Genomic DNA, 57,366 nt, shown 5'->3' on the forward strand with positions numbered 1-57,366 from the left:
AGCAAAAAGCCAGAGATGGTTAACCAAGAGCTATGGGGAGTCCTGTTGGCTTACAACCTCATTAGAATAGTGATGATAGAGGCCTGTGCAGCAGAAGAGCCATTAACGCCAACGAGGCTAAGCTTTAGCCACTGCTTGTGGCACGTGACCACCTTCCTAGCCAGGTTGCCAATGAGTAGCCCCGGCAACTTGCCCAAGCACTATGCAGCACTACTGGAAACACTGCGAATGCTTACGCTCCCGGCGTCTCGGCCTGATAGAGTTTACCCTCGAGAAGTCAGGCGGAAACCCACCAAGTATCCATTTAAAAAGAAATGCCAGTCAGCTTAACTGACTGGCATTAAGGCTTAAGGCCTCGCTTTTTGCTTGTCGTAAGGTCGTTTCGCTTAGCTGACCTTAGCTACCAGCTTACTCACTAGGCTGCGCTTCGACTTTAGCTCGTTGCAGGAGTTGCAGAAGAAGTCGACCGCACCGCAGGCCTTTAGCTTCTCCAGCATGCTACCGCATTTGTCGCAGTGGAAACGCTCCACAAAGCTGTGGTGGCAGCTATCGCAGAGCCAATGATCGTGTTGATGGTGTAGCTCGCCGCCACACTCAGGGCACGCCTTAAGTTCAGTCATCATGCCTCCCTACTTTTTCGAGCCCGACATCTTCATCAGCTTTTTGCGCTGACGGGTCTGGGACAAGGTCATCTTCTCTTTTTTACCGGCAAACGGGTTGTCACCCTCGCGGAACTCGATGCTGATCGGGGTACCCATCACCTTAAGCGCCTTGCGATAGTAGTTCATCAGGTAACGCTTGTAAGAGTCTGGCAGCGAGTTTACTTGGTTGCCGTGGATCACGATACGCGGCGGGTTGTAACCACCGGCGTGTGCATAACGGAGCTTAACCCGGCGACCACGTACCATCGGCGGCTGGTGATCGTCTTGGGCCATCTGCATAATGCGGGTCAGCATTGAGGTAGACACCCGCTTGGTGGCGCTCTTGTAGGCTTCAATCACCGAGCCATAGAGGTGACCCACACCGGTGCCGTGCAGCGCCGAGATAAAGTGCAGACGGGCAAAATCGATAAAGCCAAGACGGCGGTCCAGCTCGCTTTTGATGCGCTCTTTGGCATCGTGTTCCATGCCATCCCACTTGTTCACGGCCAGCACCAAGGCGCGACCGGAGTTAAGCACAAAGCCTAGCAAGCTAAGATCTTGGTCGGAGATACCGTTTTGCGCATCAATCACCAACAGTACCACGTTGGCATCTTCAATCGCCTTCAGGGTTTTAATCACCGAGAACTTCTCAACTGCCTCAGTCACCTTGCCGCGCTTACGTACCCCGGCGGTATCGATAATGATGTAGTCCTGATCCTCGCGGCTCAGCGGAATATAGATACTGTCGCGGGTAGTACCGGGCATGTCGTAGACCACCACCCGCTCTTCACCCAAGATACGGTTGGTCAGGGTCGATTTACCCACATTTGGGCGACCGACGATGGCCAGCTTGATGGGCATATCTTCAAACTGCTTGCTCAGCGCGTCCAGCTCGCTCTCGGTTGGCAGCTCAGCCAGCTCGCCGTCTTCACCGTCAAGCTCGTCGCCTTCTTCGGCGCTCGCAGCCATCTGCTCTTTGACAAAGGGCTTAAGGGCCAGTTCCAGCAGTTGGTTTACCCCGCGGCCATGGGCAGCAGCAATCTGGTGAACATCACCGAGTGATAGCGCGTAGAACTCGCCAGTGGCTGAGTCGGCGTCGATGCCGTCTACCTTGTTGGCAACCAGAAAGACCTTCTTCTCCTGCTTGCGCAAGTGATGGGCAATCGCTTCATCGGCAACGGTCAGGCCGGCGCGCGCGTCCACCAAGAACAATACCGCATCGGCCTCTTCGATGGCTTGCAGCGACTGCTGGGCCATCATCGCATCGATGCCCTCTTCGTCACCGTGGATACCACCGGTGTCGATCACAATGAAATCCTGTTCTGCCAACTTTGCCTGTCCATATTTACGATCGCGGGTCAGACCGGGGAAGTCTGCAACCAGCGCATCGCGAGTGCGAGTTAAGCGGTTAAACAACGTGGATTTACCCACATTCGGACGGCCCACTAGGGCAACAACAGGAAGCATAAAGGCCTCTTTCTACAAAAATGAACAAAGGCTCATGATCGATGAAATCATGAGCCTAGAACTGATTAGTACAGATTATAACAAGTTAGCGGCGTTCTAAGGCGTATAATTTACCGTTGCGCGCTTGAACAAAGACATTGTCTCCGCTGACTATCGGCTGGCTATACAAGCCGCTCTTATCTAGTCGGGTCTTGCTGACGAACTGACCGTTACTGCGATCCAGCCAATACAGGTAGCCTTCGCTATCACCTACCATCAGGTAGTCACCGTCGATGGCCACCGGAGTAAGCTGACGATAAGACAGCGCCTGCTGCGACCATTGCTGCTCGCCTTGACGACGGTCCACGCTGAACAGGTGGTCCTGCATGTCGCTTAGGTAGATGCGCGAACCGCTCACCAGCAGGTCTTGATAGGCCGAGTAGCTTTGACGCCACGCTTCAGCGCCGCTGCGCAAATCAACCGATACCAAGTTACCGTTGTAAGCCACGCCATAGAGCTGTGAACCTACCAACACCGGGGTGCTGTCGACATCTACCAAACGGTCGATTTCGGTAGCGCCGCGCGATTGAGCCAGGGTGTACTCAAACATTAGCTGACCGTTTTGCTGCAGGTACAGACCCACGCGACCATCGGCGCGCCCCACAATCACGGCACCGGCAGAGATCAGTGGAGAGCTGGCCGAACGCAGCATCAGGTTAGGCAGGTCAATCACGCTCTCCCAAAGCTGCTCGCCGGTATGGGCATCGAGTGCAACCAAGCGGCCGTTAGCGGTTTGAACTGCAACAATGCTGTCGTCGACGGCAGGCGCTGACAGCACCTCGCCAGAGACTTGGGCTTGCCAAACAATCTCACCGGTTTCAGCATCGAGCGCAAACACATCGGCGTTCTCGGTACCCAAGTAGACGCGCTGATAAGCGCCGACCAAGCCACCAGAGATGCGGGCATTATTGGTATTACCACGGAACTGGTTGTTGCTCTCAACCTTGGAGAGGTCTTGGGTCCACAGCAGCTTGCCGCTTAGGTCATAGGCCTGAACCTTACCGAAGCGCTCGGCGGCAAACAGCGTGTCGTACGCCACCAACGGGGTGAGCTGTGAGTAGTAGTCCTTTACTCCCTTGCCTACGGAGACCTGCCAACTAATACGGGAGTCGAACTGGTTATCGAACTCCGGTACCTCTGCCATGACGACGACGTCTTCTTCTTTGTTAAACAAAGAACAGGCAGACAGGGCAAGACACAATCCTGCTATGGCAAGTGTTTTCAACTTAGCCATTATCAGCAGGCGCCTCCGTCAGATCATTCAGTTTGATATTCAGGCTAGCATCGAGCTCAGCACCGCCGGCCGCCAAGGCCGCTTGGTAGGCTTGGCGAGCCAGAGCCTTTTCGCCGCGCGCGATGTAGACATCGCCACGCAACACATCAACCAAAGGCTGCAGGCTAAAGTCGCTGATTTGCGCAAGCGATGCCAATGCTGCATCGAAGTCTTCTAACTGGAATTGCACGCGAGCAACACGCAGACCCACCAAGCCTTTTAGCTCTTCAGGGGCGTTGTCTTGGGCATACACCAACTGCTGCAGCGCGTCGCTGTAGTTGCCTTCGTCAACCAGGCTCTTGGCCAGTAGCAGCGAAGCAAATACTTCGTAGTTGTCACCGCTTTGGTTGGCCAGAACATACTCTTGTAGCGGCGCAGCATCGCCACTGCGACGCATTTGCTCAACCACCATCTGGTAGGCATCTGATGCGGCTTCTTGCTGGGCAACCTTGTGTTCGCCGTAGTAGCGCCAGCCAAATACCAAGGCCAGACCCGCCACGGTACCGATGACTACCGAGTTACCGTTCTTCTTCCACCAATCCTTAATCGCCTGAACTTGTTGTTCTTCGGTGCTATAAACTTCCACCTGTTCCCCTTAGTCTTCTAACTGCTGTGTAAGCAAAGTCGGTAGCTCTTGCTGCGCGATGGTCTGTTGTTCGTTTTGACCACGCAGGTACTTAACGGTGACTTGCTGGTTGGCCAGCTCATCTTCACCGATAATCAGTGCAATGCGAGCACCGGACTTGTCTGCACGTTTAAATTGTTTTTTGAAATTACCGCCGCCACAGTGGGTCATCACTCGCAGCTTGGGCATGCTATCACGTAATTGCTCGGCGAGGGCAAACGCAGCGCTCAAAGTGCCACTGCCCGCACTAATTACATAGACATCGGCCGGCTCTGGCAGTTCACCCAGTAATTCAAGGGTTTCCAGAAGCAGTACCAGACGCTCCATACCCATGGCAAAACCCACACCCGGGGTTGGCTTGCCGCCAAGCTGTTCCACCAGGCCGTCGTAGCGGCCGCCCGCACATACGGTGCCTTGCGCGCCCAGGCTCTCGGTCACCCACTCGAACACGGTGTGGTTGTAGTAATCCAGACCGCGTACCAAGCGAGGGTTGATTTCATACTCGATGCCAACTGCATCCAAGATCTCTCTTAAGCGAGCAAAGTGCGCTTGGCTCTCTTCGCTTAGGTAATCATCCAGTTTTGGCGCATCCGCCAGACAGGCTTGTACCTCTGGGTTCTTGCTGTCCAGTACCCGCAGCGGGTTGGTGTACATGCGACGCTTGGCATCTTCGTCGAGGCTGTCTTTATGCGCTTCTAGGTGAGCAATCAGCGCATCGCGGTAGGCGGCGCGGCAGGCATTGCTACCCAAGGTATTTAGTTGCAGCGTTACGTGTTTCTCCAGGCCAAAGGCCTTCCAGAAACGCGCAGACAGCATAATCACTTCGGCGTCCATATCGGCGCTGGCTACCCCAAAGCTCTCCACACCGATCTGGTGGAACTGGCGATAGCGGCCTTTTTGCGGACGCTCGTGGCGGAACATTGGGCCCATGTACCACAGGCGCTGTTCTTGGTTGTACAGCAAGCCATGCTGGTTACCAGCACGCACACAGCTGGCGGTACCTTCCGGGCGCAGGGTCAGGCTGTCGCCGTTGCGATCCTCAAAGGTATACATCTCTTTTTCAACGATATCGGTCACTTCACCGATGGAGCGTTTGAACAAGTCAGTGCTTTCTACCACTGGCATACGAATTTCGCTGTAACCGTAAGCGGCGACGGTGTCACGTACTACTTGTTCTACCTTCTGCCAGGCGGGCGTATCGCTGGGCAGGCAATCGTTCATGCCACGAATAGCTTGGATCTGTTTAGCCACGAGAATCTCTAATTTTGCTGCGGTTAATCTAAAGAGTCCCCGATTATATCGGGTTCCTTCGGTGTGTATAGTAAGGCTTACTGCTTCCTGACGGGGGATTCTACCAAAAACAAGCGTTTTGTGTACCGGAAGTCGCCACTGCCGCATGCCAAGAGCAGCACCTTTCCACGTTTAATGCCTTCAAAAAAACGCTTTGGCAAGCTCACTCCCCTGCCCCCTCGCAGCACATTCAGCTTGCCAGAGGCTAGTTTGTCGGCGTCGAGGCATGCCGGCGAAACTCAGTAGGGGTTTGGCTCACCAGCTTGCGGAACTGATGGCGAAAGGTGCTCTCCGAGTTAAACCCGCAGTGGTAGGCGATATGCGAAACACTGGAAGGGGTGGTTGCCAGTAGCTCTTTGGCGCGGTCGATACGTGCTCGGGTCAGCCACTCTATCACCGGCAAACCGAGCACGTTTTTAAAGGTTCGCTGGAAAGTTCGCGGCGTCATGTCCATTTGCTTGGCGAGCGATTCAACACTGTGGGGTTCAGACAAACGCTCCCTGACCCAGTCGACCACTTCTGCAATTTTCGTCTGCGATGTTGCCATTAACTCTTGGGAGATGATCTGCAGCTGCTCGCCATCGCGATAGGCCGGTATTACCAGGCGTTGCGCCACCATATTGGCCACCCGGTAGCCATAATCTTGCCTGACCACGTACAACATCATATCTAAGCCAGCCGCTGAGCCTGCCGAGGTGAGGATATTGCCATCTTCGATATAGATGGAAGTTGGTGATACCCGCAGATTTGGGTATCGCTCAGACAGTAAGTTGGAGTGGTGCCAGTGGGTGGTAACGGCTCGACCGTTCAGCAGCCCAGCGGCCGCTAACACAAATGCGCCGGTACAGATGCTACAGATCCGCGCGTTTCGTTGGTGCGCCCGTTTTAAGGCCTTGAGCAATGCCTCCGGAGGTTGCTCGTTCACATCTCGCCAGCCGGGCAGGATAATGGTATCGGCCTGGTCGAGGATCTCGGGGCCGTGTTCAAAGGTGACCGACACGCCGCCCACTGCGTCCACCGTGCTTGATTCGATACCGCAAACCTTAAAATCGTACCAATCGACATTCAGCTCGGGCCGCTCCAGACCAAAGATCTCGACGGCGCAACCAAACTCAAATGTTCTCAGTGATTCGTATCCCAGTAAAACAACACTGTGCCGTGACGAGGTGGCAGGATCTTGCGGCATTTTGTCCCTATTCAATCTGTTACGAGCATCACCTTGTTTATAACATTTTTATAGATAAACAGATACGGACAGTTTCTCCCCCCATGAAAGTCGCACTAGTCAATCCCCAAACCGAAACTCGAAGCATGCGCGAGCTTTATGATCATCATGAAAATCATGCACTTGCCTTGCTTCATGCGCAGTTAGAACAGCACCTACATCAATGTGAAACCATCGACCTGCGGGTCGACTCGTTAAGCGAGCGAGATGCCGCACAGCAGATTATGGCGGGCCACTTCGATTTGGTCGTGTTTAGCGTCAACTACGCGACCATGTCATCGGCCCTGCTGATCAGTGGAATCATTTGCCTCGAAGCGGCACATAAGCCAGTGATTGCCCTCGGCGGCGAACATGCCAGCTACCAGAATATCGAGATTATGGAGACTTACCCCCATATCGATGTCATCTGCCACGGAGAGGGTGAAGCCACCCTGCTGCAACTGGCCAATGCCTTGGAAGAAGAGATCCCGCTTGAGTCGGTACTCGGCATCACCTATCGACGCGCAGATAAAGTGGTTGAGGCAGAGCCCCAGCCGCCCATCAGCGAACTCGACATCCTTCCCTTTGCCGATCATCACGTTGCCCAACGCGCCATAAGCAAAGGCAAATGCGTCGAGATTGGCATTATGACCAAGCGCGGCTGCCCCTATCCGTGTAGCTTTTGCAATGCCCAGCGCTTTTTAGGGAATGGGAATACCGGGGTTCGCGATCGCAGCCCCGAGAGCGTGGTGGAAGAGATTGAGCAACTGGCGCCGCTGGTCAAACAAACAGGCCAGTTCTTGAGGATCTACGACGCGACCTTAGTCACCCCTTCAAACACCGATCGAAAGTGGTTTAATCAATTCTGCGATCTGATGGAAGCGAAACAGCTGCGGGTGCCCATGGACGCCTTTATTCGCACCGACAGTTTCAACCTCAGTAAAGAGAAAGACCGGGCGTTTCTGGAGCGTCTGAGAGGCGTTGGCTTAATTAGCACTTACTTAGGCCTAGAGGCCGGTGATGACCAGCAGTTGGAGTTGTACAACAAGAAAACCAACGCTGAGACATCGGAGGGGAAATATCACTACCTGCGGAGCTTGGGGATGTCCGGCTCGTCCAACGGCATCATCAACTTCTTCCAAGGCTCGACCATTGACCAGCTAAAAACCAACGCGGCGTTTTTATCGCGGGTGGGGATGGCGACCTTCTGGAATTTTCTCTCAAGGGCGGAGACCTTGCCCGGAATAGAGATGAACAAATCAACCAAACAGCAGCCACGAAAGAACCTCTGGGATGTCAGCAACTATCAGTTTGAGGATAGACGGGTACATCATCTCTATGAGGCGCTATATAGCATTGGCAATCAGCATTACTTCGTTCGCTATGAAGACCGGATCGCCCGGCGGATCCGCGACAACATTCGCATCAAAAACTTCTACCAAGGTTATCTTGGATACTCGGAACAAGAGCAAGCATTCGATGACCACATCCAAACGCTACAGTCGTTCACGGTGGAGTTTGTGCTGGCCCAGATAGAGAACGTCAGCCTGGAGAACGCCTTTGTTCCCAACCCGAGGGACATCCGTAACTACGTTGCGAAGATGAACGAGGGACTTGCCTTTATTGCCGACCACTACCGAGAGTACATCTAATGAATACCTCAACCTATATCAAGCTGAGCCTTTCAGCCTTCTTCTGGGGAGGGTCGGCCATCGCAGGTAAAATTGCGATGCAGACCTTCTCTGTTTCACTGGTGACCATGTTGCGCTTTAGCATCGCCGCACTGGCACTGTTGGTTCTGTATCGCCGGCAAATCAAGGCCTATGCCATGCCTGCCAAGCAACACCTGAGGGTAGCGTTCACCGCGTTTTTCGGAATTACCGCCTGTTACTACTTCTACTTTGGCGGGCTTAAGCTCTCCAGTGCCTTTAACGCCGGTATTATCGAGGCAACCATTCCTTGCCTGACTCTGTTTATTGCCACCTGCAGCGGCAAGCGAGAACGGCTTACCAAGGTGATTGGCTTCTTAGCCGCCTATATCGGCGTTATCTACATCGTGTTTGAGGGTAAGCTGGAGAACTTACTGACCATTGAGTATTCGGTGGGGGACCTGCTGCTGCTGTTTAGCACCTTCTGTTTCGCCATCTACAACATCTTGGTTGAACGCAACAAGCGAGACACCCCGAACACCCTGTTTATGTTCTACATCTTCTTCTACGGCAGTTTGCTGTTGCTCCCTTGGCCAGTGATCGATTGGATGGTGGCCGGAAATAGCATGCTCCTGCAGCCGATAGAATTCGATGCCATCATCGCGGTACTGTTTATGGCGATGGGCGGCTCGGTTATCGCCTACCTGTTTTTCAACCAAGCGATCTCGGTGGTCGGCGCCGCCAGCGCTTCATCGTTTATTAACTTGGTGCCGGTGATCACGGTGTTCTTGTCGGTGGCGTATTTGGGAGAGGATATATCGGTGAGTCAGTGGACTGGATCGCTGATCATTTTTATCGGTGTTGCGGTATCGAATTACGAGCCCAAGCGTGAGCGCTCCTCCCCGACTCCGATGGTCAGTGAGCAGGTTGAGTAAGCGGTCTTCCTACGTCAGATAGTAAAAACGCGACATCAGATGTCGCGTTTTTTATTGAATCGCAGCGGTTAAAACCGGGCTAGACCTTGGAGATGGCAATCCGCTGACGGATCCGCGCTTCCAGCTCGTCAACCAGCTTGTCGTTATCGAAGCGCTCTTTTTGGCGCACGCCGTCGATGTAGAAGCCGCTCTTGCGGTTACTGCCGGTAATGCCCATATCAGAGATCAGTGCCTCACCCGGGCCATTAACTACACAACCGATAATCGATACATCCATTGGCGTCACGATATCTTCCAGTCGCTGCTCCAGCTCGTTCACGGTAGAAATCACGTCGAACTCTTGGCGTGAGCAACTTGGGCAAGCGATAAAGTTGATGCCGCGCGAGCGGATACGCAGTGATTTGAGGATGTCGAAGCCAACCTTGATCTCTTCCACCGGATCGGCCGCCAGCGACACCCGCAGGGTATCGCCAATGCCTTGTGCCAGTAGCATGCCTAAGCCCACCGAGGATTTCACCGAGCCGCTGCGCAGTCCGCCCGCTTCGGTGATGCCAAGGTGTAATGGCTGGTCAATCTTTTGCGCCAGTTGCTGGTAAGCGCCTACCGCGAGGAACACATCGGAGGCCTTTACGCTGACCTTAAACTGGTCGAAGTCGAGACGGTCGAGGATGTCCACATGGCGCATCGCTGATTCAACCAGGGCCTCAGGAGTCGGTTCACCGTACTTTTCCTGCAGGTCCTTTTCCAAGGAGCCGCCATTTACCCCGATGCGGATCGGGATATTGCGCTCTTTGGCAGCATCAACCACCGCGCGAATGCGGTCTTCGCGACCGATATTGCCGGGGTTGATCCGCAGACAGTCCGCGCCGTACTCCGCTACTTTAAGGGCGATGCGGTAATCAAAGTGGATATCGGCCACCAAAGGGATATCAATCTGCGATTTGATCTCTTTGAAGCACTCGGCGGCTTCCATGGTGGGTACCGAAACACGCACGATATCACCGCCCACCGCAGCGATACGCTGGATCTGCGCCACGGTGGCGTCGATATCGGTGGTGCGGGTATTGGTCATGGACTGCACCGTAATCGGCGCATCGCCGCCGACCGGCACATTGCCGACCATAATCTGGGTGGATTTACGGCGTTTGATTGGACTTTCTTGCTGCATGTTAAATCTTCACTACCCTACTCAGGGATTTGCATTCTAACGACTCGACCAGGAGTATAAGAAGAAAGGTCGACGCTTTCACCTTGATAAGAAATACTTACCCCAGCCACTGTACCCAGAACCAGACGAAACGGCGCTTGGCCTTCTAAGGTCAGCTCACGTCCGGGCTTCATGCCGCCGATAATCAGGCGTTTCTCGTTGGCGTCGTAAACCTCTAGCCAGCACTCTTGCTCGAAGGCTAAGCCCAACACGGCTGCGTCACTAGCGGGCTCAGATTCACTCACCGGGCTTGCTACCGATTCAGTAACTGCGACGGCTTGTGGTTCACTTTCTGGTAAGGCAATGGGCTGTACGATTTCTGGTGTAGTCTCTGCCACGGGCGTGGAAGCAGGCGCGCTCTCAACGGCAGGCGTTTCAACCGACGGAGTGACAACGGGTGCGACTACGGATTGTGGCTCAGGGCTTTCAGGCAGTTGCACTGGAACGGGCTCTTCAGTTGGCGCATCGGCGCTTGTTTCATCAGCAGTTGTTTCAGGGCTTGTCGAGTTAGCAAACTCGGCGGCAACCGGCGCGGCAGGCTCTGCTTGCTGCTCTTGGATAACAATCTCTTGCTGATGAAGTTGCTCGTTCAGTGCCTGCTCTTGCTCGGGGCTCAATGGCGGGGTTAAGAACTGGTACTTGCCATGTTCTTGCCACCACCACATCACTAGCAGCGCGAAGATGCCGATACCAATCAGGTAGCTGACACGCATCAGGCGGCTATCGTTGTTCTTTTGTTTGATCTTCTTCGAGAAGCTTTGCAGTTCGGTAGCGGTATCGGCTGAATCACTGCTCTGGGCATAGCTGTCGAGAATGCTCTGCTCGTCCAGCTCTACCAAGCGGGCATAGGCGCGCAGGTAGCCCTTGATAAAGGTGGTGGACAGGCCGCTCTCGTAGCTATCGCCTTCAATGTCTTTGACCACTTGTAGGCGCAGTTTCAGGGCGTCGGCCACCTGCTCCTGACTCAGATTGGCGGCAACACGGGCTTCCTGGAGCAATTGTCCAGGGCTGGGCACAGTGTGTTCTTCGCTATTCTCTTCTGGAGCGGATTTCGTGTTAGTACTCATTAGCTATATATCGTTTTGTTTGAATTGCGTTGGGGAAACGCTGTTGTAGTTCCATCCCCCAGCGAGCTTCCGCAGCAAAATTGTCCGCACCGTTTTCCAGTAGGACCCAAGCGAACAGGCTACGCGGAGTCTGCTCGGCAATACTATCATACCGCTCTAAATAAACACGGGCTTGGGAGAATTTATTTTGCGCAATCAGGATCTCGCTGGCACCGAGTAACGAGGCTGGACGATTGAGGTTATAGGCCAAGGCGGCATTGAAATACGCCAGCGCCTTATCGGGCTCTCCCTGACGGCTGGCACATAGGCCAGCGTTCTCATTGGTGGAGGCAACTTCGATGTAATCCGGGTTGCTCAGGGCTTGGTTAAACAGCTTCTCGGCGCGCTCAAAATCGCCATGCTGGCAGAGCATCACGCCGTAGTTATTCATCACATCGCCATCGCGGGGGCTCAAGCTAAGCGCTTGCTGATAGGCAGCCTCTGCGCGCTCGCGCTGACCTACTTGGTTGAAGAAAAAGCCTTGGGCCACATAGACATCGACCAAGCGCGGTGCCAGTTGCAGAGCTAGATCGAGGTTACGGCGAGCTTGCTCAGCATCACCGGCTTCCAGGTAGCGCAGCGCCAAGCTCACCCGGGTTTTAGCCGCAGCTTCTTTGTCGACCGTGGTTCCAACGTCGTTGCGCTGTTGCCCATTGACCCGGGTTTCGGTTACGCAGGCAGATAGCCCTAACACACATGTCACCAGTAACAGCGCTGGTGCAGACACTCGCAGCATGACCCATCCTTGTTCTCAAGCGATATGTCTAAGTTGCTGTCAAATGGTCAAAAATGCAAACTTTTCTATTGAACGTTGACCGAAATTGCTCGCTCGGCCAAGCGTTTTTTCATGGTGCGCTTGGTACGGTCAACCACATCGCCAGCCAATTGGCCACAGGCCGCATCGATATCATCGCCACGGGTCTTACGCACCACCACGGTAAAACCGTACTCCATAAGTACCTTGCTGAAGCGGTCAATACGACTATTGCTTGGCTTGCCATAGGGTGAACCCGGATAAGGGTTAAATGGGATCAGGTTGATCTTACATGGGGTATTACGCAGAGTTTGCGCCAGCTCGTGGGCCTGCTCCATCGAATCATTGAGATGGTCTAGCAGTACATACTCAACGGTGACCTTGCCTCGGTTGGCATTGGACTTGGTCATGTAGTTGCGCACTGAATCGAGGAAGCAGTCGATGTTGTACTTGTCGTTAATCGGCATGATTTCGCTGCGCAGCTTGTCATTCGGCGCGTGCAGTGAGATGGCCAGTGCAACGTCAATCATATCACCCAGTTTGTCTAGCGCAGGTACCACCCCAGAGGTGCTCAGGGTCACCCGGCGCTTGCTCAGACCAAAGCCAAGGTCTTCCATCATCAGTTCCATCGCTGGAACCACGTTCGCGAGGTTGAGCAAAGGCTCACCCATGCCCATCATCACCACATTGGTGATCGGGCGATTCATGCCGTCTTTCTGGAAGCCAATCACCGAGGCGGCACGCCATACCTGACCGATGATCTGCGATACTGTCAGGTTGCGGTTAAAGCCTTGTTGGGCGGTCGAACAGAACTTACACTCCAGCGCGCAACCCACCTGAGAAGACACACACAGGGTGGCGCGGTCTTTCTCGGGGATATAGACGGTTTCGATCTCTTGGCCGTGGACCATCATCGCCCACTTAATCGTGCCATCGGCAGAGCGTTGCTCTTGAGAGATCTCAGGCGCAACAATCTCAGCAACCTGCTTAAGCTTGCCGCGCAGCGCCTTGTTGACGTTGGTCATTTCGTCGAAGTCAGACACGCCATAGTGATAGATCCACTTCATCACTTGATCGGCACGGAATGGCTTTTCTCCCAGTTCCTGGAAAAATGCGCGCATCGCTTTGCGATTCAAGTCGAGTAAGTTGGTTTTCTTGTCACTCATGGCAGACCTCAGTTTCAACCGATTTAAAAATGGCGGCGAATTGTACAAGTTATCGTGGTCGCTTGCCAGCCCTCGCCCCAGCTAAGTCTAGTTTAGGCTGTAAAGCCTTCGTATTGGGCAGTTTTATCGGTGCGCTAGAAACAACAAAGCCGGGAAATCCCGGCTTTGTTTAACTAAATGTCTTAGGGACGTGGACAGAGCTCATCGTCGCTAAAGAAGTAGGCAATCTCACGCGAGGCGGACTGCGGTGAGTCTGAGCCATGGGTGCCGTTGGCGGGCATTACGCTGCCAAAGTCGCCCCGCAGGCTGCCCGCAGGTGCTTTTTCCGGGTCGGTGGGGCCCAGCAAATCGCGGTGATGTTGCACCGCATTCTCACCTTCGAGCACCGATACCATGATCGGTCCCGACATCATAAAGTCCTTCAGGCGAGGGTAGAAATCCTTGCCTTCGTGTTCGGCGTAAAACCCTGCCGCCTGCTCTTCACTGAGCTGCACCATCTTCGCGGCTACCACTTTGAGCCCAGCTTGCTCAAAACGCTGGTAGATTTCACCAATGACATTGTTGGCAACGGCATCCGGTTTAATGATTGAGAAGGTCCGTTCAATGGCCATACACGCTCCCTAATTAACTGACTACGTTTTTGTTATCGATTTGTTTTAGATATTAAATTAGCTGTAATCAGTTAACAAGCGCGCAATGGTTCTCACGCCATGGCCTTTGCCGCCGGTCGCCCACAGTGCGTTGCCGGATTTCTGGTAAGAGCCTGACAGATCGAAATGCAACCAGTTCTGTTTATGTTCACCAACAAACTTAGACAAGAAGGCTGCTGCAGTGGATGCACCCGCCATACCTTCGCCCGAGTGGATATTGGCGACATCGGCAAAGGCAGAGCCAATTTGGCCAACATGGAACTCTTCCAGCGGCAGTTGCCAGGCTTTCTCGTGTTCGCTGTGCGCAGCGCTTACCGCTTGCTGGGCCAGCTCGAAGTTAAAGCCAAACACCGCATTGTAGTCGCGCCCCAGCGCAAACTTGGCAGCGCCGGTTAGGGTAGCCGCATCAATTAGCAGCCCCGGTTTCTCTTCACAGGCAGCAATCAGGCCATCGGCCAGCACCAAGCGACCTTCGGCATCGGTGTTCAGCACTTCCACGGTCACGCCGTTTTTGTAGGTGATCACATCACCTAACTTGTAAGCCTCACCAGATACCAGGTTCTCGGCGCAGCATAGGTATAGCTTCACCCGCTTATTCAGACCACGCGCAATCGCCAGACCCAAGGCACCGGTAACGGTGGCCGCGCCGCCCATATCGCTTTTCATCACCGACATGCCATCAGAGGGCTTCAGGCTATAACCGCCGGAGTCAAAGGTAATGCCTTTGCCCACGAGCGCAATATCCACCGGCGCATCGACTTTGCCAGTCGGGTTGAAATCCAGTTGTAGCATCGCTGGCGGACGAGCACTGCCCTTACCCACCTGATAGCAACCGACCCAACCGTGCTCAAGCAGCGCCTCACCGCTAATCACTTGATAAGACACCGCATCGCCGCCCAGTTCGCTTAAGAACTCCGCCGCAGATTGGCATAGGGTTTCCGGGTAGATCTCGGCAGGTCCACGGTTAATCGCCTGGCGAGTCCAGTCGCTGGCTGCTTTTAGCTGGGTAAACACCGCCAGCTCAGCCTCATCTAACTCTGGCAGGCCAAGCTGGTTGTTCAGCTTGGCGTTGTAATAGCCTTGGTGGAAGGCAAACACCTTCTCGGCATCCCAATCGCTGCCAGAGAGTGACAACTCAGCCAAGCCCTGAGCATCGAGCTTACGACCGGCCTTCTGGATTTGCTGCTCAATCGACTGGTCGTTTTTAAGATGGATGTGCGCTTGGTTGCCATCAAAGGTGACCAGCGCGCCTTTGCCCCAATGGGCCGGAGCGGGATCGAAGGTTAACGAAACCTGCAGGGTATCTGACATGGGCTTTCCTTAGAATACGGTAACTATAGGGTGCTGGCGTTTAGCGACTAATCGCGCTCATCCTGCCAGGCAAGAATAATGGCTTCGAGGATCCGCTCGTTACTTTTCTCAGGATCATCTGCAAAATCGGGGAGTTGGCAGATCCAGCTATGCAGGTCAGTAAAGCGCAGCTGCATGGGATCTTGGTCGGGATAAGCCTCTGCCAGTTCGATGGCAATGTCTTGAATATCGGTCCAACGTAGGGACATAACTTACCTCCGTGTGAAAGTGGAGAAGCGGGAGTGGTCCTCCCGCATAGACTCTGTAACTTAGTGGTTCTCCGACACCTGATTTAAAGTGTACTTAGGGATCTCAACCACCAAATCTTCGTCGGCGACTTTCGCCTGACAGCCAAGGCGTGACTCGGGCTCGAGACCCCACGCCTTATCCAGCATATCATCTTCCAGCTCGTCGCTCTCTTCCAGTGAATCGAAGCCTTCACGCACGATCACGTGGCAGGTGGTGCAGGCGCACGATTTCTCACATGCGTGCTCAATCTCAATACCCTCGCGCAGTGCCACGTCCAGTACGGTTTCACCTTCGTTGGCATCGATAGCAGCGCCCTCTGGGCACAGCTCTTCATGAGGCAAGAATACAATTTTTGGCATACTACAGTCCTTCCACGCTTTGCCCTTTCAAGGCTTGTTTAATTGAGTTGTCCATGCGGCGAGCGGCAAACTCTTGGCTTTGCTGATCAAGCGTCTTAATCGCCTGCTCGATGGCAGCTACATCATCTTTCGCCGCCACGTTTGCCAAGGCTTGCATAGCCTGCTCGATAAGGGTGCGCTCATCGGCCGCCAGCAGGGTTTCGCCGTCAGCGTCCAGCGCCGCGGTCATATTTTCGATAAAGCGCGAGGCTTCCACCTGCTGCTCACGTAGCATACGCATGCTGATATCGTCTTTGGCATGGGTAATCGAATCTTTGAGCATACGGGTGACTTCGTCATCTTCCAGCCCGTAAGAAGGCTTCACCTGTACCGAAGCTTGCGCGCCGGTCTCTTTCTCCATGGCGGTCACCGACAGCAGCCCATCGGCATCAACCTGGAAGGTCACACGAATATGCGCAGCGCCCGCCGCCAAAGGCGGAATATCGCGCAGGGTAAAGCGCGCCAGAGAGCGACAATCGTCAACCAGCTCACGCTCGCCTTGCAGCACGTGGATCGCCATTGCGGTTTGGCCATCTTTGAAGGTGGTGAACTCTTGAGCGCGCGCCACCGGGATGGTGGTGTTACGCGGTATCACCTTCTCCACCAAGCCACCCATGGTTTCAATACCCAGCGACAGAGGAGTCACATCCAGTAGCAGAAGCTCACCGTCTTTTTTATTACCCACCAAGATATCGGCTTGCAGCGCCGCCCCAATGGCGACCACCTGATCCGGGTCGATGGATGTTAGCGGCTGTTGGCCAAAGAAACTGGCCACGTCCTCGCGCACCTTAGGTACCCGAGTCGAACCGCCAACCATAACCACTTCGCCGACCTCGTCTTGAGCAATCCCGGCATCACGCAGCGCACGGCGACAAGCGCGGATAGAGCGTTGCACCAGCGGGGCAACCAGCTCATCAAACTGGCTACGGCTTAGATCGCCACGCCACTGATAGCCGTGGCTATCAAGCACAATCTCGGTGCTATCTCTATCGCTTAACGCAACTTTGGCGGCGGTGGCTAGGCTATAGAGCTGGCGCACCAATTGGCTGTCAGCGAGATCGCTGATACCCGCTTGCTGTTGCAACCAGCCAACAATCGCCGCGTCGAAGTCATCGCCGCCAAGGGCGGAGTCGCCGCCGGTTGCCAGTACTTCAAACACACCTTTGGACAGGCGCAGAATCGAGATATCGAAGGTGCCGCCGCCAAGGTCGTAGACCGCAATCACGCCTTCATCGCCACTATCCAGACCATAGGCAATGGCTGCGGCGGTGGGCTCGTTGAGCAAACGCAACACATGCAGACCCGCTAGCTGGGCGGCGTCTTTGGTGCCTTGGCGCTGGGCATCATCGAAGTAGGCCGGAACGGTAATCACTACTCCGTCAGGCTCACTTTGCAGGCTCTCGCTCGCACGGGCCGCCAAGGATTTTAGGATCTCAGCAGAAACCTGAATCGGGTTCACTGGGCCTGCCACGGTTTCAATCAGTGGCGAGTCTTGCTCAGCAAAGCGATAAGGCAGGTGAGACTGGTCAACATCGGCCAGCTTTTTACCGAGCAGACGTTTAACCGAGGTGATGGTGTTGTGCGAGTCGCTGATGCGGTGCTCGGCGGCCTCAAGGCCAACCGTGACCGCATCGGCTTGATAACGCACTACCGAGGGAACCAGCAGGTTACCGTTGGCATCGGGCAGCACTTTCGCACTGCCACTGCGTACGGTGGCAACCAATGAGTTGGTGGTACCCAGATCGATACCCACAGCCAGTTTGTGCTGATGCGGCGCCGCTGACTGACCCGGCTCAGCAATTTGGAGTAATGCCATAGCGATTAAAAATCTAGAAGTTGTTCTTCAGCTTGCTGCAACTGCTGCTCAAGCCGAGCGTAAAATTTAAGCTTGCGCACGATATCGCCCGCCTGCTGATAATGGCCTTCATTGTAGGCGCTTTCGAAGTCATCACTCAAGCTGCGTCGGTCTTTGTTTAAACGCGCCGCAAGTTTATCGATAGCGTCTTCGGGGTCGGCAGCTGCCTGTAAGCCCTCAAGCTGCTCACGCAGCTCCATTTGCAGCATCAAAAACTCGACGTCACTAACGGTTTGCTGCTCGCCTGCCAGCTCAATGCCTTGCAGGCTAAGCAGGTATTGAGCACGATTGAGTGGTGCTTTAAGGGTCTGGTAAGCATCGTTAATTTGCGCTGCGCGCTGCATGGCAATGGCCTGAGCCTGAGCGCTTTCGCCGGCAAACTTATCGGGGTGGAACTGGCTTTGAAGGGTGCGGTAGCGACCAGCTAAATCGCTAAGATCCAGCTGGTAGCTTGGAGTGAGTGAGAACAGCTCGAAGTAGTTCATTAAATGTTGAAACTCTCGCCGCAACCGCACTCATCTTTGATGTTAGGGTTGTTAAAGGCGAAGCCTTCATTGAGCCCTTCTTTAACAAAATCCAGCTCGGTGCCGTCGAGGTAAGCCAGGCTTTTCTCGTCGACAATCACCTTCACGCCGAAGCTGTCGAACAAGATATCGTCGCCCGCCACTTCATCGACAAACTCCAACACATAGGCCATACCTGAGCAGCCGGAGGTTTTCACCCCCAAGCGCACGCCAATCCCTGAACCGCGATTTTGCAGAAACTGACTGACATGATTTGCAGCCGCTTGGGTGAGTGTTACAGCCATGCTTACCTCTTAATATTTAGGCGTTTTTCTTTTTGTAATCGGCAATTGCCGCCTTGATAGCATCTTCTGCCAGAATCGAGCAGTGGATCTTCACAGGTGGCAGAGCCAGCTCTTCGGCAATTTCAGTGTTCTTAAGCTCTGATGCTTGATCCAGCGTCTTACCCTTAACCCACTCGGTAACCAGTGAGCTAGATGCAATCGCAGAACCGCAGCCGTAGGTCTTGAATTTGGCATCTTCAATTACGCCGTCATCACCTACTTTAAGTTGCAGCTTCATCACATCACCACAAGCCGGTGCACCCACCATGCCGGTGCCGATATGGGCATCGTCTTTGTCTTCGAAGGAACCTACGTTACGTGGGTTCTCGTAATGGTCAATAACCTTGTCGCTGTAAGCCATAATCTCTCTCCAAATACCGTTTTAGTGATGGGCCCACTCGACCTTGCTCAGATCTACGCCGTCTTTAAACATATCCCATAGCGGAGACATCTCACGCAAACGGGCAATACCTTCGTGGATTACTTTCACTGCATAATCCACTTCTTCTTCGGTGGTAAAGCGACCGAAGGAGAATCGAATTGAGCTGTGTGCCAGTTCGTCATTCATACCCAGTGCACGCAGCACGTATGATGGCTCCAGGCTGGCAGAGGTACAGGCTGAACCCGAGCTGACCGCCAAGTCTTTGAGCGCCATCATCAGCGACTCGCCTTCAACATAGTTGAAGCTCACGTTTAGGTTGTGCACCACGCGCTGCTCCATATCACCATTTACGTAGGTCTCTTCTACGTCTTTGATGCCATTCCAGAAGCGGTCGCGTAGCGAGCGAATGCGGGCATTCTCTTCCGCCATCTCTTGCTTGGCGAGGGCAAAGGCTTCGCCCATGCCAACGATTTGGTGAGTCGGCAGGGTACCTGAACGCATACCACGCTCATGGCCGCCACCGTGCATTTGCGCTTCGAGGCGGATACGCGGTTTGCGCTGTACATACAGGGCGCCAATACCTTTCGGGCCATAAACTTTGTGAGCAGAGAAGGACATCATGTCCACAGGCAGCGCCTGCAGGTCAATCTCAATCTTGCCTGCGCTTTGCGCGGCATCAACGTGGAACAAAATCTTCTTGCTGCGGCACAACTCGCCGATGGCTTGAATGTCTTGGATAACACCGATCTCGTTGTTCACGTGCATGATGCTAACCAGTACGGTTTCATCGCGCAGCGCGGATTCCAACTTGGCTAGGTCGATAATGCCGTTGGTCTCAGGCTCCAAGTACGTTACCTCGTAACCTTCACGCTCCAGCTGACGGCAGGTGTCTAGCACAGCTTTGTGCTCGGTCTTGCTGGTGATGATGTGCTTGCCCTTCTTACCATAGAAGTTGGCCGCACCTTTGATGGCGAGGTTGTTAGATTCGGTCGCGCCAGAGGTAAACACGATTTCGCGAGGGTCGGCGTTCACCAGATCCGCGATTTGGTTGCGCGCGATATCTACCGCTTCTTCGGCCTGCCAGCCAAAGCGGTGAGAGCGAGATGCCGGGTTGCCGTATACCCCGTCAACGCTGAGGTATTGCATCATCTTCTCAGCAACCCGAGGGTCCACGGGAGTGGTCGCAGAGTAATCCAGATAAATTGGCAGTTTCATTACTTTCTCCGTTACTGTCGAGACAGCCCAGCTTATAAACTAATTCTTATGGTATCACCGCCTTGCTGGCGACGATCTTGATTCTGCGCGATGCTAACGATTTGGCGCTCACGCATCAGCTCACCCAAGGTGATGCCATCCAGGAAATCGGCAATGCGCTCACTGAGGTCATTCCACAGCGAGTGGGTCAGGCATGGCTTGCCGCCTTGGCAATCGGCATTGCCGTGACAGCGGGTTGCATCGATGGACTCGTCCACTGCGTGGATCACCATGCCTACAGCGATATCATCAGCTTCCATCCCCAAGCGGTAACCGCCACCGGGGCCACGCACACTGCTCACCAAGCCTTGCTTTCGCAGGCGGGCAAACAATTGCTCCAGATAAGAGAGTGAGATACCTTGGCGCTCTGAAATGTCCGCCAGCGGAACCGGGCCTTCACTCATGTGAAGCGCCACGTCGAGCATTGCTGTCACCGCGTAGCGGCCTTTTGAAGTCAAGCGCATAGTTGAACCTTGTCAGCTTCCATTTAGCAAAATTCTGTCATACCTGACTATTTTGGTCAAGTATTAAACCCGACTATTTTACTCAGGTTTATCCTTCGCTTTATTGGCTAGCTCAATCTGCTTATCGACCGAGGTCAGGATGCCACGCATAATGTTGAGCTCCTGTTTATCCATACGGATGCGATTGAACATTCGACGAAGCTTGTCCATCACTTTTCCCGGATGCGGTTTGATAATAAACCCAGTGTCGGTGATACAGCGCTCGAGATGCTGGTAGTACAGCTCGAGATCGTCGACCAGCGGGTATTCTTCTTCGCGCTTTGGGTGTTGCTCGAGGCTGGCCATGCGCACTTCATAACACAATATTTGGACGGCCATCGCCAAATTCAAGGAGCTGTATTCAGGATTTGCCGGTACGCACACATGGTAGTGGCATTGCTGCAGCTCTTGGTTGGTCAGGCCGGTACGTTCACGGCCAAACACTAGGGCGACTTCGCCGCTTTGCCCTTCTTCTGCCAGCTTTTGGCCCGCTTCGCGGCCATCCAGCATTGGCCAGTCCAAGGTTCGGGAGCGCGCGGAGGTACCTACTACCAACTGACAGTTGCCAATCGCCTGATGCAGCTCATCGACTACCACCGCATTGGCCAGCACATCGGATGCGCCAGCGGCTAAGGCCACCGATTTTCCATCCACTTCGCACTGCGGATCCACCAGATAGAGCTTGGAGATACCCATGGTTTTCATGGCGCGCGCTGCTGAGCCGATATTGCCTGAATGGCTGGTACCTACCAATACCACCCTAACCTTGTCTAACATTAAAAACCTCAAGGGAAAATAAACGCGCGGATTGTAGCATACCTAGCCAAGCGGTCGAGAATTATGTAATCGCCGATTGTCTTTGCTGAAGCTTTGCTTTATACTCCGCCGTCCAAAATTTAGGCAGTTCTTTTCACAAATTGGTGGTATCTATGCATCCGATGCTAAACATCGCAGTTCGTGCTGCGCGCAATGCCGGTAAGGTAATTACTCGTGCCTACGAGCAACTCGACAAAGTTGAGACTATGGCGAAAAGCGCCAATGACTACGTAACCAACGTAGACAAGGCCGCTGAACAAGCGATTATCGAAACCATCCTTAAGTCTTACCCAGACCACAGCATCATCGCTGAAGAGAGCGGTATGGTGGAAGGCAAGGACAACGACTACCAGTGGATTATCGATCCACTCGACGGTACCACCAACTTCATCAAAGGTATTCCACACTTTGCTATCTCTGTTGCGCTGCGCGTAAAAGGCCGCACCGAGCACGGCGTGGTTTACGATCCGCTGCGCAACGAGCTGTTCTCAGCAAGCCGTGGCCAAGGCGCCCAGCTAAACGACTACCGCCTGCGCACCAGCGCTGCCAAAGAGCTAGATGGCGCCCTTCTGGCGACCGGTTTCCCATTCAAGCGTAAGCACTACATGGAAAGCTACCTGGCAATGTTCGCAGCCTTGTTTAACCAATGTGGTGACATGCGCCGCGCTGGCTCGGCCGCGCTGGATCTAGCCTATGTTGCCGCTGGCCGTCACGACGGTTTCTGGGAGATGGGTCTTAAGCCTTGGGACTTAGCTGCTGGTGAGCTGATTGCCCGTGAAGCTGGTGCTATCGTAACCGACTTCGCCGGTGGCAGCGATGTATACCGCGCCGGTGACATCGTATGCGGTAACCCGAAAGTGGTTAAAGGCATGCTGTCAGTGATGCGCCCTCACCTGCCGGATTCAATGAAGGGCTAAGTGCCACTCATTGGGACAGAAAAGCCAGCATCGTGCTGGCTTTTTTTGTGCGCAAAAATCGCATCAGGCGAGTTCGCTGATAGGGCTAGTTGCAGAGGCTACTCCGCGCCCAAATCAAAATCATTGCCTTTGAGCTCGGCCCGCTCCAGACTCAGCTCCAAAAACGCAATACGCTTGGCGAATTCACCCAGCAACTGATCCTTGGCATCCAACAAACCGAGCAACTCGGCCGGCTCGCGCCATTCCGGAAAGCCACCTTCTTGAGCGGCCACATCAAAGGCCTCTTGCGCTTCGCTCTGCTCAGTGAAGTAATGAGTGCGCTCGTCTAAATCCCATGCATAAATCAGCATGTGCTACTCCTCAATGGGATAACCGGCTTCGCGCCAGCCACGTATCCCGCCATCCATGGATATCACTTGGGTATAACCCATTTTGACTAGGTTGTCAGCACTGAGCGCCGAGCGGAAACCACCGCCACAGTAGATCACCAGCTTGGTGTCTGTTGCCGGGAAACGCTGCTCAACATCGCGTTCTAGCACACCACGCCCCATATACTGCGCACCCGGAATACGGCTTTTCTGCCACTCGTCCTGCTCGCGGTTGTCGATAAGCACAAACTCGTCGCCGGCATCCAACCACTGTTTCACCTGATGCACGTCGCACTCTTGGATGTTAGCGCGACACTGATCGACTAGAGCCAAAAACTTGGGGCTATGCTGCATGGAAACTCCCTCTCATAATGACGATGAACTTATACCAATCTGGATAAGTTAATGATCAGATATTGCGCAGGGAAAATCATTGAGGACAAGGAGGCGCTTGCCGTAACTAGTGGACTAATTACAAAAGCGTTGACGCTGTCATCGATGATTTTAACCAGCAAGAATGATCAGTCACTTATGTAGATTGGTATTAAGATAGGCACACAGCGTAACAAGCATTCAAGCGATAGCCAAACAAGGAATCTCTGTTGCTGACAAATCTCGGTAACCAGCTTCACATTGCGGTAATCGGCGCCAGTGGCGGCCTAGGGCAAGCGGTGTGTGAGCTGCTAGAACAGCAGAGCGAGGTGGACAAGGTCCATCGATTTGCCCGCTCGCCTGAACACGCCAATGCGCCTTGTCACCATCTCGACCTTTGTGATGAGTCCAGCATTGCCGACGCAGCTCAATCTCTGCCTGGGCGCAGCCTGCATGCAGTGGTGGTTTGTACTGGCCTGCTGCATAGCGCGGCAATCCAGCCGGAAAAACGCCTCGCCCAAATCAATGGAGATAAGCTCGCTACGCTGTTTGCAGTGAATGCCAGCGGTCCATTGCTTGTGGCCAAGCACTTTATCCCGCTACTCGATAAGTCACACCCCAGCGTATTTATGGCGCTGTCGGCGCGGGTTTCCAGTATCAGCGATAATCGCCTCGGTGGCTGGTATGGCTACCGCATGAGCAAGGCCGCGCTGAATATGGGCCTAAAGAATCTCGCCTTGGAGATGCGCCTGGCGATGCCCAAGTTGTGTGTGATGGGCTATCACCCCGGCACCGTAGACACGCCGCTTTCAGCGCCGTTTAGTGGTAAGGCCTATAAGCGCTTTGAGCCACAGCAAGCAGCAGGATACTTGGTAGAGCAGTTAAATCGCGCTAATCCTGAGCAATCAGGAGGGCTATTTGATTGGCAGGGAGAGGTCATTGAGCCCTAATTCGTCTCTGTGTATGGCACAAAAAAAGCGAGCATACAGCCCGCTTTTTGATGGGTAAACCAAGGCGCTTAGATAAGCGGCTCCTGATCGGCACCTTCTTTCTCGATCTCCTTCGGCATAAAGTCTTCTTTCTTAATGCCCAAGGCCAGTGCCAAGGTACTGGCAACGTAGATCGACGAGTGAGTACCCACCAACACACCAAACAGCAAGGCGATGGCGAAGTTGTGGATCATGTCACCGCCGAGCAAGAACAGCGAGGTCAGTACCAACAAGGTGGTCAACGAGGTCACAATGGTACGGTTGAAGGTTTGCGTCAGTGAGGTATCGATCACCTCTTCAGCATCGCCCTTACGTAGCTTGCGGAAGTTCTCACGGATACGGTCAGATACCACGATGGTATCGTTGAGCGAGTAACCCACTACCGTTAGTAGCGCGGCTACCACGGTTAGGTCGAACTCCAACTGCAACAGCGAGAACAGGCCCAAGGTGGCAATCACGTCGTGCGCCAATGCCAATACCGCGCCCACAGCCATGCGCCACTCAAAGCGCAAGGCAACGTAGAGCAGGATACAACCCAGCGCAGCGATAATCGCCAGACCGCCCTGCTCCGCCAGCTCTTGACCCACTGCCGGACCTACGAACTCGATGCGGCGCATCTCAACCTGTGGGTCGATCTGCTCTTGCAGGATCTCGATAACCTGGTCACCGATGTGGGTGGTTTCCACGCCTTCGCGCGGCATCAGACGCAACATTACTTGGCGTTGTGAGCCAAAGTACTGGGCCACGATGTCAGGGAAGCCTTCCTCGGTCATCACTTCGCGTACCTGATTCAAATCAGCAGGCTGAGAGAACTCAGCCTCGATGACGGTACCGCCGGTGAAATCCAAGCCCCAGTTAATCTTGTTGATTGCCAGCGTGGCGATGGATGCAAGCATCAGCACAACCGACAAGCCGATAAACAGCTTGCGGTGGGCCATGAATGGCACTACACCTTTTGGTCGGAAAATATAAAACAAGGTCGTGCTCCTATATCGAAAGCTTGTCGATGCGCTTGCCACCCCATACCAAGTTCACTACCACGCGGGTACCCACGATTGCGGTGAACATGGAGGTTGCAATACCAATCATCAGGGTTACTGCGAAGCCTTTGATCGCCCCGGTGCCGATGGCAAACAGGATGAACGCAGTAATCAAGGTGGTGATGTTCGCATCAGAGATGGTCGACAGAGCGTTGCTGTAACCGTAGTGAATCGCCTGCTGAGGACTGCGTCCTTCATTGAGCTCTTCACGAATACGCTCGAAGATCAGCACGTTCGCATCTACCGCCATACCAACGGTCAGTACAATACCCGCCATACCCGGCAAGGTCAGGGTTGCCCCCGGGATCATCGACATCACACCGATAATCACACCAACGTTGGCCACCAAGGCAATGTTGGCCACCAGACCAAACTTGCGGTAGTACAGCGGCATAAAGATAAGCAACGCAATCAGGCCACCGACAATCGCCATAAAGCCTTTGTCGATGTTCTCTTGACCCAGGCTTGGGCCTACGGTGCGCTCTTCTACGATTTGAATCGGCGCAATCAATGCACCGGCGCGTAGTAGCAGTGCCAGGTTCTGAGCTTCAGCTGGAGAATCGATGCCGGTAATGCGGAAGCTACGACCCAGGCGAGCCTGAATGGTGGCAACGTTAATCACCTCTTCGTGGCGCTCCAAAATGGCACGGCCATTCTCATCTTCTTCGCCCGTCGGCTTGTACTCGATGAACAGGGTCGCCATCGGCTCGCCAATTGCGTCACGGGTAAAGTTAGCCATCTTGGTGCCGCCTTGGGCATCCAGGCTGATATTTACCTGCGGGCGGCTGTATTCGTCAAAGCCTGACTGTGCGCCCACGATGTGGTCACCGGTCAAGATAACTTGGTTACGCAGAACCACAGGGCTGCCATCGGCGCGGCGCGCCAGCTGCGAACCAACCGGTACACGGCCTTGCAGGGCATCGCGCGGGTCTGCATTGTTATCAACTTGACGGAACTCCAAGGTTGCGGTTGCGCCCAGAATCTCTTTGGCGCGTGCGGTGTCTTGGACACCCGGCAGCTGAACTACAATGCGCTCGGCGCCTTGGCGCTGAACCAGCGGCTCGGCAACACCCAGCTCATTCACACGGTTACGCAAGATGGTGATGTTTTGCTGAACCGCATAGTCGCGGGTCTGCTTGAGGAACTCTTCAGTCATGCTGACGTCGAGGCGCAGGGTATCAGCCACTGAGCTTTCAACAATCTCGTAATCGCGGTAGGTGCGAGTCAGGAAGCGCTCAGCTTGCTTCAACGCTTCTTCGTTGCGGAAGCGGATAACCACTTTATCGCCTTGAATACGCACGCCGGAGTAGCGGATCTTCTCTTCACGCAGCACGCTGCGGAAATCCTGAACCATGCCTTCCATGGTCTTCTCCATGGCGGCATCCATATCGATTTCCATCAGGAAGTGCACACCACCACGCAGGTCGAGGCCAAGCTTAAGTGGGCCAGCGCCCAGCGCTTCCAGCCACCCCGGAGTAGCCGCAGCCAGGTTCAATGCCACCACGTAATCGTTGCCCAAAGACTCAGCCAGCAGGTCACGTACCGGCAGCTGATCAGATTCGTTGCGCAGGCGCACCAGCAGCAGCGAGTCTTCGAAGGCTACCGAACGGTATTCAATGCTATTTTCATCAAGGACGTTGCGAATAGTATCGAGATCAGAAGCTTGAACTTCAGCGCCGCGGGTTGCAGACACTTGTACGGCAGGGTCTTCGCCGTAAAGGTTGGGTAAGGCGTACACAAACCCGATGGCCACGACCAGCGTGACCAACAGGTTCTTCCACCAAGGATAATGGTTTAACAAGGTAAACGTCCCCTGTAGGGTGGAAGATTAGTTAATTGACTTCAGGGTACCCTTCGGCAGAACCGCTGAGATAAAGTCTTTTTTCAGAGTTAGGGTGGTGTCTTCGCTCATGGTCAGCTGGATGTAGTCGCTGTCATCAGCAATCTTGGTGATTTTACCCACCAGACCAGAGGTGGTCAGTACTTCATCACCCTTAGAGAGTGAGCTCATCAGGTTGCGATGCTCTTTGGCACGCTTAGACTGCGGGCGGTAGATCATGAAGTAGAAGATCACCGCAAAAATGGCCATCATGAAAATCATTTCCATACCGCCACCTGCTGGTGCTTCAGCTGCGGCGTGGGCCGAAGAAATAAATAAGCTCATAGCTTCCTCTCTATTAATACAAATATCCAAAGGCTCCCAAAGAGATGGGGCCTTTGGATCAATTTACAAGGCTTATTAGCAATCAAACCAACAGATAATTACCGACATCGGTTGGTAGTGGCTATTAATCAGCCAGTGGCGGCACGTCTTTACCCATTTTCTCGTAAAACTCTGCCACAAAGTCGTCTAATCTACCTTGGGCAATCGCCTCGCGCAAATCTTCCATAAGTCGTTGATAGTGACGCAGGTTATGGATGGTGTTCAGGCGCGCACCCAAGATCTCGTTACACTTGTCGAGATGGTGCAGATAGGCACGGCTGTAGTTCTTACAGGTGTAACAATCACACTCTTTATCCAGCGGGCTGGTGTCCTCACGGTGTTTCGCGTTGCGGATCTTAATTACCCCTCTGAGGTAAACAAGTGGCCGTTGCGCGCATTGCGGGTCGGCATCACACAATCGAACATATCAATACCGCGACGCACGCCTTCTACCAGGTCTTCTGGCTTACCCACGCCCATCAAGTAACGCGGCTTATCTTCCGGTACCTTGTGAGCAATGTAATCCAGAATGCGGTGCATATCTTCTTTCGGTTCGCCCACAGCCAGACCACCGACCGCGTAGCCATCGAAGCCGATATCCACCAGCCCATCAAGGGATACATCTCGCAGGTGCTCATACACGCCACCTTGAATAATGCCGAACAAGGCATTGTTGTTGTCCAGCTCGTCGTGACGCTGGCGCGAGCGCTTGGCCCAGCGCAGTGACATCTGCATCGACTTCTCGGCTTCCTCTTCGGTGGCCGGGTACGGGGTACATTCGTCGAAGATCATCACGATGTCAGAGCCCAGATCGTTCTGGATTTCCATCGACTTCTCGGGCGTGAGGAAGATCTTGTCGCCATTTACCGGATTGCGGAAATGCACGCCTTCTTCGGTGATCTTACGGATATCACCCAGGCTGAATACTTGGAAGCCGCCTGAATCGGTCAGGATTGGGCCCTGCCAGTTCATAAAGTCATGCAGATCGCCATGGGCGCGCATCACCTCTTGGCCCGGACGCAGCCACAGGTGGAAGGTGTTACCCAGCAGGATCTGAGCGCCAGTCTCGGCCACTTCTTCTGGGGTCATGCCCTTTACCGTGCCGTAGGTGCCCACTGGCATAAAAGCGGGGGTTTCAACCACGCCACGATCAAAGATCAGGCGGCCGCGACGGGCTTTACCGTCGGTAGTATCAAGTTGGTATTTCATAGTTGCCTCAGTTCAGAGAAACAGTCTGATAAGGTTAGGCTTCTTTGCGGGTGATAAACATCGCATCACCATAGCTAAAGAAGCGGTATTGCTGTTCAATCGCCGATGTATAGGCGTGAACGATATTATCCTTCCCGGCAAAGGCCGACACCAACATAATCAGGGTCGACTCGGGAAGGTGGAAATTGGTTACCATGGCATCGATAATTTGGAACTGATAGCCCGGGTAGATAAAGATGTCGGTTTCAGAAGCGAAAGCCTGCAGCGGCTCGCCTTTCTTCAATGCCGCTTGTGCTGCGCTCTCCAGTGAGCGAACCGAGGTGGTGCCAACCGCGATAACCCGGCCACCGGCCGCCTTGGTCGCCAACACCTTATCGACCACCTCTTGGCTAACCTCGGCATACTCCGAGTGCATCTGATGCTCTTTAACGTTATCAACGCGGATGGACTGGAAGGTACCCGCCCCAACATGCAGGGTCACAAACGCCAGATCGGCACCCTTCGCTTTGATCTTGGCCAGCAGGCCGTCGTCAAAATGCAGGCCGGCCGTTGGTGCAGCCACAGCTCCCGGCTTCTCGTTGTATACGGTTTGATAACGCTCTTGGTCAGAGTCTTCATCGGGGCGGTCGATATACGGCGGCAACGGCATATGGCCAAAGCGTTCTAATAACTCCAGCACCGTACGCTCATCGTCAAAGCGCAGCTCGAACAGCGCGTCATGACGGGCCAACATGGTGGCGTCGAAGGCATCTTCAATACGCAGCTTAGCACCCTCTTTCGGCGTTTTAGAGCAGCGCACATGGGCCAATACCCGGTGCTCATCGAGCACTCGCTCCACCAGCACTTCCAGCTTGCCACCGGTGGACTTCTGGCCGAACAGGCGCGCCGGGATCACCCGAGTGTTATTAAACACTAGCAGGTCGCCGGGACGCACTTGCTCAAGCAGGTCGGGGAATTGCGCGTGCACTAGCTCGCCACTATTACCATCCAAGCACAACAAGCGGCTATCGGTCCGCTGCTGCTTGGGATATCGGGCGATCAGTTCATCTGGGAGTTCGAAAGAAAAATCGGCTACGCGCATGCCACTTTACCTAGTCAAAAATTAAACCGGGCAAGTTTAGTGACAGCGCGTGGCAATAGCAAGCACAGTCAGTAAATGACTGAACGGGGGTTAGAGCGCCTGTTCCCTAAAGCGTCTCAGCCACAGCAGGCACAGCAATAGCGGCCACCAGAGCAGGCCTGTCGCACCGCCTGAGTCACCACCTGAGTCTCGCAGTTCGCCCGCCTCGCTCGCTGGATAATCGCCAGCTCGCACACCATCTATCCATGAACGCACTACGCCCACATCGGCATAGCCCCCGGGCATCTCGATACAGGCATTGTCGCCCCAGCTAACCAAACCGACTAACTGAAAGCTGCCGGGTGAGCCGAACAATACCGGGCCACCGCTGTCACCGTTGCAGGCGTCACGCTCAGGATGGTAAGCACAGAACATACGATTACTGATTAGCTGCCCTGACCAAAACTCTCTGCATTGTTCAACTGTAATCAAAGGGATCTGCACTTGCTGTAAGCTTGTCGCTGGCGGGCCGCCTCCCGCTATATAGCCAAAGCCGATGACAGTCAGGCTGTCAGCATCTGGAGTGAGTTCTTGGTATATCGAGGCACTTGCCAAGATAGGCAGCTCCAGGTTTCCAGCATAGGGCTCGGACAACTTGAGCAGCGCGTAATCGTAATCGAGGGAGCTATCGTTGTAGCTCTGATGCAAGTAGATCTCGCTGACTAGCAATATCTCCGTATCGATGCGTGCAAAGGTATCTGCCGCAGCAACAACTCCCTCTTCATAAACACAGTGGCCTGCAGTTAACAGCCACTCGTCGGAGATCAACACACCACCACAGGAAGATCCGTCAGCAAAGACCTTAGCAAAAAATGGATAGTCATCTGGATTGGCATCCTCACCACCGACGATTCTTGGCGAGACTTGGGTGCTCTCTGAGGGCTTTTCAGCAGCTTGGCCCACAGCAACGAGTAAACTGAGTGTTAAGCCTATTACGATTCTATCTATCGGCATCATACCCCACTCCATTCAAACTACTGCTTCACTCATCACCGAACAGGTTCAGTGCAAGCTTCAACAACGTTAACAAGTCATTGAATTAGCGATTATTTACGTTTTTTAAGCGTAGTATAAACAAGTTTTAGAGGTGTGAGACTTTTGTACTAGGGAGTCATCAGCTAGCGTCAATGCTTAACAACGCAGCTACTCAGCAGAAGGTATGGTGTATTGGTTTATGAAGAAAAAGAAGACAAAACGAACTTGGGTATGCAGGTAAGTTTTAGCGCTTGGAAATAACGCAGCCTTGCTTTAACAAGGCTGCGGATTTACGTGGTTATCGTGACTTCGAGCGATTGCTAGGCGCTCGATTTGCTCCGCGCGGTGCGGCACTGACAAACATCAGCTTAGCGTGCTGCTCGACAACGCAATCGACCGAGTAATACACCACCTAACAGCAGCAGTAAGCCAAAGCCAGTGGAGCCCCCACTGCCGCTATCATTGTTGAAAGTCAGTGACTCTGGAACAATACTTCCATCACTCGTCTCAATCACCCAATCACGCACACTACCAATGTCAGAGTAAACCCCGGGAGCACCTCTACAAGAGCTAGCTCCCCAGCTCACCACGCCGACTAACTGATAGTTACCCGGGCTGCCATAAAGTACCGGGCCGCCACTGTCCCCATTACAGGCATCCTGAGTGTCAGAGAAGGTGCAGAACATCTGCTCAGTAATAGGGTCATTAGGTCTCCAAATCGCCTGACATTCACCCCGGGTGATCATTGGAATATCTGCACGCAGTAAATTATCGGAAGAAGACGCAGTCTCGGTGCGCCCAAAGCCAATAATCCGCAACGCTTCACCAACCATGATTGCCGAATCATAGACTGAGCTATCTAGTAAGGTTGGGTAGTCAGCCGGGCTTACTTCAGTATCCGGCTCAGCAAGTCGCAACAGGGCAAAATCAAAATCGAACTCGGCAGCGCCATCCACTAACTCGAAGTAGTTAGGGTGGAGCACGACTTCGTCAACGCGAACTAAATCTTGGTATCTATCACTGGGGATTGGCGAAGCGCCCAGTACCACTCTTAGTTTACTGGCGGGTTGGATCTGGTTGTTCTCAGAGTCATACACACAGTGCCCAGCGGTCAGAATCCACTGTTCATCGACAATCGCACCGCCACAGTAAAAAAAGAACTCCTGATTATCCTCGACGATAATCTTGGCAAAAAACGGGTAGTTATCGGGGTTAGCCCTCTCCCCGCCAAAGATACGCGAACTGGCCTCCTCAGCGACTGAACTAACAGATACCACCAACATCCATAACCCTAAGGCAATTTTCCCTCGCACGACTTACTCCTTTAACTCGAAGGTCTCTCTAAACTCAACTTGCTCCGGCTCTCCCAAAAAGTGGGGAGAGGCCTTAAATATGTGTAGATCAATCAGGGCCTTCACCCTAGCCAGTACTTCTCTTAGCCGCACCCGCCAATGAAACTTACGCGGCGCGTCATCCACCACAAAGCCGCGGGCATCCAGCCCTTTGACCTTGGCGATGTAGAGTGCCCGCTCTACATGAAACTGCTGCGATACCAATAACACCCGCTGCTGTCCGAACACCTGCTGGGCGCGAATCACCGAATCGAGGGTACGAAAGCCCGCATAGTCCAAGGCGATATGCTTGCGCGGAATGTCCATACGCAGCAGGTCGTTGAGCATGGTGATCGGCTCGTTGTAGTAGCGGGTGGCATTGTCACCGCTGAGGATCAGCGCATCCACCTTGTGCTGTTGGTAGAGCTTGGCGGCGGCTTCAATGCGGAACTGATAGAAGGTGTTAAGGCGCTTGCCCACGTATTTGCTGGTGCCGAACACCAAGGCCACCGGCATTGGCTCGACTTGGTTGATGTCACGGCTCCACATCCCGGCGACTTGATGCGAGATATAGCGATCAACAGCGATTAACAGCAGCAGAATGGTCAGCAGTGTGGCAACACATCCCAGCGCCAGCTTTTTAAACAAACTCGAACCTTGGTTAAGTACTTACTACAAAGCTAAACCTATGAAAAACTTGATAGCTTAGTCTTGAGCGAACATCGTCAATGAATCAGATAGTACTGATTAACAGGTAGGGAATTCAAGGGAAGCTAGAAACAAAAAAGGCCCACCGTGTACGCGTTTAGCGTTGGCGAGCCTCTTAGAAGAAGATGGCGGAGGGGGAGAGATTTGAACTCTCGGTGAGCTATTAACCCACGCCGGTTTTCAAGACCGGTGCATTCGACCACTCTGCCACCCCTCCGCAGCGGGGTCGAATATTACGGAGTTGCCCGAAGCTTGTAAACCCCTACTGTGTTCAAGTGCTTAGTATTTAAACGGCAGCACCAGAAATCGCGCTTGGTCGCGGAAAAAAGCGCCAACTCGAGGGTTTTACCGCCATCGAACTAGTCAAATAACACGCAAGCACCGCGCTCTGCATCGCTGACTAACTGGCGAAAAGGGTTAAACAACTCCCTCCCTACTCCAACATGTTGGGCGGTTTTGCTATCGCCGAGCGACTCTCTGGCCGCCAACTGCGCTTCAGTGCTCATACAACGCAGTACCCCTCGGGCGATATCTAGCTCAATCATATCGCCGTCGCGCAGCTTGGCCAGCAAGCCACCCTTGGCGGTTTCTGGACTCAGGTGTAAGGCCGCTGGGATCTTCCCAGATGCGCCAGAGAGGCGGCCATCGGTGACCAAGGCCACCTGATGCCCGAATTTTTGCAAGTTGGCGAGGATCGGCATCAATTTATGCAGCTCAGGCATGCCATTGGCCGCCGGGCCATTGTAGCGCACGACGATCACCAGATCCCGGTTAAGCTCACCGCGTTGATAGGCGTCGGCCACTTGATGTTGGCAATCAAACACCTTGGCGGGCGCTCGCACATACTGATGCTTTGGCGCCACTGCACTGACTTTGATCACCGCACGCCCTAGATTACCTTGCAGCAACTGCAGGCCGCCATTTGGCGCAAAGGCTTCAGCGTCAGCGGCAATCACTTGAGGATTGCCGCTGACATCAGCCGGGCGCCAGGCCAGCTCACCATCTTGCAGATAAGGCTGCCGCAGCGACTCGTTGAGCGGCCCGTAAACACCTATCGCATCCAGATGCAGTAGCTCTCGCTGGGCCAACAAGCGCAGCAAACACGGCACCGCACCAGCCTGCTCAAAGGCATTGATATCGGCCGCTCCGTTGGGATACATGCAGGAGAGCTGCGGGGTGACTGCGGCCAGCTTGGCAAAATCGTCCCAGTTGAGAATAAAGCCGGCGGCTCGGGCGATCGCAATCATATGTAAGGTATGGTTGGTGCTCCCCCCAGAGGCCATCAAGGCCACCAAGCCATTGACCAGAGCCCGCTCATCCAACACCTGATAGAGCGGGCGATAGTCGCCACTGCCGCGGGCAATCTTCACCATGTGTCCGGCGATATGCTCGGTAAGCTTGTCTCGCAAGGCGCTGTTGACCGGTACAAACGCGCTGCCCGGTAACATCAGTCCCATCGCTTCGAACACCAATTGATTGGTGTTGGCGGTGCCATAGAAGGTGCAGGTACCGACGCCGTGGTATGCCTGATTCTCCATCGCCTGCAGCGCATCTTGGTCTATCTCACCGGCCGCATACTGCTGACGGATCTGTGTCTTTTGCTCGTTGCTGATCCCCGTTGGCATTGGGCCGCTGGGCACAAATGCCGTGGGCAAATGGCCAAAGGACAGCGCCCCCATCAACTGCCCCGGAGCAATCTTGTCGCATACCCCCAGTAGCAGGCAGGCATCGAAGCCCTGGTGGCTGAGCCCCAGTGCAGTGCTTTGGGCAATCAAGTCACGCGAGTAGAGCGACAAGTCCATCCCACTTTGCCCTTGGGTCACCCCATCACACATCGCGGGCACTCCCCCGGCCACCTGAGCGCTATGGCCCAACGCTGCCAGATGCTGCTGGATCTGCTGGGGATAGTACCGATAGGGCTGATGCGCGCTCAGCATATCGTTGTAGGCGCTGATGATTGCCACATTGACCCGGGTAAAGTCCATCAAGGTCTGCTTTTGCGACTCGCCGCAGGCAGCGATGGCGTGGGCCAAGTTACCACAGCTCATCCGCGCCCGGCTGCTGCCCTGTTCGGCTTGCGCCTGCATACGCTCGAGGTAGTCCTGCCGAAGCGCTTGGCTGCGCGCAGCGATATCTTGGGTGACTTGTTGAATGACCGGATTCATTGGGAACTCTTGTTGAAAGTGGGGCTAGCAGCAATCGCCGAGCGGCAACGCTGCACCACCTCAGCCAAACTGCCATCGATATCGATGCTAAGCACATCGGGTTCGCTACTATCAGGTAGCTCGAGGGCGGCGAACTGGCTATCCAGCAGCTGCCGCGGCATAAAGTGGGCAGCGCGCTGCCGGAGGCGTTTGGCCACCAGCTCTGGGCTGCCAGACAGATGAAGGAACTGCAGCTGCGCGCGGCTTTGGCGAAGCTGCTCGCGGTAGCGCCGCTTAAGCGCGGAGCACACCACCACCGCCGATTGCTGCTTGCTGGCGAACTCATCCGCCACCTCGCGCACTCGCGCCAGCCAAGGTAGGCGATCTTGATCGTTGAGCGGCTGGCCACTGCGCATCTTGGCGATGTTCTCGCTGGGGTGCAGGTCGTCACCGTCCACAAACGGCAGCCCCAGCTGAGCGGCCAGCTCGGCAGCCACGGTTGATTTGCCACTCCCTGAGACGCCCATCACCAGATAGATTGTGCTATAGGAAACTGTGCTAGAGGAGATTGTACTAAGAGAACTCATAGGCTCGTCCCCTCAGCTTGGGAGTTAACCGCAGCAACACAGCTAATGTGGCAGATAAGGTGGTAGTGCTGCCCAGCTTTAAGCTCAGTCAGGCGAACACAATCCTCAGTGAGCTGCTCAGAGTGCACTCTGCTCGACTGTGCGGTACTGCCCTCGTTTGTGACTCGAATATGTTCGCCCGAGTTGGCTGGGCCTTCGTCACAACTGCCTTTATGGCCTTCTCGCACAAAATCGATCTGCACGCTGGCGCCGCGGAACTGTCGGGTCACCGAGGCGCTTGGCCAGCCCTGGGGCAACTGCGGCTGCACCCGCAGCCCATGCTCATCGCCGCGCAGGCCAAACAGCTGCTCCACCATTAGCTGATAGAACCACGCACAGGTGCCGGTATTAAACAGGTTACTGGAGCGCCCGGCGGTACGCGGGTACTGGTAGTAGGCACCGCGATAGTAGTTAGGTAGATAGACAGGCAACTGGCCGCGTATCGCCAGCTCTTCAGCGCTGTTATCCGGTAGCATCTTGCGCAGCACCTCGAAGGCGCGCTCGCTCTCACCGACCGTATAGAGCGAGGCGGCATAAAAAGCCGCGGCGTGGTTGTATACCGAGCCATTCTCGGCGCTACCGGGCCATTTTTGGGTAACCCGCCCAACATCATCACGCATTGCGGTAAAGGCCGGGGCGCTCATCATCACCCCATAGGGTGTATCAAGCTGCTGGTCGATCGCCTGCAGCATCGCTTGCTGCTGCTCACCGTTGGCCGCGCCACATAGCAGCGCCCAGCTTTGGGCGTTGAGGAAGATCCGCCCTTCTTTGTCATTGCTCACCCCAAACAGCACGCCCTGATCGGTGATCCCGCGGCCAAACCATTGACCATCCCAAAAGTGCTGGTTAATCCGCTGATTCAGCCCGCTGGCATGTTCCTCAAAGCGCCCCGCCCGTTCATTGGCCTGCCGCTGGCGGCAGATGGGTGACCAAAGCTGCAGGGCATAGGAAATCGCCTCGGCCAGCCAGCCGGAGACGCCCTTTCCTTGATAGCCCACCATGTTCATCGGATCGCACCAATCACCTTGCGCGATATAAGGCAGCCCGCGATCATCGTTGGCCTGACACAGGTACTCCATGGCCCGGCTGACATGCTCGAACACACTGGCGGTCTCGTCGCTATCGGCCCAAACCAGCGGCTCATCCAACAGCGCATAATCATTGGTTTCGCGCAGATAGGCACTCAGCACAATCGCCAACCAGACGGGGTGGTCGGTGTGAGGCACCTGATTGATGTATTTGAGCTCCGCTTCATCACTGAGCAATATCCCATCGGGCATCCCGCCACTCACCGCCTGCTGCTGCAAGGCCGTGATAATCGCCTCTCGGCAAGCCTGTGGCTTGATGTAAACCATCCCCATCGCATCCTGCAGGTAGTTGCGGGTTTGCGGGTCGGTGGTCAGCCGGTTGCTATCGCCATGGTAGAACACCTGACGGGGCAGCCAATGGTTAACAAAATCATTGAGCTGCGCATCGGGGGTGTCGATATCGATAACGCCTTTAGCCTCGCCAATATACTGCGCTAGCGCCTGTCGATTCAGGCTCGGATCGGCCTCGATAAAGCGCTGCTTAAGCGCGGCGATCTCGCTCTCATCCTTTGCCGGGCCAAAACCTAGCCGTAACTCTGTGGACTCATCGGCCGACAGTTCATAGCTAAACTGCATAATCGCCGCGGGCATCTCATAGTGGGCCTCTCCGTTGGCTAGATTCTGGCCGTCTTGCAAGGCACTCGGGTTATGCAGGCCTCCCTCTCCTTCGAAACGTTGCAGCCCCACCTCGTAGAAGTCCGGCGCTCGGTCAGCGGTGAGGAAGGTCAGGTCTTTGAAGTGCTGGTGTTTGAAGTAATCCTCAACCTTTTGGTAAGGGGTGACACAGCTACAGACGATGGCGTTGAGCTGAGCATCAAAGCGCCCCCCCATATTCATCCACGATGAGTAGCCCACCGGGAAATAGGGGATCAGCGATAGGCGGCGCGACCGCCCGCTTAAGTTACGCAGCTGCACCGTCCACAGCTCCAGTACTTCATCGGCGGCCAACTCCAGGGTTATAACCAGCTCAATGCCAAGCTTCTCGATACACCAGCGAATGTCACTGAGGCCGGGCTCAAAGGCAAAGCTGTCCAACTGACTCTTCATCGGCTCATAGGGCGCCGAGAACATCTCGCCAGTTTGCTCATCGCGCAGGTAGAAAAATCGCCCGGGATGGTGGCTGAAATAAGGCTGTTCTGGCTGCATAAAGCTCTGCCCGGCCAAGTTCGGCACGTGAGCATATTTACGCGGCTCCGGGTCCATATACTGGCTCACGGCAAAGCCACGACAGTTCATATGCAGCATCATCTTCGGATTCCAAAGATAAGCGGCACTGTTGGGCGCGATGCACGGGTCATCCAGATGGTAACGGGTGCCCTGTTCAATAAACTTCGCCATATGAGTCGTCCTTGTTTCAGATAAAAGTCGTTGCTAAGTGTTGTAGGTCTTAGTTGCTTGTAACGTTGTCCGGGGCTGGGCGAGTGCTGTGGCGCGCCACATAACGCGGCGGTGCTAGCTCAGGGATCGGCAGCTCTAACTGATAAGCCAAATTGAGCACCTGCCTGCTGGCAGCCAAGGCCATTTGTTCTATGGGGATGGCAATGGTGCTTAACGGCGGCGAGGATACTGCGGCGAAATCCACATCGTCGTAGCCGAGCACTGCCACATCCTCAGGAATGCGTAGCCCTCGCGCCTGCAGCTCCGACAGCGCCACCAAGGCGACTTTGTCGTTGCCGCAGAACAGCGCATCAAAGTGGCGGCCTTTGCTTAGCAGGTGCTGCACGGCCAAGCGCCCCCCGGCAAAGTCATAACGCCCGTCGATGAGCAGATCTGGGTCGATGGGCTGCCCTTGGCGGGCCAGCTCGTCAAGAAAGCCGCGCTGGCGCAGCTGGGCATCCTGGGCGCTTAGACGGCCGCTGATACAGGCAATCCGCTGATGCCCCGCCGCCAACAGACTCTGGGCAGCAATGCGCCCCCCGGCATAGTGGTCAACGCTAAACGAGTGATTGGCGCCGCGATCTGAGGCATGGTTAATCAATATCAAGGGCGGGCTAGGCTGCTGCGTTTGCAGCATGTCATCCACCAGCAGCTCCGGGCAGGCCATCAGGATGCCGTCGCAATCGCGGTGGATCAGGTCTTCAAGATGGCGGCGGTAGATCTCACGGCAGCACGCACCACCCACGTTGGCCAGGATCAGGTGTTTGCCATGTTGGCGCAGCTCATACTCGATCACTTCTATCAGTTGCTGATAGAACGGCCCCGACAGTGACGGCAGCCACAAGCCAATCAGGTTAGAGCGTTGCGTAGAGAGCGCCCGCGCCAGACTATTGGGCCGATAGTTAAGCTGGCGCATCGCCTCGCGCACCTTTAGCTCGGATTTCTCCGACACCCCACCGCGGCCTGAGAGGTAGCGAGATACCGTCCCTACTCCCACCTGAGCCAACTTCGCTACATCTTTAATGGTTGCCACTACTACCTACCACTACTCACCAGTAATGGCTGAAGCTTGGCGTGTCCATCGCTCGGCAACAAGGGCCAAACATCAAAAACGGAACCGATTCCAAATCTATTTATTCGATCACGAAACCGACTCTAGATATTTCATAGATGAGCAAGCCCGAAGCCCGAGTAATGACGGAAGAACGCGCTGCAACACCGTTAGGCTGCAGCGCAAAGTGGGTAAGCTTAGTTATCGAGGAAGGGGTAATGAACGCCCAGCTTGTTGAGCGCCTGCTCCATCACCTGCATATTGCCAAGCGTGTCCAGCCAAGGGATGGTGTCGGACTGCAGCTTGCCTTCTTTAAGACAGCGCATCACTTCCATGGCCTGGTATTCAAAGCCGGAGCTTTGGAAGGGGCCATCAAACTGCTGTTGCTCGCCGTTAAGCAGGCTTAGTGTGGCGCTATGGCAGCTCCAGAACATATCGTGGACGGTGATCTTACCCTTGCTACCGTAGATGATCATGTCGTTATTCAGCTTGACCTGAAAGCTGCAGGTGAACTGGCTAACCGGGCCACCATAGTTCAGGGTCATCGAGGTTTGCTCATCCACACCAGTCTCACCCACAATGCCATCAACACTGATAGACTCCGGGTCGCGCCCCATCACAAACTGGGACAGGGCAACGTTATACACGCCCATATCCAGCAGCACACCGCCGGCCAGATCGCGATTTAGCATGCGATCGCCCGGGTCGCGCGGCACATCGAAGCCAAAGCTGGATTGAATCATCGACACCTCGCCGATTACTCCCTCATCCAGCCAACGCTTAACCTGTTGCCATACCGGCAAAAAGCGCGACCACAGCGCTTCCATCAAGAATACCTTGTGCTCACGCGCCAAGGCGATCAGCGCTTCGGTTTGGCCAGCTGAGACAGTAAGCGGCTTTTCACACAGCACCGGCTTACCCGCTTTTAGGCAGAGCTCAGCGGTTTCAAAGTGGAAGCGGTGGGGATTGGCAATATAGATGGCGTCGATATCCGGGTCTTGGGCCATCGCTTGATAACTATCGTAGGTGCGCTCAGCGCCATACTCTTTCGCAAAGGCCGTGGCGCGTTGTACATTCGAGCTGGCAACGCCAAGCAGCGTGGCCCCCTCAACAACTCTTAGCCCTTCCGCAAAGCTGCGGGCGATGCGCCCCGGCGCGATGATTCCCCAATTGAACGTAGTCATGGATCACTTCCCTTTAATTTGTAGTGTTAGGGCAAGTATCGACTCGCCCTATCGCTAGGCTAGTGTTCCAGAGCTGGCGCCGATAGACACCTGTGGATTCAAGATTCTGTGAGCGTTCTCGCCTTTCCTCCCCCACTGTTGAAAAGCTTTAAACTCAGTAACATAAGAGCGAGTGCCGCCAGCTTCCACGGCCATTCCAATGGCCATAGCAATGCAACGCAGGAAAGTGCAATCAACACCCGCTGCAAAGGCGAGAGTGCGCGGGTGTGCCAGCCCTGCACCGCCAAGGTAAAGGCGTACAGGCCCGGCAGTGCAAAGGCGAACACCTCAAAGGCCGCCCACCAGTTTTGATGCACCAAGGGGGTAAAGGCAATCAGTAGCGGCACGATGTATAACCCCTTAGCCACCTTCCAAGAGGTAAAGCCGGTGGCCATCGGTGGCGATTTGGCGATCGCTGCCGCGGTGAAGGTGCACAGGCACACCGGCGGAGTCACGTTCGAGTCTTGCGAGAGCCAGAAGATGATCAGGTGCGCCGCTAGCAGCAGCACCGCCAGCTGGCTCTCATCCACCAGCATCGGCCGCAGCAAGGTCAGCATCTCTTCTGGCAGCTTGGTGACCAGCTCAGCGGCTTGGGTGACGGTTAAGGCCGCATCGCCGGGCGCGACACCGGCTAGCATTAGTATAGCCTGCACCTCACTGCCCACGGTGCCCGAGCTTAAAGCCAGTACCAGCTCAGCGTTAGCCATCAATTGAACCAACGCCGGGGCTGACAGTGTGGCGAGCACGATATATGACGCGGTCACCGGCAGCCCCATCCCCAAGATCAGCGAGGCCACCGCCACCAGCAAGATGGCGATCAGCAGGCTGCCGTTGGCCCACTCGGTAATCATCAACGAGAAGGTATTGCCAATCCCGGCGGTGACGATCACGTTAACAATTAGCCCCACCGAGCACAGCAAGATCGCAGTTACCACCATATTGCGCGCGCCCAGCGCCAAGGCATCGGCAATGCCCCTTAATCCGAGCTTAGTGGGCGTAAACCACGAGCAGACAATCACCGCGATAATCGCAATCACCGCCGCATAGGTCGGGGTGAAGCCAGACACCAGCAGGCCAATCAACAGGCTCACCGGCACGATAAACGACAGCCCCTCTTTGAGCAGCAGCGGCAGCAAGGGGGGCAGGTCGATATCCGGCTTGGTCATGCCAATGCGAAACGCCTCGGTGCGCACATAGAAAAACAACGACGCAAAATAGAGAATCGCGGGCAGGATACTGACCACCACAATGGTGCCATAGGGGATCTGGGTATAGCTGGCCATCACAAAGGCGCCCGCCCCCATGATCGGGGGCACAATCTGCCCACCAGTCGATGCCGCCGCTTCCACCGCTGCAGCAAAGCGCGGGCTAAAGCCAGCGTTTTTCATCAGTGGAATGGTCACTACCCCGGTGGAGGCGGTATTGGCCACCGCGCTACCAGAGATGGTGCCGGTTAACCCGGAGGCGATAATCGCCACGATGCCCGGCCCGCCGATTAAGCGACTGGCGATCCGCTGGGATAGCTGAATCACAAAATCCCCAGCCCCGGAGCGCAGCAAAAACGCACCAAACAGGATGAACATAAACACAAAGCTGGCGGAGATCCGGGCGATATTGCCAAACAGCGCATCATCGCCAAACAGGCTGCGAAACAGCACCGTTTCAACGCTCAAGCCCTTAAACTGGAACACCCCGGGCACAAACTGCCCCCACCAAGAGACATAACTCAGCGCGGTAATAATCAAGATTGGGATAACCCAACCGGTGGCTCGCCGGGTCATATCGATGGCGCCGAGGATAATTACTATCGACGCCAGATACTCCGCCTGAGTCAGCCGTAAGCCCCGCTGATAGATGGCGTCTTCCGAGAACAGCATAAACACTGCCGAGCCTGCAACCAGCAGGGCCCACAGGCCGACTGGAATCGGGCTGAATCGCCCGCTGCCGGCGAACACTAAACCGCCCAGCACCACAAAGCCGGCAAAGTGCAGGATGTTTTGGTGCAACACCGCCACGTCGGCAAAGATATTGAAGTAAAGGTGGGCAATGCTGACGATTACCCCTAAAAACAAAATCAGGCGCGAACTGCGCACCTGATCGATTTCGTCTTCGATGCTATGTGGAACGGCGTTCCACTGCCCGGTCATTCCCTGTACCGCCAAACGCAGCTCCTCATCAACAACAGCCTATCTACTACTCAACAAACTGTGAGCACTACTGGGCAACCAAGTTGTCCGGAATGGTCAGCCCGGCTTCGCGGTAGTAGCGTGCGGCACCCGGGTGCAACGGCGCAGGCAGACCGGCCAACGCTTTTTCCAGTGCCATGGCATTGGTGGCTTTGTGGATGGCTTGCAGGAAGCCTAGGTTTTCGTAGATGGTTTTGGTGAGCAGGTAGACGAACTCTTCGTCCACATCCTGATGCACCGCCAAGAAGTTAGGCTGGGCGATGGTTGGCCAGTCTTCGCTTTGGCCGGGATAGGTATCAGCCGGGATCAGATAGCGGGTCCACAGGCTCATACCGCCGTTCACCTCAGCAATCTGCGCGTCGGTCACTGTCAGTGGCTGGATATCATCGGCAGCGGCAGCAAACAGCTTGGTGACCGCACCAGTTGGCACGCCTGCTGGGGTGTTCACCCCTTCCACTTGGCCATTTTGCAAGGCCTCGGCTGAGGGGCCATATCCGGCTGAGAACAGGTCCATCTGCTCATCGATGTTGATGCCCAGATTGCCCAATAGGAAGCGGTTAGAGCCAATGGTGCCGGAGTTCTTTTTGCCCAGTGCCATCTTCTCGCCGACCAGGGCTTGCAGGTCACTCAGATCGCCCTGCTTGGCGTGTTCTTTTTTCACGATAAACTGCTCAACGTTTTGCCAGAGCATGGTGATGGAGCGCAGGTATTGTTGCTCGCCTTCACTTTCCAGCGGGCCACTTCCTTCGACCGCATAAGCGCCATATAGCCCTTGCAAGATGGCGAACTGGGCCTCTTGCTCACGCAACAACTTAACGTTCTCCGCAGAGCCCGCCGAATTAATCGCCGAGATACTCACCCCGTGCTTGGGCTGGATCTTCACTTTAGTGAGGGTTGCTAAGGCCACCCCCACCGGGTAATAGGTGCCACCGGTGCTGGCTGTTGCCAATAGATAGTTAGTGCCCACATCGGCGTGACTCGCCGTGGTTAGCATTGCCAAACTCAGTAGTGCCGATTTAATCCACTTCCCCATGGGTATAGCTCCTTGCGGTATTAACCATTTATTAACAATTGAGCCTAGCAGTAAAGTGCGCCTTCTCAAGCACTTAGTAGTGCCTCTTAGACTAAAGTTGAGAGCCTCTAGCTGCGCAGAACAGTGAACAACTGCTCCTTGCCCGGTAAATCAGAAGTACTCGGTCAGCAGCTCCCGGTACTTACCTGAGCGAATCAAGGCATTGAGAGCTTGCTGAAAACGCTCAACTTCTTGTTGGGGGGTCGCCAAATGAAAGGCAAAACACAGCTCTTTTTGAAACAGCTGATAGCTGTCGACCAGATGGACGGGCACGTCCTCGACCTCATCCCAAATCAATGCGATCAGGTCCAAGCGCCCTCTCTCCAACAGCTCCAGCATCTGCTCAACGCTTCCCAATGGGTGGAGCTTATCGGTTAACTGATGGTGGCTAATAAAGTGATCACTAGCGGTGTTGCGGATAGCGCCGATTCGATAACCAGACAACTGCTCTACGTGAGTAAGCTCGAGCGGCCGCTCGGGGTGGCTAAACAGGTGAGCACTCACCTTGCGGATCGGACAAGCCCAGTGAAATAGCGGCATTCGACCTTCGGTCTGGACCACCGAAAACAGCGCGGTACCTGCGACCTGCTGCGCCATACGGTAGGCTCGATTCCAAGGCAGAACGGTAATCTCAGGACTAGAGCTCCCCAACTCCTCAAATACCAGCTGTAGCAGCTCGACACTCATCCCGGTAGGCCTGCCCGCTGACGTGAAGTTATAAGGGTAGAGCTCCTCGGTAACAAAATTCAGCTGTTCGAGGGTGCTAGCCCGGCCATGATTATCAACACCCAGCGTACAGACCAGCATGACAGCAAGCCCGAGTCGTAGAAAACCACCTGCCAGCATTTCAGCTCCCCATGTGTACCCAAAACTAAACCTAGAACAGGTACAATAATTGAGCGAATCAGCTTTTCCTTAGACGTGAGGCAGCTTACACTCAGCCTCTAGCTGGGAGGAAAGGGAATGACACGGCGTTTGTTTTTTGTTGTTGGATTATGGTTGGTGCTTATACCCATCGCCCATAGCCAGACCTTTATGACAACCCAGCAGGTTATCAAGCAGATCCACAACCAAAGCCTGCAGCGCTTAATGCCGCTGTTCGTCGCAGCGCGGGTGGACTACCCACCTGAGCGCATCACCTTTTTGGCCAGTAAAGACTCCAACCGACTAGAGCTGTGGGCCGATGACGGCAGCGGCTATCGCTTTGTTCATCACTATCTTATCTTGCACGCCAGTGGCGAAGCGGGCCCCAAGCTTCGCGAGGGGGACCGGCAAGTGCCCGAGGGGATCTACCGACTGACCCACCTCAACCCTAACAGCGCCTTTCATCTGTCGATCCGCATCGACTACCCCAACAGCTTCGACCGAGAGCGGGCCGCCGAAGAGGGCCGCCATCGCCCCGGCTCGAATATCTTTATTCACGGTAAGGCCGACTCGGTGGGCTGTCTGGCGATGGGCGATCAGGTGATTGAAGACCTGTTTGTGTTGGTGGAACGGGTAGGACTCGAGAACAGCCAGATCATGATTGCACCACATGACCCGCGCATTAGGCCCTTACTGCCTAGCGCAAAGCATCTACCAGAATGGACCAAGATCCTCTACCACCAGCTGGAACAAGGTTTTAGTCAATTTCAGTACCAATAAGCAGTTCACTTGCTTGGCTACTTGGCTAATGGCTGACTAGCTGCGCGGTCGCCGCGCCACCGAGAACAAAGCCAGATATGCACAATCATCACTCAGCGCAGACCAGCTGGCGATATCGCACTCCAGCTTAATCACCGCGCAGGTGGGTAGCTTGACGATAGTCTCGCCGGTTAGCCACTCAACCAGCTCATGGATGGCTGGGTTATGCCCAAGCACGGCGATTTCAGTTAAGGCGTCGGGAATCGCCTGCAGCTCACGCAGTAATGCCTTATCATCGAAGGTGTATAGCGGGTCCAGATACTGGCTATCTGGCAAGGCGCCCTGTTGTTGGAATAGCGCCAGTGTCTGCTTGGCGCGGGTGGCGGTAGAGCAAAAACAGCGCTCCACTTGGCTAAGCTCAGCCAGATGGCGCAGGGCCATCTTATTAGCGGCATTCACGCCGCGCGCCGCCAAGGGCCGCTGATGGTCATCTAGCGACAGATCGTCCCAGCTGGATTTGGCATGGCGGATAAGCCATAGCTGACGCGGCATAAAACGCCTCCCTGCGTATTGCTCTTTTTTGGCGCAACCAGTGCCACTCTATGAGCGTTGCTCCCAGAGCTTCGTTAATGTGTACGCGGCTTAGTGGCGCTGGTGTCGACCTAAGCGGGCGAACACAGTGATCTCTTCGCGGTCGTGGTAGAGCTGCTTGGCGCGCACCTCAAAGTCATCCCCCAACTCACTCAAGCCTTCTTTTAGCCGCTGCAAGTCTTGCTCAACCTCGGCAAAGCGCTTTTTCATCGGTAGTTTCAGGTTGAACATCGCGTACTTACACCAACCCTCAGTTAGCCAACGCAGCATCAGTTCGGTGACACGCGCAGGCTTCTCGACCATGTCGCAGACCAGCCAGCTGATATTGTTGCGCTCAGGGCGGAACTTAAAGCCGTCTTCGCGATAGTGGCGAACCTGGCCAGTCTCCATCAGCGATTCCGCCATCGGACCATTATCCACCGAGGCCACAAACATATTGCGGCGCACCAGTTGGTAGGTCCAGCCGCCCGGACAAGCACCTAAATCAACCGCATGTTGGCCGTTCTCGATATAGTCTTGCTGCTCTTGCTCGTTGAGCAGCACCAAAAACGCCTCATCCAGTTTCAGGGTAGAGCGGCTGGGTGCTTGCGAGGGGAAGCGCAGACGCAGAATACCATTGTGCCAAGGGCTGGCATTGGCAGGCTCAGCCACACCGATCCAGCCGTGGGTACCGTCGGTAAAGAATAATTGTAGAATGGGCAGATTGGGGCGTTCCTTTTCGGTCAGCCAGCCCTGCTTTTGCAGCGCCTTGGCAAGTGGCCGTTGAAACTTCTTACAGAAGCTAGATAAGGCCTTGCCATCGTTGGTATCGGGATATTCCAGACGCAGGCTGCCACAGCGCGGCAGCTCAGAGCCGCTGGCGATGATGTCTTTGATGCGATCATCGGCATCTAGCTGTAGCTCTGCCAAGGCAACAAACCAGTGGCGGGTAAACACCAGCTCACGCAGGTCCAGCAGCTGATAGAGCTTGTGGGCCTCGCCTTCTTGATAGCATTGAAACACCACATAGCCAGAATCGGCCTTAGCTTTGGCGAAACCAAAGATCTCCAGCTCGGCCGCGCGATGTTGGATCTCTGCGGCGCAGTCACTCTCAAAGCCACCGCGGCAATATAGTACTAGTTCGTTACTCATGGTCGTTGCTATTCATCGCTCTATTCATCGATCTATTCATTGCTCACTGGGGGGGGCGTGGCTTTTGCAGGTATCATCAAAGCCAGCCAGCCCGCCACCATGGTGATGCCACCCAATGGGGTGATAGGGCCAAGCGGCGTCGCGCCAATAAAGGCTTTGATATACAAACCGCCGGCAAACAGCCAGCCGCCGATAATCCAAAGCCGCGCACTATGGGGAAAACGCTGCATAACTGCAAGGGCTGCGATCAAATGAATTAGCTGAAACTGCACCGCCAACTCCAGCAGCCCCAGCGCTCGCTCATCGAGTATAGCGCTCAGCGCGTGGGATGCCGCGGCCCCCATCAGCACCGCTTGTGCGCCACTGAGCGCAAGCACCACTCGCCAATACCAAGCCAAACCAGGCGCCATATTCGCTGTCATAGTCGATGCCCTATTAGTCTGCGCCATGGATAACCGGGTTATCCACCACCAACTCTTGCTGCTCTTTTTCCACCAGCGACATCATCCACTCACGGAAGGCGACAATCTTGCCGAGCTCGGCTTGGCTGGGCTTACATACCATGTAGTAGGCCTTTTTGCTGAGCAATACCTGATCGAAGGGACAGACCAAGCGACCCGCTTCAATCTCTGGCTTGGCCAATACGCTATGACCCAGAGCCACCCCTTGCCCATACACTGCGGCCTGTAACACCATGGTGGAGTGGGAAAAAATAGGGCCATGGTTCACGTTCATTTGGCGCAGACCCACTTGCTTAAACCAAGCCTTCCAGTCGCGACGCGAGGTGTCGTGCAGCAGGGTGTGGTGTTGCAGATCGTCTGGCGACGCTAGGCCTTTATCGCCCAACAGCAAATTAGGTGAGCAAACTGGGATCAGGTATTCGGTATGCAGCTTGTCAGCGCGCAGCCCTGACCAGTTGCCCAAACCGTAGTAGATGGCCACATCCACATCATCGGTCAGCGAGCCTTCATACATGTCCACCGCTTTGATTCGCACATCGATATCCGGATGCAACTCAGAGAACTGCGCCAAGCGCGGTACCAACCACTGAATCGCAAAGCTCGGCTGCAAGCTCACGGTGATGGTGCCCTTGGCGCCGCGTGCCAGCAGGCGGTCTGTGGCCTCGGTCAAAGAAATGAAGATATCTTTAATGTCTAGAAAGTAGCCTTGCCCTTCTTCGGTGAGCAAAAGTGCACGATTTTTACGTTTGAATAACTTAAGCCCAAGGAACTCTTCTAAGGCTTTTATCTGGTGGCTAACAGCCGCTTGAGTCACAAATAACTCTTCTGCGGCGCGGGTGAAGCTAAGATGACGAGCGGCGGCTTCAAATGCCTTGAGGGCGTTTAACGGTGGGAGTCTACGAGCCATGATAACAAAGCTTTAACCTATAAATTTTTCTAATCCATGGCTATTATAATTTATCAATTGTTCTAAGCCTAGTATCGCTCTACGATCCATCTCGCATTCAGGTTAAGAGGTCAGGCCTCTACTAACTATCGGATTTAGTTAGCACCTGTAATGTTATGTTGTGTTTGCAAAATTTGTCAGTCTCTTGCTGACTCCCTTGTTCTTTATTTTGATAGACCCTGTTTGTCGAAAAGAATATGTTAGCCACCCTCGATTGGGTGGCTTTTTTTTGCTAGTTGCACAGCGATATCACTGATCTCCGCCGCTTTAGTCAGCTTTTCTCTCCAGTGCAACGGGATCGCCTCAACCCCATAATAGGCCCCCGCCAGTTGGCCGCAGACCGCAGCGGTGGTATCGGCATCATCCCCCAAGTTAGCTGCCGCCAGTACCGCCTGCTCAAAGCTTTCAGTATGGGCAAAGCACCATAGCGCCGCCTCCAGACACTCGACCACGTAGCCGCTACCACGTAGCTGTGAGTAGGTTTTTTCCAGATAGTGCTGCTGTTGCAATTGGGCTATCTTGCGACACTCGGGCTGGTAGAGGCTGGTGTTTAGAATCGCTGCCTTATCATCCCCCCTAAGTGCGCAGTGCAGCAGCGCGGCGAAGTAGCGACAGGCATCGATACACTCTTTAGCGCCATGGGTGGTGCGCGAGCTCTCCCCTGAGTAATGCAGCTGCCGCTCAAGGTTGGGGTGGTAGTAGATCACCACCGGGGCCAATCGCATCAGCGAGCCATTACCGGCGGACAAGGGGTGGGAGGAGCCCGCGAAGGGCTCCCCTTCACGCTGAAAGCGGCTCAACGCTTCCGATACCGTCACGCCAATATCAAAACAGCGTCCGGTACTGCTCATATAGCCCTTGGTGCGCCAATCACTGTAGCGGTGCATCTGGTCGCTGGGGTCAAAGCCGTCTATTTCCAGCAATGACAGGGCCAGGCACAAGGCCATCGAGGTATCGTCGGTCCACTGACCCGCTTTTAAGCCAAACGGACCACCACCGACCATATCGGTCAGTGGAGTAAAACTGCCGGGTGGTTGAAACTCTAAGCTGGTGCCGAGTGCATCTCCCGCCGCCAAGCCGAGTAAACAGCCTTGGTAATGTTGTGTTCGATTGCCCATTGGCGTAACGTCCTATTTAGCCTTGCTTGTTTGTTGAGCGGCTTGTTTATTGAGCGAACCCACTATTTGACATCATACCTGTAGAGCTGGCCTCGGTATAAGGCCAAGCCCATGAGAGATAAAACTTTTTTGATAACAGCAAAGAGGGTGTACGAGTTGCCATGAGTGAAGTCTCAGATGTTGTAGTCAGTGCCACTAGCCATCGGCTGCCGCGCTTCGCCTACAGCGCGCTGAATCGCTGCAACCTGCCAGCGGTCACTCTAGGAAGCTGCACCTATCAACACAGCCCTACACCACTTGAGATCGATGGCGTTGCCGAGTTGCATAGCGAGTTGTTTCGCAGCATTGAGCGGCTTCCTCACGCCAAAGAGCGGGCCCTGCACTTTCGCCAGTATATGCGCTCCGCCTTTCTGCTCGACCATCTGGATGAAGCCGGATTCAACCCTAATGAGCAGCGAGTTAAGCGCGGCAAAGCCGATTATCTGCGGCTACTCCGTGGCTGGATGTTTAACCCCGATGGCATTGAAGCGGCGGTGCTAAAACGCTGGGTTGAATCGCGCTTTGGCTTACTGGCACAGAGCCACCGAGGCGTGCTCGACCATCGCGACTCGCCAAACTACCAAGGCTATCAGGCTGATTACATGCGTGGCCTCTACAACAGTAATGCCTTAGAAGCGCAACTGGATGTGCTCTACAGTTATTGCCAGTTTGAGCTGGCGCGGCGTTGGCCTAGCCAGCTTCACCGACAGCTATTCCGCGGAACCAATCGCATAGAGACCTACAACCGGAGCAGCCATCACCACGATACGCTTTGCCCCATCTTATTGAACAACCTCAACTCGTTTAGCGATGATCCCCATCTGTGCGAGCTATTTGGCGATGTGGTTCTCGAAGTCAAAGTCCCCACCAGCAAGATCCTCTACTTTCCTGAGCTGTTACCCGGAGTCCTTCAGGGAGAGGGCGAGTATTTGGTCCTTGGTGGGCTTTACCAAGCCTTAGAGCATCGCGGTTAATCGTGAGCAGCGCTTATCGAATGCGGATTGCTTATCTTAGGAGCAGATTGCTTCTCTTAGGACCGATCTACGCCCACCATCTTGCCAGCGGGCATGGTTTACGCTAGCGTGCATGGCACTTGCACTAACCTTTTGGGGCCAAGCTAAACCACCATGAAGCAGTTTTTTGACTTTATACCCTTAATTATTTTCTTTGCCGCTTACAAGTTTTACGACATCTATGCGGCCACCTTGGCACTGATCGTCGCAACCGCCGTACTATTGGCCTACAGCTGGCTACGCCACAAGAAAGTCGAGCATATGCACCTGATCTCCTTCGTACTGATCGTGTTCTTTGGTGGCCTCACCTTGGTTTTGCGCGACGACAACTTTATCAAGTGGAAGCCAACGGTTATCAACTGGCTGTTTGGTGTAATTCTGCTTGGCAGCCAGCTGATCTTCAAACAACCCATCATCAAGAAAATGCTGGGCAAAGAGATGACCCTACCGGATAAGATCTGGAATCGCGTCAACGCCGCCTGGGCCCTGTTCTTTGTAGGCAGTGGCGTGCTCAACCTGATCGTCGCCTTTCAATTCTCAGAAGCGGTATGGGTGAACTTTAAGGTGTTCGGTCTGCTCGGCCTGACCCTGCTGTTTACTGTCGCCTCAGTGCTATACCTCTATCGCCATTTGCCAAAAGAGCAACAAGAACAAACTTTGGAAAACAATAAGGACGTTTAATTATGTGGTACCTGATCTACTCAGAAGACATCGCTAACAGCCTGCCACTGCGCAAACAAGCCCGTCCAGCGCACCTGGCGCGTCTGGAAGCCTTGCGTGACGAAGGCCGCTTGTTGGTCGCCGGCCCTAACCCGGCCATTGATGCTGAAGACCCAGCAGAGGCTGGTTTTACCGGCTCTACGGTCATCGCTGAGTTTGAGAGCCTGGAAGAGGCGCGACGCTGGGCCGATGCCGACCCTTACGTAGATGCCGGTGTTTATCAAAAGGTTATCGTTAAACCCTTTAAAAAGGTGCTGCCTTAACTCACCCGGAGCGGCAGACTAACCGGTCTGCCGCTGTCTTTCTCCTCCCTTGAACGCCACTAATAATATTTTTGTCATTTTTAAATCTTCTGACTACGCTGGTTAATGACGGTAATGTCAAAGAGGATAAAAAATGAGAAAACTACTAACTGCTTTAGCAACCGCACTACTTCTCAGTACTCAGGTCTACGCCAACGAATCCATGGCGCCGGACGCTGTCGACATCAACTCAGCAACGGTGGAACAGTTGGTGGAGTTAAAAGGCATTGGCCCGCAAAAATCCGAGGCGATCGTCGCCTATCGGGAGCAACACGGCGGGTTTAACTCCATTGAAGAGATCGTGTTAGTGCCGGGTATCGGCGAGAAGATCTACTTGGATAACCGCGAGGTATTGACCATAAAATAGCCATAAACGCCGCCAAGTCAGGGGTTTGGCGGCATTCCAGAAACCCTTTTCTTTTTTCCTTCATCTCTCCGTGATAAATTCTCAGCCAGTTAATTAGACAATGGATACTCCCCCATGGGCAAACTTGTACGCAAAGCCGTATTACCCGTCGCAGGTCTTGGCACACGGATGCTGCCAGCCACCAAAGCGATCCCCAAAGAGATGCTGCCAATCGTCGATAAGCCGTTGATTCAATATGTGGTTCAAGAAGCCATTGAAGCCGGCATCAAGGAGATTGTGCTGGTGACCCACTCCAGTAAAAACTCCATCGAAAACCACTTCGATACCAGTTTTGAACTGGAAGCGACCTTGGAGAAACGGGTTAAGCGTCAGTTGCTCGACGAGATCCGCTCCATCTGTCCTAAAGACGTCACCATCATGCAAGTACGCCAAGGGGTGGCCAAGGGCTTGGGCCATGCCATCCTTTGTGCCTTGCCACTGGTTGGCGAAGAGCCGTTTGCTGTGTTACTGCCAGATGTGATCATCGATGATGCCGCCAGCGATCTGCGCAAGGACAACTTGGCCGAGATGATTGCCCATTTTGAAGAGGACAAGCTCAGTCAGGTGATGGTGGATGCGGTGGCCGATGAGGATATCGACAAGTTCGGTATCGTCGATATCGGTGGCGTCGAGATCGCCCCGGGACAATCAGCAAACATCGTGACTACAGTTGAGAAGCCCAAACGTGAGGAAGCGCCGTCTAACTTGGCGGTAGTGGGCCGCTACGTGCTGTCGGCAGCAATCTGGCAAGAGCTGTCACGCACCCTACCTGGTGCGGGCGACGAGATCCAGCTGACCGATGCCATTGCCAGCTTGATGCAAAAAGAGGGTGTGCAAGCTTACGCGATGCGCGGTAAGAGCCACGACTGCGGCGGCAAACTTGGCTATATGCAAGCCAATGTCGAATATGGGCTGCGCCACCCCAAACACGGTGCGGCATTCAGAGAGTACCTGAAGACCCTCAAGCTGTAGTCATTGACTCGCATAGAAAAACCTCGGCAATGCCGAGGTTTTTTGCTTTTGGGAGCCGCTTAGCTGGCAGAGGCGAAGCCGCCACCACCTGAGCCACCTCCACCAGCGCCTGCCCCGGGTAAAGCAGGCGCAGCAGGTGCTGGAGCGGGTGTTCCAGCAGCTGGCGCTCCACCAGCGGCAGTAGGCGCAGCCACTGCCGTTGGATCTACCCCAGCCACAATGGCCGCTTGTACTAGAGCCTCGGCAGACACACCTGCGTTAGCCGCAACCTCAGCAATGCCGCTGGCTTGCGCTGGTGCCGCAGACATCGCTGCTTCAGTAATCAACTGCGCTTGCTCAGGCGCCGCACTCATTGCAGCAGAGCTAATGACAGCCGCTAATTCAGGAGCCGCTGCTGCGGCAGCCGAAGTGATAGCAACCGCTTGAGTAGGGTTAGCGGCAACTAAGCTCTCTACTGCAGCGCCGGCCATCGCAGGCGCAACCGCAGCAATTTCAGCCGCAATCTGCTCTGCACTCATTCCCTCTGCTATTGCATTCGCTACAACTTCATCCGCGCTTAGACCACTCTCTACGTCACCCGAAATGTCGGCTAAAACGACATTACTCGCGAGACATAAGGCGAGAAGCCAGCGCTTGATCTTAATACTACGCATATTTCCTCCGTGAAAACTCAATAACCCAACTAACTATCATTCGCGCCTTACATGACGACATGGTCAATAACAGTATATTTTGATGCCAGAACAAATAAAGCAAGTTTAGTTCCCGTTTTAAAAAAAATATTTTATAAGATTTTTCATGAGGTTACTAATCACACATTAGAAAGTTATCGATAAACTGTAAGTAATCTCGACACCTGCAAATTCTTGATCTCCATCACACTGTTTTGTTCTGGAACACCTCCTCTCTTGAACCTCGAATATCACGCTATTGTTCTCTAAGATAAGCCGGACAATCTTCGGCTCTCGCAAAATCAAGACCTTACTAACCACACAATTAGCTGCTAGCTCCGTTCACCCATCAACTGTAAAAAAAGCTGACAGTCTGATTGCCCTCTTTATTCAGATACATACCCCTGCCTTGGCATCCGCGCTGCAATCGCCCCCAAGCTTAAGATAATCACGAAACTAGCCGCATTTGCCGGGGCCTGCAGGTTAAAGTCAACACTGATGTGGATAAGCATTGCAATAATGGCCATCGCACAGGCCAAGGTAGTCGCTTTCATCAGTGGATCTTTGCGCGTGTACATAGTCACCAGACAACGCCCCAATACAAGTAGTACCACCAGTGCTAACACCGCACTCGCTACCACCCCGGATTCAATCACAAACTGTAAATAGTCGTTGTGGGCATGGTCGTAGAAATGCGTCATTGGCTCAGGAGCATAGTTCTGGAACAGTGCATAGAAACTACCCGCCCCAGACCCCGTTAGCCAAAAATCTTGAACTAGAGGCCAACTCCAGTTCAGCACGTCTACCCGCCCTTCTTCTACCAACACGGTTGCCTCAAGGCGCTCCCGCAGTTTGCTCAAACCAAACAACGAGCTAACCACCAGCACATCGATAATTAACAGACTGGCAAACAAGATAGTGAGAGAACGAGGTCGATGCTTGTAAAGCAGTAAGGCCAAAACAGCACCCAGTAAAGTCGTGATAAACAAGGCGCTGTTGCCCATGCGCGAGCGAGACATCACCAAGCCAATCACCATAATCACCATACAAAGACGCACTAGCATCTTTGCACTTAGCAAGGCTTCGACAAGTCGTCGCATCCGATGTCGCCAACTATGTGCTCCCAGCAAGTTTAAGTCTGCAACCACCAGACCTAAGCCCATGCAGATGCATAGCAGTAGGTAATTGGCAAAGTGGTTTTTGTAAACAAACGAGCCTGTGGCTATATCGCCAATCACCATCGCGAACACCGGCGATAGGCTTACGCCAGAGAGAACTAGCATTGCCCCGTAAAAAGCCTGAAATGTACCACTCACTACAAATGCCGTCATCACAGCGCGGATCCGCTCTGGTGAATGGATCAAGACCCCGCAGTTAAACATTAACAGCAAGTAGCTGATACCTTTAAGCAACGCGACATGGGTCTGCTGAGGATCTACCGAGACAGATGCCGATTCATGAACAATCCGAACATCGGCTGTGGACTGCCACAACGAGGCCGCGCCAGGGCTCACTTTCGCCAGCCACTCAATAGGTAAACTCAGCAATTGCAACAACGTAAACACTTGGAATAGTGCAACCCCGGCCAACAGCCAGCGCAAAGGTTTAAGCCAGCGCCAAGGAATGGCCTCGCGGCAGCACCACAATATGAGTATTGTCTGGATGGCAATCAATAGCTCCATCAACGACCACGCCCAAGGTCGGTTGCTGCCAAGTGGCAGAGGTAACCAAACCACTAATATGAGCAACAAAGCAAACGCCAACCGCTCTACACGGTGTGATAAAAGTACCATCTGTGCATCCTAGCCTTGAGTTATTCCAACCACTGCAGGCCTATCAGTTAGGCTTGCAGCGTTTCCTTTACAGGTTTGCGCAATACTGCCCGGAGTTTCGACAAATAACCGCAACCCTCGTTGTTCACCATAGCGCTCAACCACCCACTGAAATGCGCGCTTCAAATCTGGTGCGCGCTTATCTAGGCCATGGCAATCACTGGCCACCACATCCACTAAATCTTGCTCCAGCATCTTAAGGGCAAAGCCTTGGGCCTGCTCTCGAAACTCCCCCAAAAAACTACCCGCAGTCACCTGAAATAAGCACCCCATACGGCGCCACTGCTGCAAGTAATACGGCTCCTTCCACAAGCCGCGATTGCGCTCGGGATGAGCGATAAGCGGAATGATGTCACGCGCTTTTAGCCACTTAATCAAATTGTTCACCCCTTGCGGCACATGCCCATGGGGTAACTCCAGTAGTAATACCTGTAGCCCCTGCCACTCTCCCAATAAGGGTAATACGCCTTGCTCGTGCCACAGCATAATCTCTGGGCTTAAGTGCACTTCGGCAGCAAAGTGGAGCTGGATATCTAAACCACGCGATTCAATGGCATTCAGCAGCAACCGATAAGGTTGCGCAATCGTCGCCAAGCTGTTTTCAAATACACCGGGTAACATATGCGGAGTGGCCACCATCACCTTGGTACCGCAAGCTTGGGCCAGCTCTAACATGGCCATGCTCTGCGCCAAATCTTTCGCGCCGTCATCAATGCCCGGTAACACATGGCAGTGTAAATCAACGAAGTTCATCGACCTGCCTTGGCGAAGCCAGCACATCCGTAATCGCTTTGATTACTAACCAACACGCTAAGCCCAAACACACCCCGAGGTAATTAGCAGCCAAGTCTCCCCACGAAAACTGGCGCGTAGGTACGAACATCTGGTGCAGCTCCACGAGACTCACCACGCCTCCCCAAAACACTAACACCAACAAAATACGTGAGGGGTCAGAGTTAACACGGAAAGAGTCAACAAACAGCAGTACAGCCACGGTACTCAGCGTGGCACACCCCAAATGAAGCACTTTGTCGCCACCGAGTAATACCTCGAGGTAATGCAGTTCATCCAGAAACCAGCCGAAGCTCTTAGACAAATCGCCAAGTGCTAACAAAACACAAAACAGCAAACACAGTAAGCGAAGTAAAGCGGTCATTATTTTGCTCCTATTTACAAAAGGGCTTGGCTGCTACGTGCTTACTGAACTGTAACAACGCACAAGCACGTTGACGAGCTTCAGCGTCGACCAGTTGCCGATTAAACATCCACATGGCAGCGGGGTAATCGACAAGCGTAAAAAGCGCGCTACTCACCTGACGCCGCTGATCACTACTTAACTCGGGCCAAAAGCGCAGCCCCAACTCTGCGGCCCCCATCAGCGAACTCAAGCCCGAAGGGGCAATAGCCAAAGCCTGCTCCAACCAGGGATACCACTGGTCAGTTGGCTCACCGGCTTGAATGCGGTTGCGGGCCACGGCCACATAGCTGTCCGGCCAGCTAGGCCGCAAGCGGATCGCCTCATAGTAATGTGCGTAAGCTTGCTGCAAGTTATGCTGATTAACCAAAGGTTTATCTTCGGTATCACTGGCCAACACTAACTGATAGAAGTTGCGCCACTCGGCCTGTTTGGCGGCTAAGGTTTGGTAGAAAGCAACATCAGCCCCCGTTATTAGCATCGAGCCCGAGACTTGCTCCGCCACCTGCAGGTTGTCTCGGGTTAGCCATGTGACACTATCGTCAGCCCAACGCTCGTGCCAAGTCCGTAATGCGTAAGCATAAAGATTGGTAGAGCCGACAGCAAAAGCCCCCACAGCTAACCACCCTGCCAGCAACACTAAGCATGCTAGCGGCAGCCAATGCAACAGCCCTTTCAGCACACGTT

General features: G+C 54.3%; 58 protein-coding genes, 1 tRNA gene and 1 pseudogene (1 of these 60 only partly in view). 10 read left to right on the plus strand and 50 right to left on the minus strand.

Annotation, left to right across the window (positions count from 1 at the left end; all coding sequences use genetic code 11):
• Positions 1-386 precede the first annotated feature (386 nt).
• From G462_RS0110095 to ftrA, 6 genes are all read right to left on the minus strand, one after another.
• The gene (locus tag G462_RS0110095; RefSeq protein ID WP_026958891.1) at positions 387-620 is read right to left on the minus strand and encodes a zinc ribbon domain-containing protein; all 234 of its coding nucleotides are present in this window, start codon (positions 618-620) and stop codon (positions 387-389) included.
• Positions 621-629: 9 nt separating this feature from the next.
• A complete protein-coding gene (gene der, locus G462_RS0110100; RefSeq protein WP_026958892.1) occupies positions 630-2,108 on the minus strand; it encodes a ribosome biogenesis GTPase Der in 1,479 nt (492 codons plus the stop codon).
• An 85-nt stretch (positions 2,109-2,193) separates the two neighbouring features.
• On the minus strand, positions 2,194-3,381 hold the full coding sequence (bamB, locus tag G462_RS0110105) for an outer membrane protein assembly factor BamB (protein ID WP_026958893.1): 1,188 nt from the start codon (positions 3,379-3,381) through the stop codon (positions 2,194-2,196).
• Positions 3,374-4,006, minus strand: a complete 633-nt coding sequence (locus G462_RS0110110) for a YfgM family protein (protein ID WP_026958894.1) — start codon at positions 4,004-4,006, stop codon at positions 3,374-3,376. The genes bamB and G462_RS0110110 overlap by 8 nt, the downstream gene beginning before the upstream one ends.
• A gap of 9 nt (positions 4,007-4,015) precedes the next feature.
• Entirely contained in the window at positions 4,016-5,296 is a 1,281-nt protein-coding gene (gene hisS, locus G462_RS0110115) for a histidine--tRNA ligase (RefSeq protein ID WP_026958895.1), read from the minus strand.
• Between the two features lie 244 nt (positions 5,297-5,540).
• Complete coding sequence (ftrA, locus tag G462_RS0110120; RefSeq protein ID WP_026958896.1) at positions 5,541-6,521, minus strand: transcriptional regulator FtrA; 981 nt, start codon at positions 6,519-6,521, stop codon at positions 5,541-5,543.
• Positions 6,522-6,604: 83 nt separating this feature from the next.
• Between ftrA and G462_RS0110125 the strand changes: the two genes are divergently transcribed.
• Positions 6,605-8,191, plus strand: coding sequence for a B12-binding domain-containing radical SAM protein (locus G462_RS0110125; protein WP_026958897.1), 1,587 nt, complete (start codon positions 6,605-6,607; stop codon positions 8,189-8,191).
• Positions 8,191-9,123 carry a DMT family transporter gene (locus G462_RS0110130; protein WP_026958898.1) on the plus strand — a complete coding sequence of 311 codons (933 nt, stop codon included), beginning with the start codon at positions 8,191-8,193 and terminating at the stop codon, positions 9,121-9,123. Before G462_RS0110125 ends, G462_RS0110130 begins: the two co-directional genes overlap by 1 nt.
• Before the next feature lie 79 nt (positions 9,124-9,202).
• On the opposite strand, the gene ispG is transcribed toward G462_RS0110130, so the two are convergent.
• The 15 genes from ispG to trmJ form a co-directional block, all read right to left on the minus strand.
• On the minus strand, positions 9,203-10,291 hold the full coding sequence (gene ispG / locus G462_RS0110135) for a flavodoxin-dependent (E)-4-hydroxy-3-methylbut-2-enyl-diphosphate synthase (protein WP_026958899.1): 1,089 nt from the start codon (positions 10,289-10,291) through the stop codon (positions 9,203-9,205).
• A gap of 17 nt (positions 10,292-10,308) precedes the next feature.
• A complete protein-coding gene (locus G462_RS0110140) occupies positions 10,309-11,397 on the minus strand; it encodes a RodZ domain-containing protein (protein WP_026958900.1) in 1,089 nt (362 codons plus the stop codon).
• A complete protein-coding gene (gene pilW / locus G462_RS0110145; RefSeq protein ID WP_035477457.1) occupies positions 11,387-12,172 on the minus strand; it encodes a type IV pilus biogenesis/stability protein PilW in 786 nt (261 codons plus the stop codon). The genes G462_RS0110140 and pilW overlap by 11 nt, the downstream gene beginning before the upstream one ends.
• Before the next feature lie 65 nt (positions 12,173-12,237).
• Positions 12,238-13,356 carry a dual-specificity RNA methyltransferase RlmN gene (gene rlmN, locus G462_RS0110150; protein WP_026958902.1) on the minus strand — a complete coding sequence of 373 codons (1,119 nt, stop codon included), beginning with the start codon at positions 13,354-13,356 and terminating at the stop codon, positions 12,238-12,240.
• 182 nt (positions 13,357-13,538) lie between these two features.
• Positions 13,539-13,967, minus strand: a complete 429-nt coding sequence (ndk, locus tag G462_RS0110155; RefSeq protein ID WP_026958903.1) for a nucleoside-diphosphate kinase — start codon at positions 13,965-13,967, stop codon at positions 13,539-13,541.
• A 57-nt stretch (positions 13,968-14,024) separates the two neighbouring features.
• A complete protein-coding gene (gene pepB, locus G462_RS0110160) occupies positions 14,025-15,317 on the minus strand; it encodes an aminopeptidase PepB (protein WP_026958904.1) in 1,293 nt (430 codons plus the stop codon).
• Positions 15,318-15,364: 47 nt separating this feature from the next.
• Entirely contained in the window at positions 15,365-15,565 is a 201-nt protein-coding gene (gene iscX / locus G462_RS0110165; RefSeq protein ID WP_026958905.1) for a Fe-S cluster assembly protein IscX, read from the minus strand.
• Positions 15,566-15,625: 60 nt separating this feature from the next.
• Positions 15,626-15,964, minus strand: a complete 339-nt coding sequence (fdx, locus tag G462_RS0110170; RefSeq protein ID WP_026958906.1) for an ISC system 2Fe-2S type ferredoxin — start codon at positions 15,962-15,964, stop codon at positions 15,626-15,628.
• A gap of 1 nt (position 15,965) precedes the next feature.
• Positions 15,966-17,819, minus strand: coding sequence for a Fe-S protein assembly chaperone HscA (hscA, locus tag G462_RS0110175; protein ID WP_026958907.1), 1,854 nt, complete (start codon positions 17,817-17,819; stop codon positions 15,966-15,968).
• A 5-nt stretch (positions 17,820-17,824) separates the two neighbouring features.
• A complete protein-coding gene (gene hscB / locus G462_RS0110180) occupies positions 17,825-18,343 on the minus strand; it encodes a co-chaperone HscB (protein WP_026958908.1) in 519 nt (172 codons plus the stop codon).
• The gene (gene iscA, locus G462_RS0110185; protein ID WP_026958909.1) at positions 18,343-18,666 is read right to left on the minus strand and encodes an iron-sulfur cluster assembly protein IscA; all 324 of its coding nucleotides are present in this window, start codon (positions 18,664-18,666) and stop codon (positions 18,343-18,345) included. The genes hscB and iscA overlap by 1 nt, the downstream gene beginning before the upstream one ends.
• 16 nt (positions 18,667-18,682) lie before the next feature.
• Positions 18,683-19,066 carry a Fe-S cluster assembly scaffold IscU gene (gene iscU / locus G462_RS0110190; RefSeq protein ID WP_026958910.1) on the minus strand — a complete coding sequence of 128 codons (384 nt, stop codon included), beginning with the start codon at positions 19,064-19,066 and terminating at the stop codon, positions 18,683-18,685.
• 21 nt (positions 19,067-19,087) lie between these two features.
• On the minus strand, positions 19,088-20,302 hold the full coding sequence (locus tag G462_RS0110195; protein ID WP_026958911.1) for an IscS subfamily cysteine desulfurase: 1,215 nt from the start codon (positions 20,300-20,302) through the stop codon (positions 19,088-19,090).
• 32 nt (positions 20,303-20,334) lie between these two features.
• Positions 20,335-20,805: a Fe-S cluster assembly transcriptional regulator IscR gene (gene iscR, locus G462_RS0110200; protein WP_026958912.1), complete on the minus strand. Its 471-nt coding sequence runs from the start codon at positions 20,803-20,805 to the stop codon at positions 20,335-20,337.
• A 78-nt stretch (positions 20,806-20,883) separates the two neighbouring features.
• Positions 20,884-21,621 carry a tRNA (cytosine(32)/uridine(32)-2'-O)-methyltransferase TrmJ gene (trmJ, locus tag G462_RS0110205; protein WP_026958913.1) on the minus strand — a complete coding sequence of 246 codons (738 nt, stop codon included), beginning with the start codon at positions 21,619-21,621 and terminating at the stop codon, positions 20,884-20,886.
• Positions 21,622-21,773: 152 nt separating this feature from the next.
• On the opposite strand from trmJ, the gene suhB reads away from it, so the two are divergent.
• Positions 21,774-22,577 carry an inositol-1-monophosphatase gene (gene suhB, locus G462_RS0110210; RefSeq protein WP_026958914.1) on the plus strand — a complete coding sequence of 268 codons (804 nt, stop codon included), beginning with the start codon at positions 21,774-21,776 and terminating at the stop codon, positions 22,575-22,577.
• A gap of 98 nt (positions 22,578-22,675) precedes the next feature.
• Here the strand turns inward: suhB and G462_RS0110215 are convergent, their stop codons facing one another.
• Together G462_RS0110215 and G462_RS0110220 are read right to left on the minus strand one after the other, a co-directional pair.
• The gene (locus G462_RS0110215) at positions 22,676-22,927 is read right to left on the minus strand and encodes a hypothetical protein (protein WP_026958915.1); all 252 of its coding nucleotides are present in this window, start codon (positions 22,925-22,927) and stop codon (positions 22,676-22,678) included.
• A gap of 3 nt (positions 22,928-22,930) precedes the next feature.
• Positions 22,931-23,299, minus strand: coding sequence for a rhodanese-like domain-containing protein (locus G462_RS0110220; RefSeq protein WP_026958916.1), 369 nt, complete (start codon positions 23,297-23,299; stop codon positions 22,931-22,933).
• 248 nt (positions 23,300-23,547) lie between these two features.
• Between G462_RS0110220 and G462_RS0110230 the strand changes: the two genes are divergently transcribed.
• Positions 23,548-24,267 carry an SDR family NAD(P)-dependent oxidoreductase gene (locus tag G462_RS0110230; RefSeq protein ID WP_211234211.1) on the plus strand — a complete coding sequence of 240 codons (720 nt, stop codon included), beginning with the start codon at positions 23,548-23,550 and terminating at the stop codon, positions 24,265-24,267.
• Positions 24,268-24,335: 68 nt separating this feature from the next.
• Here G462_RS0110230 and secF read toward each other — a convergent pair whose 3' ends face one another.
• The 17 genes and pseudogenes from secF to G462_RS0110315 all read right to left on the minus strand — a co-directional run bounded on the left by secF (position 24,336) and on the right by G462_RS0110315 (position 44,505).
• Positions 24,336-25,283: a protein translocase subunit SecF gene (secF, locus tag G462_RS0110235; protein ID WP_026958918.1), complete on the minus strand. Its 948-nt coding sequence runs from the start codon at positions 25,281-25,283 to the stop codon at positions 24,336-24,338.
• A gap of 10 nt (positions 25,284-25,293) precedes the next feature.
• The gene (gene secD, locus G462_RS0110240; protein ID WP_051326666.1) at positions 25,294-27,147 is read right to left on the minus strand and encodes a protein translocase subunit SecD; all 1,854 of its coding nucleotides are present in this window, start codon (positions 27,145-27,147) and stop codon (positions 25,294-25,296) included.
• Between the two features lie 27 nt (positions 27,148-27,174).
• Positions 27,175-27,510, minus strand: coding sequence for a preprotein translocase subunit YajC (gene yajC, locus G462_RS0110245; RefSeq protein WP_026958920.1), 336 nt, complete (start codon positions 27,508-27,510; stop codon positions 27,175-27,177).
• A 124-nt stretch (positions 27,511-27,634) separates the two neighbouring features.
• Positions 27,635-28,758: pseudogene (gene tgt / locus G462_RS22405) on the minus strand (tRNA guanosine(34) transglycosylase Tgt).
• 34 nt (positions 28,759-28,792) lie between these two features.
• Entirely contained in the window at positions 28,793-29,839 is a 1,047-nt protein-coding gene (gene queA, locus G462_RS0110255; protein WP_026958921.1) for a tRNA preQ1(34) S-adenosylmethionine ribosyltransferase-isomerase QueA, read from the minus strand.
• A gap of 90 nt (positions 29,840-29,929) precedes the next feature.
• Complete coding sequence (locus G462_RS0110260; RefSeq protein WP_169720160.1) at positions 29,930-30,835, minus strand: serine protease; 906 nt, start codon at positions 30,833-30,835, stop codon at positions 29,930-29,932.
• A 386-nt stretch (positions 30,836-31,221) separates the two neighbouring features.
• Positions 31,222-32,166 (minus strand): S1 family peptidase, encoded by a 945-nt coding sequence (locus G462_RS0110265; RefSeq protein ID WP_157378599.1) that lies wholly within the window; start codon positions 32,164-32,166, stop codon positions 31,222-31,224.
• Between the two features lie 3 nt (positions 32,167-32,169).
• Complete coding sequence (locus G462_RS22410; RefSeq protein ID WP_035477459.1) at positions 32,170-32,832, minus strand: SanA/YdcF family protein; 663 nt, start codon at positions 32,830-32,832, stop codon at positions 32,170-32,172.
• 186 nt (positions 32,833-33,018) lie between these two features.
• Positions 33,019-33,109: transfer RNA gene (locus G462_RS0110275), tRNA-Ser, on the minus strand.
• 142 nt (positions 33,110-33,251) lie between these two features.
• Positions 33,252-35,057, minus strand: a complete 1,806-nt coding sequence (gene edd / locus G462_RS0110280) for a phosphogluconate dehydratase (protein WP_026958924.1) — start codon at positions 35,055-35,057, stop codon at positions 33,252-33,254.
• Positions 35,054-35,623, minus strand: a complete 570-nt coding sequence (locus tag G462_RS0110285) for a gluconokinase (protein WP_051326667.1) — start codon at positions 35,621-35,623, stop codon at positions 35,054-35,056. Before G462_RS0110285 ends, edd begins: the two co-directional genes overlap by 4 nt.
• A complete protein-coding gene (locus G462_RS22415; protein WP_084405019.1) occupies positions 35,620-38,088 on the minus strand; it encodes a GH36-type glycosyl hydrolase domain-containing protein in 2,469 nt (822 codons plus the stop codon). Before G462_RS22415 ends, G462_RS0110285 begins: the two co-directional genes overlap by 4 nt.
• Positions 38,089-38,137: 49 nt before the next feature.
• Positions 38,138-39,160 (minus strand): LacI family DNA-binding transcriptional regulator, encoded by a 1,023-nt coding sequence (locus G462_RS0110295; RefSeq protein ID WP_026958926.1) that lies wholly within the window; start codon positions 39,158-39,160, stop codon positions 38,138-38,140.
• Between the two features lie 215 nt (positions 39,161-39,375).
• A complete protein-coding gene (locus tag G462_RS0110300) occupies positions 39,376-40,362 on the minus strand; it encodes a Gfo/Idh/MocA family protein (protein WP_026958927.1) in 987 nt (328 codons plus the stop codon).
• A gap of 98 nt (positions 40,363-40,460) precedes the next feature.
• Positions 40,461-42,563, minus strand: coding sequence for a TRAP transporter permease (locus G462_RS0110305; RefSeq protein WP_245579550.1), 2,103 nt, complete (start codon positions 42,561-42,563; stop codon positions 40,461-40,463).
• Positions 42,564-42,615: 52 nt separating this feature from the next.
• The gene (locus G462_RS0110310; RefSeq protein WP_026958929.1) at positions 42,616-43,620 is read right to left on the minus strand and encodes a TAXI family TRAP transporter solute-binding subunit; all 1,005 of its coding nucleotides are present in this window, start codon (positions 43,618-43,620) and stop codon (positions 42,616-42,618) included.
• Between the two features lie 150 nt (positions 43,621-43,770).
• On the minus strand, positions 43,771-44,505 hold the full coding sequence (locus G462_RS0110315) for a substrate-binding periplasmic protein (protein WP_026958930.1): 735 nt from the start codon (positions 44,503-44,505) through the stop codon (positions 43,771-43,773).
• A 117-nt stretch (positions 44,506-44,622) separates the two neighbouring features.
• On the opposite strand from G462_RS0110315, the gene G462_RS22420 reads away from it, so the two are divergent.
• Positions 44,623-45,303, plus strand: a complete 681-nt coding sequence (locus tag G462_RS22420) for a L,D-transpeptidase family protein (protein WP_245579551.1) — start codon at positions 44,623-44,625, stop codon at positions 45,301-45,303.
• Between the two features lie 36 nt (positions 45,304-45,339).
• Here G462_RS22420 and G462_RS22425 read toward each other — a convergent pair whose 3' ends face one another.
• The 5 genes from G462_RS22425 to G462_RS0110345 all read right to left on the minus strand — a co-directional run bounded on the left by G462_RS22425 (position 45,340) and on the right by G462_RS0110345 (position 49,529).
• Positions 45,340-45,834, minus strand: coding sequence for a SixA phosphatase family protein (locus G462_RS22425; protein WP_051326668.1), 495 nt, complete (start codon positions 45,832-45,834; stop codon positions 45,340-45,342).
• 90 nt (positions 45,835-45,924) lie between these two features.
• A complete protein-coding gene (gene rlmM, locus G462_RS0110330; protein ID WP_035477463.1) occupies positions 45,925-47,004 on the minus strand; it encodes a 23S rRNA (cytidine(2498)-2'-O)-methyltransferase RlmM in 1,080 nt (359 codons plus the stop codon).
• A 32-nt stretch (positions 47,005-47,036) separates the two neighbouring features.
• Positions 47,037-47,426 (minus strand): DUF423 domain-containing protein, encoded by a 390-nt coding sequence (locus G462_RS0110335; RefSeq protein ID WP_169720161.1) that lies wholly within the window; start codon positions 47,424-47,426, stop codon positions 47,037-47,039.
• Between the two features lie 13 nt (positions 47,427-47,439).
• A complete protein-coding gene (locus G462_RS0110340; RefSeq protein WP_026958933.1) occupies positions 47,440-48,372 on the minus strand; it encodes a transcriptional regulator GcvA in 933 nt (310 codons plus the stop codon).
• A gap of 239 nt (positions 48,373-48,611) precedes the next feature.
• Positions 48,612-49,529 (minus strand): ADP-ribosylglycohydrolase family protein, encoded by a 918-nt coding sequence (locus G462_RS0110345; protein WP_026958934.1) that lies wholly within the window; start codon positions 49,527-49,529, stop codon positions 48,612-48,614.
• Between the two features lie 161 nt (positions 49,530-49,690).
• Here G462_RS0110345 and G462_RS0110350 point away from each other — a divergent pair, with 161 nt between their 5' ends.
• The 5 genes from G462_RS0110350 (at position 49,691) to galU (ending at position 52,981) form a co-directional block, all read left to right on the plus strand.
• Positions 49,691-50,542 carry an NAD(+)--dinitrogen-reductase ADP-D-ribosyltransferase gene (locus tag G462_RS0110350; RefSeq protein ID WP_051326669.1) on the plus strand — a complete coding sequence of 284 codons (852 nt, stop codon included), beginning with the start codon at positions 49,691-49,693 and terminating at the stop codon, positions 50,540-50,542.
• A gap of 153 nt (positions 50,543-50,695) precedes the next feature.
• Positions 50,696-51,262, plus strand: coding sequence for a septation protein A (locus G462_RS0110355; protein ID WP_026958936.1), 567 nt, complete (start codon positions 50,696-50,698; stop codon positions 51,260-51,262).
• Positions 51,263-51,264: 2 nt separating this feature from the next.
• Positions 51,265-51,564, plus strand: a complete 300-nt coding sequence (locus G462_RS0110360; RefSeq protein ID WP_026958937.1) for a YciI family protein — start codon at positions 51,265-51,267, stop codon at positions 51,562-51,564.
• A gap of 133 nt (positions 51,565-51,697) precedes the next feature.
• On the plus strand, positions 51,698-51,970 hold the full coding sequence (locus G462_RS0110365) for a ComEA family DNA-binding protein (RefSeq protein ID WP_026958938.1): 273 nt from the start codon (positions 51,698-51,700) through the stop codon (positions 51,968-51,970).
• A gap of 114 nt (positions 51,971-52,084) precedes the next feature.
• Complete coding sequence (gene galU, locus G462_RS0110370) at positions 52,085-52,981, plus strand: UTP--glucose-1-phosphate uridylyltransferase GalU (protein ID WP_026958939.1); 897 nt, start codon at positions 52,085-52,087, stop codon at positions 52,979-52,981.
• Between the two features lie 59 nt (positions 52,982-53,040).
• Here galU and G462_RS23930 read toward each other — a convergent pair whose 3' ends face one another.
• The 5 genes from G462_RS23930 to G462_RS0110395 form a co-directional block, all read right to left on the minus strand.
• Positions 53,041-53,499, minus strand: coding sequence for a hypothetical protein (locus G462_RS23930; protein WP_051326670.1), 459 nt, complete (start codon positions 53,497-53,499; stop codon positions 53,041-53,043).
• A gap of 539 nt (positions 53,500-54,038) precedes the next feature.
• Positions 54,039-55,445, minus strand: a complete 1,407-nt coding sequence (locus tag G462_RS0110380) for an O-antigen ligase family protein (protein WP_026958940.1) — start codon at positions 55,443-55,445, stop codon at positions 54,039-54,041.
• 9 nt (positions 55,446-55,454) lie between these two features.
• Complete coding sequence (locus tag G462_RS22435; protein WP_051326671.1) at positions 55,455-56,237, minus strand: tyrosine-protein phosphatase; 783 nt, start codon at positions 56,235-56,237, stop codon at positions 55,455-55,457.
• The gene (locus G462_RS0110390) at positions 56,224-56,640 is read right to left on the minus strand and encodes a VanZ family protein (protein WP_026958941.1); all 417 of its coding nucleotides are present in this window, start codon (positions 56,638-56,640) and stop codon (positions 56,224-56,226) included. Before G462_RS0110390 ends, G462_RS22435 begins: the two co-directional genes overlap by 14 nt.
• Positions 56,641-56,650: 10 nt before the next feature.
• Positions 56,651-57,366, minus strand: the 3' portion of a protein-coding gene (locus G462_RS0110395; protein ID WP_026958942.1) for a hypothetical protein. It continues 58 nt past the right edge of the window; the window shows 716 of its 774 coding nt (coding positions 59-774); its start codon lies beyond the right edge, outside the window; the stop codon is at positions 56,651-56,653.

It is taken from the genome of Aliagarivorans taiwanensis DSM 22990 (assembly GCF_000429505.1).
GTDB classification, from domain to species: domain Bacteria; phylum Pseudomonadota; class Gammaproteobacteria; order Enterobacterales; family Celerinatantimonadaceae; genus Aliagarivorans; species Aliagarivorans taiwanensis.

Coding starts and splice junctions, on each gene's coding strand:
- G462_RS0110095 (WP_026958891.1), bottom strand. CDS start 620: ATGACTGAACTTAAGGCGTGCCCTGAGTGTGGCGGCGAGCTACACCAT.
- der (WP_026958892.1), bottom strand. CDS start 2,108: ATGCTTCCTGTTGTTGCCCTAGTGGGCCGTCCGAATGTGGGTAAATCC.
- bamB (WP_026958893.1), bottom strand. CDS start 3,381: ATGGCTAAGTTGAAAACACTTGCCATAGCAGGATTGTGTCTTGCCCTG.
- ftrA (WP_026958896.1), bottom strand. CDS start 6,521: ATGCCGCAAGATCCTGCCACCTCGTCACGGCACAGTGTTGTTTTACTG.
- G462_RS0110125 (WP_026958897.1), top strand. CDS start 6,605: ATGAAAGTCGCACTAGTCAATCCCCAAACCGAAACTCGAAGCATGCGC.
- G462_RS0110130 (WP_026958898.1), top strand. CDS start 8,191: ATGAATACCTCAACCTATATCAAGCTGAGCCTTTCAGCCTTCTTCTGG.
- ispG (WP_026958899.1), bottom strand. CDS start 10,291: ATGCAGCAAGAAAGTCCAATCAAACGCCGTAAATCCACCCAGATTATG.
- G462_RS0110140 (WP_026958900.1), bottom strand. CDS start 11,397: ATGAGTACTAACACGAAATCCGCTCCAGAAGAGAATAGCGAAGAACAC.
- pilW (WP_035477457.1), bottom strand. CDS start 12,172: ATGCTGCGAGTGTCTGCACCAGCGCTGTTACTGGTGACATGTGTGTTA.
- rlmN (WP_026958902.1), bottom strand. CDS start 13,356: ATGAGTGACAAGAAAACCAACTTACTCGACTTGAATCGCAAAGCGATG.
- ndk (WP_026958903.1), bottom strand. CDS start 13,967: ATGGCCATTGAACGGACCTTCTCAATCATTAAACCGGATGCCGTTGCC.
- pepB (WP_026958904.1), bottom strand. CDS start 15,317: ATGTCAGATACCCTGCAGGTTTCGTTAACCTTCGATCCCGCTCCGGCC.
- iscX (WP_026958905.1), bottom strand. CDS start 15,565: ATGTCCCTACGTTGGACCGATATTCAAGACATTGCCATCGAACTGGCA.
- fdx (WP_026958906.1), bottom strand. CDS start 15,964: ATGCCAAAAATTGTATTCTTGCCTCATGAAGAGCTGTGCCCAGAGGGC.
- hscA (WP_026958907.1), bottom strand. CDS start 17,819: ATGGCATTACTCCAAATTGCTGAGCCGGGTCAGTCAGCGGCGCCGCAT.
- hscB (WP_026958908.1), bottom strand. CDS start 18,343: ATGAACTACTTCGAGCTGTTCTCACTCACTCCAAGCTACCAGCTGGAT.
- iscA (WP_026958909.1), bottom strand. CDS start 18,666: ATGGCTGTAACACTCACCCAAGCGGCTGCAAATCATGTCAGTCAGTTT.
- iscU (WP_026958910.1), bottom strand. CDS start 19,066: ATGGCTTACAGCGACAAGGTTATTGACCATTACGAGAACCCACGTAAC.
- G462_RS0110195 (WP_026958911.1), bottom strand. CDS start 20,302: ATGAAACTGCCAATTTATCTGGATTACTCTGCGACCACTCCCGTGGAC.
- iscR (WP_026958912.1), bottom strand. CDS start 20,805: ATGCGCTTGACTTCAAAAGGCCGCTACGCGGTGACAGCAATGCTCGAC.
- trmJ (WP_026958913.1), bottom strand. CDS start 21,621: ATGTTAGACAAGGTTAGGGTGGTATTGGTAGGTACCAGCCATTCAGGC.
- suhB (WP_026958914.1), top strand. CDS start 21,774: ATGCATCCGATGCTAAACATCGCAGTTCGTGCTGCGCGCAATGCCGGT.
- G462_RS0110215 (WP_026958915.1), bottom strand. CDS start 22,927: ATGCTGATTTATGCATGGGATTTAGACGAGCGCACTCATTACTTCACT.
- G462_RS0110220 (WP_026958916.1), bottom strand. CDS start 23,299: ATGCAGCATAGCCCCAAGTTTTTGGCTCTAGTCGATCAGTGTCGCGCT.
- yajC (WP_026958920.1), bottom strand. CDS start 27,510: ATGAGCTTATTTATTTCTTCGGCCCACGCCGCAGCTGAAGCACCAGCA.
- queA (WP_026958921.1), bottom strand. CDS start 29,839: ATGCGCGTAGCCGATTTTTCTTTCGAACTCCCAGATGAACTGATCGCC.
- G462_RS0110260 (WP_169720160.1), bottom strand. CDS start 30,835: ATGATGCCGATAGATAGAATCGTAATAGGCTTAACACTCAGTTTACTC.
- edd (WP_026958924.1), bottom strand. CDS start 35,057: ATGAATCCGGTCATTCAACAAGTCACCCAAGATATCGCTGCGCGCAGC.
- G462_RS0110285 (WP_051326667.1), bottom strand. CDS start 35,623: ATGAGTTCTCTTAGTACAATCTCCTCTAGCACAGTTTCCTATAGCACA.
- G462_RS22415 (WP_084405019.1), bottom strand. CDS start 38,088: ATGGCGAAGTTTATTGAACAGGGCACCCGTTACCATCTGGATGACCCG.
- G462_RS0110300 (WP_026958927.1), bottom strand. CDS start 40,362: ATGACTACGTTCAATTGGGGAATCATCGCGCCGGGGCGCATCGCCCGC.
- G462_RS0110310 (WP_026958929.1), bottom strand. CDS start 43,620: ATGGGGAAGTGGATTAAATCGGCACTACTGAGTTTGGCAATGCTAACC.
- G462_RS0110315 (WP_026958930.1), bottom strand. CDS start 44,505: ATGCTGGCAGGTGGTTTTCTACGACTCGGGCTTGCTGTCATGCTGGTC.
- G462_RS22420 (WP_245579551.1), top strand. CDS start 44,623: ATGACACGGCGTTTGTTTTTTGTTGTTGGATTATGGTTGGTGCTTATA.
- G462_RS22425 (WP_051326668.1), bottom strand. CDS start 45,834: ATGCCGCGTCAGCTATGGCTTATCCGCCATGCCAAATCCAGCTGGGAC.
- rlmM (WP_035477463.1), bottom strand. CDS start 47,004: ATGAGTAACGAACTAGTACTATATTGCCGCGGTGGCTTTGAGAGTGAC.
- G462_RS0110335 (WP_169720161.1), bottom strand. CDS start 47,426: ATGACAGCGAATATGGCGCCTGGTTTGGCTTGGTATTGGCGAGTGGTG.
- G462_RS0110340 (WP_026958933.1), bottom strand. CDS start 48,372: ATGGCTCGTAGACTCCCACCGTTAAACGCCCTCAAGGCATTTGAAGCC.
- G462_RS0110345 (WP_026958934.1), bottom strand. CDS start 49,529: ATGGGCAATCGAACACAACATTACCAAGGCTGTTTACTCGGCTTGGCG.
- G462_RS0110350 (WP_051326669.1), top strand. CDS start 49,691: ATGAGTGAAGTCTCAGATGTTGTAGTCAGTGCCACTAGCCATCGGCTG.
- G462_RS0110355 (WP_026958936.1), top strand. CDS start 50,696: ATGAAGCAGTTTTTTGACTTTATACCCTTAATTATTTTCTTTGCCGCT.
- G462_RS0110360 (WP_026958937.1), top strand. CDS start 51,265: ATGTGGTACCTGATCTACTCAGAAGACATCGCTAACAGCCTGCCACTG.
- G462_RS0110365 (WP_026958938.1), top strand. CDS start 51,698: ATGAGAAAACTACTAACTGCTTTAGCAACCGCACTACTTCTCAGTACT.
- galU (WP_026958939.1), top strand. CDS start 52,085: ATGGGCAAACTTGTACGCAAAGCCGTATTACCCGTCGCAGGTCTTGGC.
- G462_RS23930 (WP_051326670.1), bottom strand. CDS start 53,499: ATGAGTGCAGAGCAGATTGCGGCTGAAATTGCTGCGGTTGCGCCTGCG.
- G462_RS0110380 (WP_026958940.1), bottom strand. CDS start 55,445: ATGGTACTTTTATCACACCGTGTAGAGCGGTTGGCGTTTGCTTTGTTG.
- G462_RS22435 (WP_051326671.1), bottom strand. CDS start 56,237: ATGAACTTCGTTGATTTACACTGCCATGTGTTACCGGGCATTGATGAC.
- G462_RS0110390 (WP_026958941.1), bottom strand. CDS start 56,640: ATGACCGCTTTACTTCGCTTACTGTGTTTGCTGTTTTGTGTTTTGTTA.